The sequence below is a fragment of the Glaciecola siphonariae genome, assembly GCF_042652645.1.
In the GTDB taxonomy this organism is placed as follows: Bacteria; Pseudomonadota; Gammaproteobacteria; order Enterobacterales; family Alteromonadaceae; genus Glaciecola; species Glaciecola siphonariae.
Genome location: NZ_JBHSGU010000002.1, coordinates 1,946,335 through 2,004,005 on the forward strand (window position 1 = coordinate 1,946,335; position 57,671 = coordinate 2,004,005).

At 45.9% G+C, this 57,671-nt stretch carries 40 protein-coding genes (1 of these 40 running past the window's edge); 19 read left to right on the forward strand and 21 right to left on the reverse strand.

Annotated elements, in window-relative coordinates; all coding sequences use genetic code 11:
- The 3 genes from ACFO4O_RS09905 to ACFO4O_RS09915 form a co-directional block, all read left to right on the forward strand.
- A partial coding sequence (locus ACFO4O_RS09905; protein ID WP_382407908.1) for an RHS repeat domain-containing protein occupies positions 1-1,966 on the forward strand: 1,966 nt, incomplete at its 5' end.
- Complete coding sequence (locus ACFO4O_RS09910; protein ID WP_382407910.1) at positions 1,957-2,511, forward strand: hypothetical protein; 555 nt, start codon at positions 1,957-1,959, stop codon at positions 2,509-2,511. The genes ACFO4O_RS09905 and ACFO4O_RS09910, both read left to right, overlap by 10 nt.
- Positions 2,512-2,859: 348 nt before the next feature.
- Complete coding sequence (locus tag ACFO4O_RS09915; protein WP_382407912.1) at positions 2,860-3,366, forward strand: hypothetical protein; 507 nt, start codon at positions 2,860-2,862, stop codon at positions 3,364-3,366.
- 220 nt (positions 3,367-3,586) lie between these two features.
- On the opposite strand, the gene ACFO4O_RS09920 is transcribed toward ACFO4O_RS09915, so the two are convergent.
- Complete coding sequence (locus tag ACFO4O_RS09920) at positions 3,587-3,757, reverse strand: hypothetical protein (RefSeq protein WP_382407914.1); 171 nt, start codon at positions 3,755-3,757, stop codon at positions 3,587-3,589.
- 169 nt (positions 3,758-3,926) lie between these two features.
- Here ACFO4O_RS09920 and ACFO4O_RS09925 point away from each other — a divergent pair, with 169 nt between their 5' ends.
- Complete coding sequence (locus tag ACFO4O_RS09925; protein WP_382407916.1) at positions 3,927-4,238, forward strand: hypothetical protein; 312 nt, start codon at positions 3,927-3,929, stop codon at positions 4,236-4,238.
- A gap of 116 nt (positions 4,239-4,354) precedes the next feature.
- Here the strand turns inward: ACFO4O_RS09925 and ACFO4O_RS09930 are convergent, their stop codons facing one another.
- The 6 genes from ACFO4O_RS09930 to nudF form a co-directional block, all read right to left on the reverse strand.
- Positions 4,355-5,296: a TraB/GumN family protein gene (locus ACFO4O_RS09930; protein WP_382407918.1), complete on the reverse strand. Its 942-nt coding sequence runs from the start codon at positions 5,294-5,296 to the stop codon at positions 4,355-4,357.
- A 37-nt stretch (positions 5,297-5,333) separates the two neighbouring features.
- Positions 5,334-6,614, reverse strand: coding sequence for a hypothetical protein (locus ACFO4O_RS09935; protein ID WP_382407920.1), 1,281 nt, complete (start codon positions 6,612-6,614; stop codon positions 5,334-5,336).
- Between the two features lie 4 nt (positions 6,615-6,618).
- Positions 6,619-8,511 carry a DNA topoisomerase IV subunit B gene (gene parE, locus ACFO4O_RS09940; RefSeq protein ID WP_382407921.1) on the reverse strand — a complete coding sequence of 631 codons (1,893 nt, stop codon included), beginning with the start codon at positions 8,509-8,511 and terminating at the stop codon, positions 6,619-6,621.
- 113 nt (positions 8,512-8,624) lie between these two features.
- Positions 8,625-9,197 (reverse strand): YqiA/YcfP family alpha/beta fold hydrolase, encoded by a 573-nt coding sequence (locus ACFO4O_RS09945; RefSeq protein WP_382408311.1) that lies wholly within the window; start codon positions 9,195-9,197, stop codon positions 8,625-8,627.
- A gap of 30 nt (positions 9,198-9,227) precedes the next feature.
- Positions 9,228-9,581, reverse strand: a complete 354-nt coding sequence (locus ACFO4O_RS09950) for a DUF1249 domain-containing protein (protein ID WP_382408313.1) — start codon at positions 9,579-9,581, stop codon at positions 9,228-9,230.
- A gap of 111 nt (positions 9,582-9,692) precedes the next feature.
- On the reverse strand, positions 9,693-10,313 hold the full coding sequence (gene nudF / locus ACFO4O_RS09955) for an ADP-ribose diphosphatase (protein WP_382407923.1): 621 nt from the start codon (positions 10,311-10,313) through the stop codon (positions 9,693-9,695).
- Between the two features lie 190 nt (positions 10,314-10,503).
- On the opposite strand from nudF, the gene tolC reads away from it, so the two are divergent.
- A complete protein-coding gene (tolC, locus tag ACFO4O_RS09960) occupies positions 10,504-11,853 on the forward strand; it encodes an outer membrane channel protein TolC (protein WP_382407925.1) in 1,350 nt (449 codons plus the stop codon).
- A 44-nt stretch (positions 11,854-11,897) separates the two neighbouring features.
- Here the strand turns inward: tolC and ACFO4O_RS09965 are convergent, their stop codons facing one another.
- Positions 11,898-12,764, reverse strand: coding sequence for an ion transporter (locus ACFO4O_RS09965; protein ID WP_382407927.1), 867 nt, complete (start codon positions 12,762-12,764; stop codon positions 11,898-11,900).
- Between the two features lie 149 nt (positions 12,765-12,913).
- Positions 12,914-15,706: an XrtA/PEP-CTERM system TPR-repeat protein PrsT gene (prsT, locus tag ACFO4O_RS09970; protein WP_382407929.1), complete on the reverse strand. Its 2,793-nt coding sequence runs from the start codon at positions 15,704-15,706 to the stop codon at positions 12,914-12,916.
- Between the two features lie 225 nt (positions 15,707-15,931).
- Between prsT and ACFO4O_RS09975 the strand changes: the two genes are divergently transcribed.
- The 10 genes from ACFO4O_RS09975 (at position 15,932) to ACFO4O_RS10020 (ending at position 34,429) form a co-directional block, all read left to right on the forward strand.
- Positions 15,932-17,674, forward strand: a complete 1,743-nt coding sequence (locus ACFO4O_RS09975) for a DEAD/DEAH box helicase (RefSeq protein ID WP_382407931.1) — start codon at positions 15,932-15,934, stop codon at positions 17,672-17,674.
- A 370-nt stretch (positions 17,675-18,044) separates the two neighbouring features.
- On the forward strand, positions 18,045-18,263 hold the full coding sequence (locus tag ACFO4O_RS09980) for a hypothetical protein (RefSeq protein ID WP_382407933.1): 219 nt from the start codon (positions 18,045-18,047) through the stop codon (positions 18,261-18,263).
- Positions 18,260-19,660, forward strand: coding sequence for a siroheme synthase CysG (gene cysG, locus ACFO4O_RS09985; RefSeq protein WP_382407934.1), 1,401 nt, complete (start codon positions 18,260-18,262; stop codon positions 19,658-19,660). The genes ACFO4O_RS09980 and cysG overlap by 4 nt, the downstream gene beginning before the upstream one ends.
- A 120-nt stretch (positions 19,661-19,780) precedes the next feature.
- The gene (locus ACFO4O_RS09990; RefSeq protein WP_382407936.1) at positions 19,781-20,893 is read left to right on the forward strand and encodes a hypothetical protein; all 1,113 of its coding nucleotides are present in this window, start codon (positions 19,781-19,783) and stop codon (positions 20,891-20,893) included.
- 95 nt (positions 20,894-20,988) lie between these two features.
- Positions 20,989-24,330, forward strand: a complete 3,342-nt coding sequence (locus ACFO4O_RS09995; protein ID WP_382407938.1) for an amidohydrolase family protein — start codon at positions 20,989-20,991, stop codon at positions 24,328-24,330.
- 175 nt (positions 24,331-24,505) lie between these two features.
- Entirely contained in the window at positions 24,506-27,724 is a 3,219-nt protein-coding gene (locus ACFO4O_RS10000) for a S41 family peptidase (RefSeq protein ID WP_382407940.1), read from the forward strand.
- A gap of 179 nt (positions 27,725-27,903) precedes the next feature.
- Positions 27,904-30,435, forward strand: a complete 2,532-nt coding sequence (locus ACFO4O_RS10005; RefSeq protein WP_382407942.1) for a putative bifunctional diguanylate cyclase/phosphodiesterase — start codon at positions 27,904-27,906, stop codon at positions 30,433-30,435.
- 258 nt (positions 30,436-30,693) lie between these two features.
- Positions 30,694-31,953, forward strand: coding sequence for an HlyD family secretion protein (locus tag ACFO4O_RS10010; RefSeq protein WP_382407943.1), 1,260 nt, complete (start codon positions 30,694-30,696; stop codon positions 31,951-31,953).
- Positions 31,953-34,172, forward strand: coding sequence for a peptidase domain-containing ABC transporter (locus tag ACFO4O_RS10015; RefSeq protein WP_382407945.1), 2,220 nt, complete (start codon positions 31,953-31,955; stop codon positions 34,170-34,172). The genes ACFO4O_RS10010 and ACFO4O_RS10015 overlap by 1 nt, the downstream gene beginning before the upstream one ends.
- Before the next feature lie 35 nt (positions 34,173-34,207).
- On the forward strand, positions 34,208-34,429 hold the full coding sequence (locus ACFO4O_RS10020) for a helix-turn-helix domain-containing protein (protein ID WP_382407947.1): 222 nt from the start codon (positions 34,208-34,210) through the stop codon (positions 34,427-34,429).
- A gap of 47 nt (positions 34,430-34,476) precedes the next feature.
- Here the strand turns inward: ACFO4O_RS10020 and ACFO4O_RS10025 are convergent, their stop codons facing one another.
- The 7 genes from ACFO4O_RS10025 to priA form a co-directional block, all read right to left on the reverse strand.
- The gene (locus ACFO4O_RS10025) at positions 34,477-38,577 is read right to left on the reverse strand and encodes a translocation/assembly module TamB domain-containing protein (protein WP_382407949.1); all 4,101 of its coding nucleotides are present in this window, start codon (positions 38,575-38,577) and stop codon (positions 34,477-34,479) included.
- 46 nt (positions 38,578-38,623) lie between these two features.
- Positions 38,624-40,504 carry an autotransporter assembly complex protein TamA gene (locus ACFO4O_RS10030; RefSeq protein ID WP_382407950.1) on the reverse strand — a complete coding sequence of 627 codons (1,881 nt, stop codon included), beginning with the start codon at positions 40,502-40,504 and terminating at the stop codon, positions 38,624-38,626.
- Positions 40,505-40,851: 347 nt separating this feature from the next.
- Positions 40,852-41,382: a hypothetical protein gene (locus ACFO4O_RS10035; RefSeq protein ID WP_382407952.1), complete on the reverse strand. Its 531-nt coding sequence runs from the start codon at positions 41,380-41,382 to the stop codon at positions 40,852-40,854.
- 127 nt (positions 41,383-41,509) lie between these two features.
- Positions 41,510-42,841, reverse strand: a complete 1,332-nt coding sequence (gene hslU, locus ACFO4O_RS10040) for an HslU--HslV peptidase ATPase subunit (protein WP_382407954.1) — start codon at positions 42,839-42,841, stop codon at positions 41,510-41,512.
- Between the two features lie 74 nt (positions 42,842-42,915).
- Positions 42,916-43,440: an ATP-dependent protease subunit HslV gene (gene hslV, locus ACFO4O_RS10045; protein ID WP_382407956.1), complete on the reverse strand. Its 525-nt coding sequence runs from the start codon at positions 43,438-43,440 to the stop codon at positions 42,916-42,918.
- A 166-nt stretch (positions 43,441-43,606) separates the two neighbouring features.
- Positions 43,607-44,248, reverse strand: coding sequence for an SPOR domain-containing protein (locus ACFO4O_RS10050; protein WP_382407958.1), 642 nt, complete (start codon positions 44,246-44,248; stop codon positions 43,607-43,609).
- A 104-nt stretch (positions 44,249-44,352) separates the two neighbouring features.
- A complete protein-coding gene (gene priA / locus ACFO4O_RS10055; protein WP_382407960.1) occupies positions 44,353-46,548 on the reverse strand; it encodes a primosomal protein N' in 2,196 nt (731 codons plus the stop codon).
- 294 nt (positions 46,549-46,842) lie between these two features.
- Here priA and rpmE point away from each other — a divergent pair, with 294 nt between their 5' ends.
- The gene (rpmE, locus tag ACFO4O_RS10060) at positions 46,843-47,055 is read left to right on the forward strand and encodes a 50S ribosomal protein L31 (RefSeq protein WP_382407962.1); all 213 of its coding nucleotides are present in this window, start codon (positions 46,843-46,845) and stop codon (positions 47,053-47,055) included.
- Positions 47,056-47,662: 607 nt separating this feature from the next.
- On the forward strand, positions 47,663-50,056 hold the full coding sequence (locus tag ACFO4O_RS10065) for a TonB-dependent receptor (protein WP_382407964.1): 2,394 nt from the start codon (positions 47,663-47,665) through the stop codon (positions 50,054-50,056).
- Between the two features lie 95 nt (positions 50,057-50,151).
- Here ACFO4O_RS10065 and ACFO4O_RS10070 read toward each other — a convergent pair whose 3' ends face one another.
- A complete protein-coding gene (locus tag ACFO4O_RS10070) occupies positions 50,152-51,141 on the reverse strand; it encodes a cupin-like domain-containing protein (RefSeq protein ID WP_382407966.1) in 990 nt (329 codons plus the stop codon).
- A 360-nt stretch (positions 51,142-51,501) separates the two neighbouring features.
- Here ACFO4O_RS10070 and ACFO4O_RS10075 point away from each other — a divergent pair, with 360 nt between their 5' ends.
- Positions 51,502-52,746, forward strand: coding sequence for a malic enzyme-like NAD(P)-binding protein (locus ACFO4O_RS10075; RefSeq protein ID WP_382407967.1), 1,245 nt, complete (start codon positions 51,502-51,504; stop codon positions 52,744-52,746).
- Positions 52,747-52,762: 16 nt separating this feature from the next.
- Here ACFO4O_RS10075 and ACFO4O_RS10080 read toward each other — a convergent pair whose 3' ends face one another.
- The 3 genes from ACFO4O_RS10080 to ahpC form a co-directional block, all read right to left on the reverse strand.
- The gene (locus tag ACFO4O_RS10080; RefSeq protein ID WP_382407969.1) at positions 52,763-54,457 is read right to left on the reverse strand and encodes an esterase/lipase family protein; all 1,695 of its coding nucleotides are present in this window, start codon (positions 54,455-54,457) and stop codon (positions 52,763-52,765) included.
- A gap of 94 nt (positions 54,458-54,551) precedes the next feature.
- Positions 54,552-56,162, reverse strand: coding sequence for an alkyl hydroperoxide reductase subunit F (gene ahpF / locus ACFO4O_RS10085; RefSeq protein ID WP_382407971.1), 1,611 nt, complete (start codon positions 56,160-56,162; stop codon positions 54,552-54,554).
- Between the two features lie 207 nt (positions 56,163-56,369).
- Positions 56,370-56,939 (reverse strand): alkyl hydroperoxide reductase subunit C, encoded by a 570-nt coding sequence (gene ahpC, locus ACFO4O_RS10090; RefSeq protein WP_382408315.1) that lies wholly within the window; start codon positions 56,937-56,939, stop codon positions 56,370-56,372.
- 243 nt (positions 56,940-57,182) lie between these two features.
- On the opposite strand from ahpC, the gene ACFO4O_RS10095 reads away from it, so the two are divergent.
- Positions 57,183-57,398 (forward strand): TIGR02450 family Trp-rich protein, encoded by a 216-nt coding sequence (locus tag ACFO4O_RS10095; protein ID WP_382407973.1) that lies wholly within the window; start codon positions 57,183-57,185, stop codon positions 57,396-57,398.
- A 69-nt stretch (positions 57,399-57,467) separates the two neighbouring features.
- On the opposite strand, the gene ACFO4O_RS10100 is transcribed toward ACFO4O_RS10095, so the two are convergent.
- Positions 57,468-57,671, reverse strand: the 3' portion of a protein-coding gene (locus ACFO4O_RS10100; protein ID WP_382407975.1) for a Txe/YoeB family addiction module toxin. Its footprint extends 57 nt past the window's final position; 204 of the gene's 261 nt are visible here — the last part of the coding sequence; its start codon lies off the right edge, out of view; it ends in the stop codon at positions 57,468-57,470.

A 57,671-nucleotide genomic window follows, 5' to 3' on the forward strand; every position in this document is an offset into this window, starting at 1 on the left:
TGAGTATTTGTATAACGAATACGGCGCCCTGACAACGGTTAACGCTATGCATGGCAATACTACCTATTTTAGCAGTCATATTGAGCTAGACGATATCGGCAATGTGTATGAAAAGAGCAGCTCCTATTACGACGGCAATGGCGGCACGCAAGCATTTGTTGAAACCTTTGAGTACACCGATGACTTGAATCGTTTAAATAAGCGCACCTTAGCGATGACGCAAGGCGCATTAGCTAACAGTTTTACGCAAAACTTTGACTACGAATATGATGCAGCAGGTAACATTAAGCACAAGTCAGACAAAGGGCATTACAAATACACCCACGATGACCCGTCAAAAACAGATTTACCCAATCAACTTGTCAGTATTCACAGCGATGCCAGCTTAAGTGAAGCCAGTAAACTTTTAAGCTTTGCCTACGATGACAACGGCAACACTTTAGCCGATGGTGAGCGTACTTTTACCTATACCCCGTTCAACAAACCCAGCCGCATTACGAAAGGCGGTAACGTGGTTAATATTACCTACGGCATAGACAGGCAAATACTGCGTAAAACCCATAAGCGTATGGAAAACGGCCAACTGGTTATTACTACCCACACTTACATTGATGGCTACGAGCGCATAGAAAAAAGCACAGGCAATCAAATAACTGAGCATAAGTTTACCGAGGCCAATGGCAACGTAGTCTTTACCTTTAGGCAAAGCACGACCTCTCAGAGCATTTCAAACAGGCGCGATGAACACTACATCATCAAAGATGTGCAGGGCTCGGTGGCAATGGTGACGGATTGGGATGCCAGTGTGGTCAGTCAATATTTATATACCCCATTTGGAGAGCAAATTCAGTTGCTTCAAAGCTCGGTGTTAGATGGCATTGCCTATCAACCCACCACCGAGCGTGGCTACACCGGACATCACGAAATGGGCAGCGTAGGCATTACACATATGAACGGGCGGATCTACGACCCCACTTTAGGTAGGTTCTTCCAGGCTGATCCCTTTATTCAGGGACCGACGAATAGCCAGTCTTACAATAGATATAGCTACGTCCTTAACAATCCGCTTAGCTACACCGACCCAAGTGGCTATCTTTGGAACAACATTACCAAGCCGTTCAAAAAGCTTGGACGGTCAATCATTCGCGGAGCGAGTAAAATCTTTGGAGCTGAATTAGTTAACTTTATTGGTTCAGCAGTTGCAACATATTTTGGTGGAGCATGGGGCGCAGCCGCTTGGAGTTATGAGTTTACGCGAGCTATGGGTGGAACTTCTTCTGGTGCGTTAAGAGGTGCGTTTACTGCTTACGTTAGTAGTTATGTTAATGCAAACGAAAACTTTAGTTGGTATGAAAAGGTTGCAATAAATACTGCCGTTGAAGCTGGAGCAAGAGCGATGAGTAGTGACACACATCAACAATCAACGGGAGATATCTTTGCAAGATCAAATAGTAAAGACTTGGCAAGCGACGACCTGAAAGACTATGCTTTTCAATACAGGCAATACATAGCAGAGTTAAATCCTCGGACACTCATGGGCAGGATCCAGATTGCAACGCACGCAAAAGTATTAGGTTTTCGTAAAACACACAGTCATGCTGGCGCTTTGGTTAGAAGCCGCAAGCATGCCGAATTCGAGCGAAAACAGATGGTAAATGCATTAAGTGTTGATGTTGTCCTTAGCGTTCATCTAACAAGCATAGCGATAGTGACTGGCGCCAGCTCAGTGCCACAAGATGCAAAAAGCGCTGCTATACCGTTAGGGGGTGGCATGGATAACAAACATGGGAAACTTGTCGGTGCATTTGGACATGTTAACTCTCTGATTGATTTTTACAATCGGTCGCAAGTTTACAGTAAATTTTTTGATAAAAACCCTAGGTTTGAGGACCGGTTAAGAATGCTTGAACTCTCAGCTACTGACTATTACATCAACAATTGTCAAAAGGAAATTCAATGTTTTTGAGACTGTTTTTTTTAGCTTCGTTGGTATTGCCAAACTTTGGATGTGACTCTGAAACCGCAATATTCCAATCAGATGTGGATTATCAAGTGTCGCCTCAAGATTGTGAAGCCAAACTCAAAGATTATGCATTGGTCGAAGACACTTCATATTTTGAGCAAGGGGTGTTCATACCTGATGGCGCAGAAATTGAGCTTTCATCTATTGAAAATACGACGTTTTTGGAGTTTAGGAGTCTCGATAGTGATGGGATATATAATCAGACCAGCGACAACGGTCAACTTTTTCGCAAACATTTCGATCCCGAGTTTTATCAAACAATCGCTACACGGATACAAAATATAAAAAATAAGCGTATACCTTTAGCGAGCAACAACGAAGTGGGTGGCTTTCTCTTATATTTTCCCTCTGAAGGCGCGTTTTCAGCCACGTTTTACATCTGCGATGAATTAAGAATGATTTTGAGTGAAGACGATCTTGGCCGATTGAAAATAGTTCGCGAGCCTACAAGTGGACATTTAGTTCGAGGCACCATCTATACCAAATGACGTAGGTAATTCACATATAGATCGGGGTAGAGAGAATAATCAACATTAGCATTGATTTCTGTTGTTCTGTGGCTTTTTGCATATCTATAAACAAATGGTTACTAATAGAATATGTTGTTTGATAGGCAAATTCAGTTGCTTCACAGCTCGATATTAGATGGCATTGCCCATCAAAACACCACCGAGCGCGGCTACACCGGACTCATGAAATTTGCAGCGTAGGCATTACCGACATGCGCGGAAGAATTGAAGCGAAAGGAATAAGGCATTTAGCGTTGAACGTGGCTCCTTATTGGGTTGGAGGAAATACTCGAGTGCAAAGTTGGTCTTGTCGTTGAGGTTATGAGAATGAAGCTTATTTTATCTTTTTTTAGTTTGCTAGGTTTGTCAGCTTGTAATTATGTTGAGTTGACCAAATTTGAACATCAAAATTCACAGCTATTTTACGAGTCTTTTGATTATGATTTACCTGACATAACCCCTTTTAAATTTCAAGGTGCTCTATTTGTTAGTGATGTGAAAGCCATCAATAATGATGAGTTTGCTATTTGGTTAGGAATATACTCACCACAGAAGGATAAGCATGTAACTATTGAAAAGGTTATATTGAATGTAAAGGGTATGAAAACGGAAGTGAATTTAGATAAAGAAATATTTTTGTTTGACAAAGTCGCAGGCACGGATCTGTTTAAAGATAGCTTACGGTTATTGACTATACATAAATCTCATATCTCCAGTAAAATTGGAGTAGATGAAATAGATTTTACTGTTTATTTAAAAGTAAACAATGCAACAAGCAGCAAACATTTCATATTGAAGAAAAGTTCAGAAAAGCAACAAGTATTTCCTACTTAAGTCAATGAATTCAGAGCCTGTAATAGATTCTGCATAATTGCCATTAGTAAACATGTTTTTCGAGGCGCTCCTCGATCTCAATAATCAATCGACTCTTGGCTTAGCGCCAGATTGCAATAGGTGCTTGGCTGTCGTGTGGCAAATCGAATGCGGTGATATGTGTCGATTCTTCAGCGAGTGAAAACGCCGATTGATTTAGGACTTCAGCCTAACACTCAAGCTACGCATAAGTATTAACGTTATATCCTGAGCTACCGCTAGGCGCGGGTGCTGCTGCTTCGAGTAACTGAAGCACTGCCTGCCCTTCTTGCTTCTGCTGGCTGTTTGCCATTTGCGCAGATTTAATTTGAAGGGTAAAAGCAAGATCGCTTGTACCTTGTAAATCCATCATCTGTTCCTCCACGCGCTTGTAGCGAGCTATGAATGCAGGCACAATTGCCCATCTTAGACATATCGGCATGCTAGCGTTATGCATTAGTCTCGCGTAATTATTGTCATGTTGAGCAGAGCGCTTTGCTTATGTTTGCAGGATCTAACAAAACATACATCAAAAGGAAGATATGAAAAAAGTCATTCACGCATTAAACGATAATTTACAAGTTGTATATCGAAAAGCCATTGATGCCGACACCGCCTTAGATGCTTTAAGCGCATCTGGTAAAGGAAAATTTCAGACTATTTTTGGCGACGACACCCCGTTTACCAGTCGCAGCAAACGCTTTTCAAGCTATGTTGAAGAAGTTGCTGGGGATGTTGCCCACCTGCAGGGCGAATCGGTAACAGAACAAACCATTAATCAAGCGTTACCAACTATTGTAAAAAAGCTAGAGCTTTTATTAACAACACTAGAGCAATTCAAAAAGACCCTGTGAAGCTCGCCCTCGGCGACCTTTACACGTAAGCAATTGAAAGTTATAGATAGAAAGTCATAACGAGAACTAGCAAATAACAGAGAGCACCTTACAGGCGGTGCCCTCCTTACGCAGCCTTACAAACGTTCAATCGCATAACCTTTCGACTCAAGCATGTGCAAAATACCGTCATCGCCGGCCAAATGCATTGCCCCTACCAGCACATATTCGGTATTGTCGTCGTCAAACATGGCCTCAAGCTGCACCAGCCACTTTTGATTTCGGCTTAGCATTAGGTCCTGATATATCTGCGGAAAGTCTCGCTTCATATCTGCAAGCCCTGCCGCCTCAAGCGCGGCTAAATCTCCAGCCTTCCATGCCTCATGGAGCTCAGTAATTATGCCAGCACTCAAATCTATCTCGTCAAGCGTATAGGCAATTAACGCATCGGGGTCGCCATTGTCGAAACTATCTAAAAGTGCAATTTGACTGTCAACCGTCTCTAGCCACGCAATGTCTTTGCCCTGCTCGCTACCTTTAGCATGATAAAAAGCATCAACCCCCTCGCTCACAAAGCCCTGTGCCTGAAACTCCAACATGGTTAGCGTAAGCATGGCACCGGTTGCAGACAGCGCATCAAACTGCACAATGGGTAGCTGCCTTTCGAGCAAAAACTGCGTAAATTCCTTTGCCGTTTTTTCAGAAAGCTGTGACGTTAAGGTTTGTCCGTCGCTTTGCATCAAAACAGGCCCCATTTTCGCCATAATGGCAGGGTCTTTAAATGCGGCCAAATCTGTTTCAAATACCAGCTCATCAGCTTGCGCATAGGCCGTATCATAAGGCTGGGCGAGAGGAAAATCAGCGGCGGTAAGCACGTGGATAGTACCGCCCACATAAATGTGGTCCTCACCTTTGCTAACCTTATACACCATCGCTGCATGGGTATTCACGGCGAATACTAAAGCGCATAGTGCGCAACCTAATGTATTCAGTACTTTAGAACCTATTCGTTTGAATACCTTTACTTTCAACTCACCCAAACTCATTGCCTTCAACTTACTCAAACTCATTGCTTTCATCGTTTCCTCACACATTAGTTTTTTGTTATTGCCTTGGCTAAGGGCTTAAATTAGATACGTCGAGTTCGCCGATACGCTGATTAATTACGTCTACCGCCTGTTGATAAGCGACACTATCGACCGCCTGATATTTACTGGCAAAGGCTTGAGCATTCAAGCCCTCATCGAGGCCATCAACGCTTGGAAAAAACGCCTGCTCAGATGCATTTGCGCTCAGTACGCTTTGCACATGCGACGCGTACTGCGGGTTAACCGCAAGCGCGGCAAGATGAGCGCCAGATAAATCCGCAGCCAAATCTGCAAAACTATAGCCAGACCCGCCCGCTCCTCTATCCATAAGTTCTTTAAATTCGCCTACCGCAATACTGATATCTTGTTCTGATAACAACTTAATTGCAGCAGAATATAAAAAATGCAAACTCAAATCTTGTCGAGCGGCTAACACCGGGGCACGCTTCGACGTAGGAATATCGGCCACCTCAATATCGAGCTGCCCGACCATTCGTGAAAAGCGGTAATTTCCAGCATAAATCGCGAGCGCTAGTAAAGCGGCTTCGTTTTGCAACACCGCATCACTTGATATGCTAAGGCGCTGCGCTTCTTGCATCAGAGGATGTAAATATGCGCTTAAAGAATGATTGGCCGCATTTAAAGGGGCTTGCTCCAGTGCGTCTAAAAAACGTAGGTAATGAACAAGCTGGCGTTTCAACAACACAGTTCGAGGGTCGTCCTCACCTGTGCGAATGCTTTTAAGGGCTAAGAAAAACGTGGCCGAAGGCGCCAAATCTAACAAAGCACGCTGAGGGGTAATGTCTACTTCTTTAACCAGCGCAATAGCTTCGGTAGCAACCTCACTGTCTGTATAGGTATTGGCAAGCCACTGCGTCAGCTTCAAGGCAAGACCACCGGGTATGCTTATGCTGCCAATTTTTACATAGGCGAGGTTTACACCTTTTCCGTTTAGCACCTGTACCTCAAGATTTAAATAAAGGTTGGTCACAAAGGTAGTAAACTGATAGCTCAGTTGCAGCAAAGCTTTGTTTTGCTCAAACGCCACATCTGCTTTCGCCTGAGCGTGGGCGCGTTGTAAAAATCCAGCTAAGCTGTGAGCTTGTTCTAGTTTAACACTCAGCTGATGAGGCGCGTTTCGTTCACGCACCACAACTGTAATTTGTTCGAGCAGCGCATTTACGCTGTCGGCCTTATCGACCTGTTTGCTCGAAGCAACATCTACGCTAGGCGACAAATCGAAGAGTAAAATAAACAGCAGCAAGATGAGCGCTGCTGCTAAGCCTAGCGCGGTAAACGTCTTTCGCATTTACCTACTCCACAACAACCAAATTACCTTTGCTTTCAAGCCAAGCTTTGCGGTCGGGAGAGCGCTTTTTCGCCAACAGCATGTCCATAAGCTCAAGCATATTTTCGCCGTCTTTACTGGTCAGCTGTACCAAGCGGCGCGTGTTAGGGTCCATAGTGGTTTCGCGCAGTTGCAGTGGATTCATCTCGCCTAAGCCTTTAAAGCGCTGCACGTTAACTTTACCGCGTTTTTTCTCGGCCTCAATGCGGTCCAAAATCCCCCTGCGCTCTGATTCATCGAGGGCGTAAAAAACCTCTTTGCCCACATCTATCCTAAACAGGGGCGGCATGGCAACATACACGTGGCCTTGATCCACAAGCGTTCTAAAGTGCTTTACAAATAAGGCGCACAAAAGCGTGGCAATGTGGAGTCCGTCAGAATCTGCATCGGCCAGTATGCATATTTTCCCGTAGCGTAAGCCGCTTAAATCCTCAGAATCAGGGTCGATGCCCAGCGCCACTGAAATATCATGTATTTCTTGTGAGGCCAGTACTTGCGAGGAATCAACCTCCCAACTGTTTAAAATTTTACCGCGCAGCGGCATGATTGCTTGAAATTCTCTGTCTCTTGCCTGTTTCGCAGAACCACCTGCTGAATCACCCTCTACTAAGAAAAGCTCTGAGCGGCTGTTATCTTGGGTTGAACAATCGGTGAGCTTGCCGGGCAAAGGCGGCCCTTGGGTGACTTTTTTGCGCGCCACTTTTTTGCTCGCTTTGAGGCGGCGCTGTGCATTATTGATACACATTTCTGCCAACAGTTCTGCTACGTCAGTATGCTGATTCAGCCATAAACTAAAGGCATCCTTCACCACGCCTGAAACAAAGGCAGAGGCTTGGCGAGACGACAAACGCTCTTTGGTTTGGCCTGCAAACTGCGGGTCATGCATTTTGGTTGACAGAATATAGCTACAGCGGTCCCAGATATCTTCGGCCGTTATTTTTACGCCCCGGGGCAATAAGTTTCTAAATTCACAAAACTCGCGCATTGCATCGAGTAAGCCTTGGCGTAGGCCGTTTACATGGGTGCCACCTTGGGCGGTAGGAATGAGGTTAACATAGCTTTCAGTGACCATCTCGCCACCTTCTGGCAGCCACATTAAGGCCCAGTCTGCCGCCTCGCCGTTACCGGCGTATTGTCCAACAAAAGGAGTGTCGTCAGGCAGGGTAATATAATCTTTGACCGACTGATAGAGGTAGTCCCGCAGGCCGTCTTCAAAGTACCATTCATAGGTTTCTTTGCCCACTTTGTCGTCAAAACGAATGCGCAAGCCCGGACAAAGAACGGCTTTTGCTCGCAGCACATGCAGCAGCTTGCTTACCGAGAATTTTGCTGAATCAAAATAGCTTGGGTCTGGCCAAAAATGCACTCTTGTGCCGGTATTGCGTTTACCGCAGGTATCAATTACCGCGAGTTCTTCTACTTTATCGCCGTTTGCAAAGGCGATTTGATGCACCTCGCCGTTTCGCCTGATTGTGACTTCTACGCGAGTAGAAAGAGCGTTTACCACCGAAATACCTACGCCGTGAAGACCGCCCGAGTATTCATAGTTTTTGTTAGAAAACTTACCACCAGCATGAAGCTTCGTCATGATAAGTTCAACGCCAGAGATTTTTTCTTCGGCGTGAATATCTACGGGCATACCGCGACCATCATCAATGACTTCCAGAGACTGGTCTTCATGCAAAATCACTTTAATGGAGCTGGCATGACCGGCCAGCGCCTCATCCACACTGTTGTCAATCACCTCTTGGCTGAGGTGATTAGGGCGAGTTGTGTCGGTATACATGCCCGGCCGGCGTTTTACTGGTTCAAGTCCGTTTAAGACCTCAATCGCATCTGAATTGTATTGATTGCTCATAGGTTAGCGCTTCATTGTTATTCTTAGTGAGGGACAGCCTTTCTGCTATGTACTGATAGTAGCAAGGCGCTTGTGTGCAAGCAATATGACAAATTCGAGGTGAATGCCGTTTGTTAGCGTAAAAAATCAAAAATGCTCGGTAAATGATCTTCGAAATTGACAAAACTATGGTCACCGCCTTGCTCAACAGTGAGCTGACTCCCCCAGTACTTTTGTTCTGCGAGGCGATAGTCGAGCGTTTCATCACCAGTTTGCAATAAAACTTTATAAGCGCCAACGTTTTCAAGGGCGCTTGGCTCAAGAGCTTTGAGCAACTCAATGCTTTGATGGTGAATAAAAAACCGCTCTTTACTGTGTGGGTTGATATGTTCACCCTGATAGTGACTCAGCAGGCGATAGGGCAATACAGCTGGGTTAACTAAGACCGCTTTGCCGCCGTATTTTTCAACAAAATAAGTAGACAAAAATCCGCCCATCGAACTGCCAATAAAACGCAGGGGTTGAGGTGGTAAGCTAGCAATCAGCGCCTCAACACTCGCAATCGCTTTTGTGATGTTGCCAGAAAGCTGCGGTATGTGCAGATTTAAAGACGGCAAGTGCTTACTTGCATAATGCTTAGTTTGCTGCGCTTTAGCAGATTGAGGAGAGCTTAAAAATCCGTGTAAATAAATCACATGCACGTGAATTGAGTCCTATAGCTACAGTGGTAATAATGTTTATGTATCGGCGGTATGTAAAGACAAACAAAAGTGAAGCCACTCAGCTAAAAAAACATTTACCATGAATTTCTCATTGCGTTGATGCATGTTTAAATTCGGGTATTCGTATACCGGTTTTAGCTGCGACGTGCGCTGAGATTCAAGCACCTCAGCCACTTTTGCATCGTGATATAAGCGCACCACCATACTCGGGCGTAAAAACTTAGGCGTCGTCACGTCAATCTGCGACACATTGAGCGTGCTGGTGTAGCGAGTAGAATCGAGAATGGTAATACGATAAGTTAGCTTATCGGTAACGCTAAACTCATAGCTTAAATCTTCACTGTCACAATCGGGGAGCAATTTAAGCATGCACACATAGTTATTCTCACAGGTAGCAAGAATACTCGGTAAATGCGGCACGTAACGTTTTTTCAAATGTAGCTCCAACAGCGTTTAAGCATTTCTAGTAAGCACAATCAATTAGTCTTCCCAGCTATCCCAGCGAGCAAAAAGTTCCTGCTTGTTCAAGGCAAACCATTGTAGCGCAATAATGGCAGCGGCGTTGTCAATTTTGCCCGCGCATAACCACGCTATCGCCTGTTTTTCGCTTACCCTTAATACTTTTATATCTTCCGACTCACTGTCTAAACCGTGTATACCCTCGGCACTATTGGCGTCAACCTCGGCCATGTAAATATGCAGTCTTTCAGTGGTTCCTCCGGGGCTAGAGAGGTAGGTCAAGGCTTTTGTTATCTTATGCAGATGCACACCTGCTTCTTCTAGCGCTTCCCGCTTACATACCTCAACCTCTTGCTCACCTTGTTCAATGATGCCTGCAATTATCTCAATCATCCAAGGGTCATCAGTCGTCGGCACGGCAGGATATCTAAACTGTTCTATGAGTACAAATTCCTCGCAGTTTCTGTCGTAAGCTAAAACTGCCACTGCGTGACCGCGTTCAAATACTTCGCGCTGCACAAGGGCGCTTTCGCTGCCATCGTATTTTTTGTGGGTAAATGAGTACTTCACCATTTTAAAAAAGCCACTGTACAAGGTTTGGCTATTCAGCAGTTTCACATCGTTCTTAGTGAATTGACTCATATTGTTTTGATCCTATATCCAAATATTTCGTTTTTGACAGAGTTAACAGAAACTTAATCTGCATTTTCATTACATTCTGTTACACTTAGAGGCTAAATATTACAAGCATTTGATGTCACAAGTGGCTTGAATACACTACACTAATCTCCATCAATTTTATTATTAGTTAGATACATTAGGGCGCTTGCCAATGAAAAAAACTTTACTCACGCTTATTGTCGGTTTCGCTGTTTCTGGCGGAGCATACGCCGATGACTTAATGACGGTATACCAACTGGCCGCTGAAAACGACCCTATAATTAATCGTGCACAGGCTCAAAAAGAGTCTGCCTACGCCGCGATTGACCTAAACCGTGCAAGCTTATTGCCCCAACTCTCTGGCAGTGTCAGCTACTCTGACAGCAGCAGTGAGCGTTTTCAGCCTGGATTTGGTGTATTTAACATCGATAACACCTCATTAAGCTATGGCATAGAGCTAAACATGTCTTTGTACGACCACGCGAACTGGTTGGGTCTTGACCGCGCCGAATTAGTGGCTCAGCAAAGCGATGCCTCACTCGGGGCTACTCTGCAGAGCCTCATGCAGCGCACTGTAAGCGCTTATTTAGCGGTGCTAAGAGAACAAGACAACGTAGAATTTGTAAAAGCAGAGTTGCGTGCAATTGAGCGACAGTTAGAGCAAACTAAGCAACGTTTTGAGGTGGGCTTAACCGCCATTACTGATGTCCATGAGGCGCAAGCAAACTTCGATAATACGGTTGCACGCCAAATTCGAGCCGAAAACTCAGTTGAGCTTCGCTTAGAAGAATTGCGAGAAATCACTGGCAAGTATCATGACAACTTATTTGTATTAGACACCGAGCGATTTACTGCAACTGCGCCGGTTCCTGAAACGGCAAGCGCTTGGTTGGATATTGCTAAAGAATCAAATCTCACACTACTTGCTCAGCGTTTTGCTAAAGATATCGCAAAACAAGACATCGATATAGCCAAGTCGGGGCACTATCCAACGCTTGGATTACGTGGCTCCTATGGCGTTGACGACAGTGAAAATACCATTGACGACGGCGCGCCAACCGACCTACCCTCACTAGATTCTCAGAGCATCACGCTTTCACTGAATGTGCCGATTTACCAAGGCGGTTCGGTGAGTGCCCGTAGCGATATCGCTCGCTCTGATTTTGTCGTAGCCAGTGAAACTCTTGAGTTAACGTATCGCCAAACCGTTCGAACTGTGCGCAGCTCTTTTAATGATACAAAAGCGGCGATTTCAACCATCCGTGCTCTTGAGCAATCAGTTGTCTCGGCACAAAGTGCTTTGCAAGCCACCGAAGCGGGTTTTGATGTAGGCACGCGTACCATCGTAGACGTGCTAAACAGCACTCGTAACTTGTTTGACGCTCGCCGTAATCTCGCCGACGCACGCTACAGCTTTATTGCCTCAATCATAAGCTTAAAAGCAGCGGCTGGCACGCTTACAGTAGACGACCTACAGGCAATAAACCAAGCACTAAAGGCAGCGCCGCAAGAGCAGTCTTAATTGCGCTAAGACGCCCTCAACGGGCTTTATCGTTCGCTTGAGTACTATTTTGGTTGCTTAGCGTCTTTTGATGTATCAAGGTTTTTCTGCTGATTGGCGCCTTCAGTGTGGTGGGTGGCGCTATCGGCCCCTTGCATTCGCTCTAACTGCGCGCTCAACTGTGCAATTTGCGCTTGTATGTCTGCCAAGCTAGGTTGGCCTTGATTGCGCTCTTTGCTATGCTCTTCCTCCATCACACCCACTACGATGCCAATGACCATGTTTAAAAACGCAAAGGCCGTGAAGAAAATAAACGTCATATAAAATAGCCAACTCATTGGATAAACGTCCATGGTTTCGTACTGAATATCAGTCCAATCTTCAAAGGTCATTACCCTGAATAATGTCAGCATCGAAATCGCAATATTACCCCACAACACCGGATTAATATCATTAAACAAAAAGGACCCGATTGCCGCATAAATATAGAAGATGATAAACATGAGTAGCACGACATAACCTAAGCGCGGCAGCGCGACCATAAGAGAGTTAATCAACACCCTAAGCTCCGGCACAATAGAAATCATCCTGAGCACGCGGAAAATGCGAATAAGACGGGCTAGCAGCGCCATTTCCGACTCGTTGATAGGAATAAGGCTGATCACAACGACAGCAGTGTCGAATACGTTCCAAGCCGATTTGAAAAAATCCCGCTTCTTTTCTTCTGCAATAAAACGAATCAATATTTCAATAAGAAAAAAGACAGTAATAAACACGTCTAAGTAGTGCGTGATAGACAGGGCGGTATCGGATAAATCGTAAGTTTTTGCGCCAATTTCGAGCGCAGAAATAATGATCACCGCAATAACGAAAAACTCAAAAGCCTTGTTATGCCGCAAACGAACTAGCGCGGCATGCATATTGTCAAACATCGAAAGATTTTCCACTTAAAACGCTAAATCAAAACGACCTGCTGTAGAGCAGGCCGTCGTATTTTCGTAAATTTTACTCTTATTTATATTTCTCTTATTTTATCTGTCTGTTTTTAACTGTCTGTTTTCAAGCAGCTACAACAAATATGCTAAAGATCAAACTGCTGACGCAGAGCATCGATGCGCTCTAGAGATTCCGGCAATACAAAGCTTCTCGCTTCAAGCCGGCGCTTGGCCACAACCGTCGAGCCATTTTTCAATAGTGCTTCAATGTAGTTAAGGATAACCTCTTCGTTCGTTACTTCGTCACTCATGACTTTATTGTAGGCCTCCACCGCGTCTTCAATGTTATTTTGCCTAATTAAGATTTGCGCGTAGGTATCTACCGTTGCAGCATTGTCTGGCTGAAGGTCATACGCGCGCTTTGCAAGGCCAGCCGCCGTATCGAGGTCTCCGTCTTCCATTAGCAAATACGCTAGGTTATTTAGCACAACAAAGCTGTTAGGGGTTTTCTCAAGCATTTCGCTGTAAGTCTTAATCGCCTGTTGGCTATCTTTAGAAATTTGACGCTGTGCCAGCAGAAGTTTTACCCGCATATCATTCGGATTGGCTTGAGAGAATTGCTCCACCAATTGATACGCTGCATCAGCCTGACCTGTCATATCTAATGCCTGCACCAACACAATTAAATTGTCGGTCTTAGGGTTGTCCTCAAACGAAGCGCGCGCATCATCTAAAGCATCAGTGGGTCTCCCTTCAAGCAGCGCGATACGCGCTTTAACACCGCGTAAAAAAGGCAGAGCTTGATATTTATCATCAATGGCATTTACCTTGGTTCTGGCTTGCTCGGCCTCGCCCGCCATGGCGTAAAAATAAGCTTCAAGTAATCTGACCTGCAAATTATCCTTGCGCGCCAAAAACTCAACAATAAGGTCGAGTCCACGCTCGTACTGTCGTTTTGCATCTAAAATCAAAAGCCGTCCAATGACCGCATTTTCTTGTTTAGGAAACAAGTCCATCCAAGTTTCATAGTGTTTTTCGGCCGCATCAGTTTGATTGTCACGCAACAATGCAAACCCTCGCATCGACCAATACTGGCTTGGTGCACCGCGCGTCGCTTCAATTGAGTCTAGTGCCTCAACGGCCAGTTTAGGCTGCTGACTGGCCAGCCCTGCTCTCGCTAGCAAAAGCGCTAATTGTTGATTGCTTTTATCTTTATTAAAAGCCGATTGAATACGCGAAATTGCGTCACTCGCCTGCCCCTTATCCGACTTAATGGCAAACAAACTGGCTAAGGCAACCACATTTTCTGGCTCTTGTGTCAGTAAGGTTTCAGTGAAGGTCAGGGCAGTATCAATATTCTTTTGACGAAGATTGAGTCGTATCTGGGCAACCAATAGGGCCGCATTATTGCTGTCAATCTGACTCGCTTTTTCGAGTATCTGTAAAGCCTTTTCGTAGTTTGCTTGACGTTGATACACCTCCGATTCTAATAAAAACCCTTCAATTGCATTCGGCGCAGACTGCTGCCATTCGAGGGCAAGTGCAAGCGCTTTATCTAATTGGTTGGTGCCCAAGTAGGCAGTTGCGAGAGTCGACTTTGCGGTAACCGACTCTGGCGCTTTGTCGACCGCTTGCTCTAAATTTATAAGCCCCTCAACGTCGTTCACCGATAATTTTAAAATACCAAGGCGGGTGAGATCGTCAGCGGTTTCGCTAATCTTGTCGGCTTGGGCTATGACCTCTTTCGCGGCGTCTATATTACCCTCTTGGATAAGTTCGTAGCCTGCACGCGAGAACAACGACGCATCTTGCGCGCTCAGTTCACCAATACGCGGTAGGATGTTACTCGCATCTGTGCCCATATCTGATTGCAGTTGACTGGCCGCTAAAATGCGCAGCCCAGGGTGTCCATCTGGCAGGGCCGGGGCAACAACGGTTAAATGCATCACCGCTTTTTCAAATTCGCCCAATTGATAGGCGGCAAAACCCGCTACCAAACGCACGCGTGGGTCGGCTTGACCAAACTGAATTGCCTTCACGCTGTAATCTAGTGCGCCCTGAAAATCGCCGTTGGCCGCACGAATAATCCCTTTGAGCTGATTTAACAGGCCATTGGTATCGCTTATTTGCATAAGCTCATCTACATAAACCTCTGCGCGCTCTGTCTCGCCCTGCTGCACCAACATATTAGCCAACGCAAACTTCGATTCGATATCGTCGGTGGCGACTTTCGAATACTCTTCGTAAATTTCAGCGGCTTTTTCTTCTTGACCGTTGAGCATGTATAAACGCGCGGTAAAGCTAAGCACGTCTCGGTTAAGCGGAGCGCGCTCTTGCAGAGCAATAGCTTGCGTCAGGGCGCTTTCGTAATCTTTGTCGAGTATGTCGCGGTGCGCCTCAATCAATCCTTTGTAAACCGAGCTAGATTCAAGCGGAGCCATTTGGTCGATTAATATTCTCGCTTCTGCGTTCTTCTCGAGTTGAATCAGCGATTGTAGCTTACGAAATCCAATTTCCAATCGCTCTACGGTTGTCATGCTTTGTTCATCGTAACTTAAGTCAGCAAGCGCAACATTCGCCCCCGTTCGTTGATACGCCTCCGACAGTAAAGGAATAACCTTGGGCGGTGGATGCCCTAATTCTAGTGCCCGAGAAAGCTCTTTTTCCGCCGATTCGAAATTCTTCTGCTCGATATAGATTTTGCCCAACTCAAAACGCGCTTGGGCTGAGCGTGGATCTTGCTGCACCGCACTTTTTAGCTCAATAATGGCGGCGTTATTGTCACCCTGGTCTACGTAAACCTGAGCCTGCTGAATATGTTCATCTACGGTTTTACCCGAACACGCCATTAAACCAAACAGTAAAACGCCGGCACCAAGTGCCTGTGCAATACGTTTTACGGGTGTCGAACGACGACTTTGGGGATTATTACGCAACATGACAAACTTCCTCTATTCAATCTAATATTGTGCTCGGTAAGCGGGGCGCTTTCGCTAGCATTTCGATTTTCACCGACAATCACGCTATATTTACACATTAAAGCGTCTCTTGTGCAATAAGTTTAATGGTATCTAGACGTGATTTCTAATATAATAATTGATTATCATCTGGCGCACGTATCCTCTCTGCTTAAGCCTCATTCTTGTAATTTATCAGGACAATCTATGACCGACACTGTCGACATCACCTTTAAAGACCTCAATCTGCCGGAAACGCTCTTACAGGCCCTTGAAAAAGTAGGCTACGAAAAACCGTCGCCTATACAGGCCAAAAGTATTCCATTACTGCTAGAAGGCCACGATTTACTCGGCCAAGCACAAACGGGCACAGGTAAAACTGCTGCTTTTGCACTGCCAATGCTGGCCAACATCGACCCCGATGAACTGTTTCCGCAGTTACTTGTGCTTGCTCCTACCAGAGAACTTGCTATTCAGGTAGCAGAAGCGTTTCAAGTGTACGCAAGCTTCTCCAAAAAAATCAAAGTCTTACCAGTATATGGTGGACAATCATACGACAATCAGATTCGCCAGCTAAAACGCGGTGTACAGGTTGTTGTGGGCACGCCTGGTCGAATAATTGACCATATCAAACGTAAAACGCTCAAGCTCGACAGGCTCAAGTTTTTAGTGCTCGACGAAGCAGATGAAATGTTGCGCATGGGCTTTATCGACGATGTTGAGCTTATTTTGTCGCATGCACCGGAAAAACGTCAAACGGCGCTATTTTCGGCCACCATGCCTGATCAAATCAAAAAAATCACTCAGCGTTATCTGAAAAATCCGCAGCATGTAAAAATTACCTCTACGGTTACCACGGCCAACGCTATTCGCCAGCGCTACTGCCAAGTGGCGGGGCACCACAAGCTCGAAGCACTTACCCGTATAATGGAAGTAGAAGAGTTTGACGGCATGATTATTTTTGTGCGCACCAAAACCGCCACCGTAGAGCTTGCTGAAAAACTCAATGCACGCGGCTACGACGTTGAAGCACTTAACGGTGATATTCCGCAAAACCAGCGTGAGCGCACGGTTGATAAACTCAAGCAGGGCAAAATAGACGTACTCGTTGCAACTGATGTTGTAGCCCGCGGCCTAGATGTTGAGCGCGTTAGCCACGTGATTAACTACGATATTCCCTACGATACTGAGTCTTATGTACACCGTATCGGGCGTACCGGTCGCGCAGGACGAACCGGCGACGCGATATTGTTTATCTCTCATCGTGAAAAACGTTTACTCTTTGCGATTGAGAAAACCACTAAGAAGTCGATTGAAAAAATGGACATTCCGTCTATTTCTCAGCTCAATGAGTCTCGTTTGGACAAATTCAAGACCAATGTAATTGAAGCATTAGACGATGAGTCTATCGAATCTTACATGCCGGTAATTGAGTCGATTATGGAAACGTCGGAAGCGTCGCCAGAGCGCGTAATGGCAGCCTTAGCAAAAGTGGCTCAAGGCGACGAGCCACTACTCTTACGCGACGGCGACCGACCTGACCTAAACGCCGCTCCTAGCTTTAAGGAACGCGGTAGAGAGCGTGACACTGGTCGAGGCCCTCGTGCTAAAAACGAACGTGGCGGCGAACGCCCAGCTCGAGGTGAGCGCAAAGCGCCAAGCCGTCCGCGCGGCAAACCCGAAGCAGGTATGCAGCGCTTTAAGATTGAAGTGGGTTATGTACACGGAGCAAAACCTGGCAATATCGTGGGCGCCATTGCAAACGAGGCCAACATTAGCAGCAAGCACATTGGTGCTATTGATATACATGACAACTACTCATTGGTTGACCTGCCAGACGGTATGCCGCCTGAAACTCGTGAAACCTTGACCAAAACTCGTGTTGCGGGGCAACGTTTGAATTTACGACCGTGGAGCGACGAGCCACCCAAGCGTAAAAAAAGCAAATAGGTCTTTTTGGCATAGCCATATCAGCTTGAGCTTAAAACGCCCAGCGCTATCTAAGATAGGCTGGGCGTTTTTGTAGAAGCGCTATAATTAAACGTTATATAAATTCTATTTTTATTACTTCTTATCTTATTTTAAAGATTTACACTTAGCGTATGATGTTTAAGACCGCTGAAGATATTTGAGCATAACAAGGCTGAAGTATTAGCCTTTTGTACTGCAGGCCGCTGCAAAGTAGCTGTCTGTGTGATAGTTGTTTGTACAATGAATGTCTGTGCATATTTGTCTGTGTAATGGTCGTGTATATTGTGGACTTCTGTAGCAGTCTTGCGCGTTCTATATATCAAAATTAGTATCCATAAAAGGAAACCACATGTCAGTTAAATCTAAAGTAAAAGCGCTGTCGTTTTTAATTGCCGGCGAAGTCATGACCGTGTGGTTTTTTTTAAGCGTGTTCAGAGAAAATTTTAGCCAAGCGATCATTGCCTTTACCCTCGGCGCCGCCTGCCTCGCTATTTGGGTTGTTCAGCGTCAGCGAACATTAGCACAAAAAAAGGCTGAGCTTTCTCAGGCAAAGGGCGCTGAGCAGTGAAATATTTCCCGGTTTTTATCGACGCCCAATATACCCAATGTCTTATTGTTGGGGCCGGAGAAGTGGCTGCTCGTAAACTCGAGTTAATTTTAAAAACGCCTGCAAAAATCAGTATCGTATCACCATGGGTGAGTGACACCGTGGCCAAACTCGCGAAAGAGCACAATATACCCATTGAGCATCGTGAATTTGAAGATGGCGATTTAGCGGGCAAAACCTTGGTGTTTGTGGCGACTGATAGAAGCGAAGTAAATCAACATGTACATGACCTAGCGCATAGCCAAGGCAAACTAGTTAACGTAGTCGACAATACACCTCTTTGTAAGTTTATTACGCCATCTATAGTAGACCGCAGTCCCATTATTATTGCGATGAGCAGCGGTGGTGTAGCACCTGTGCTACTGCGCTACATTCGACAAAAATTAGAGTCGGTGTTGCCTCATAAAATTAGCTTGCTGGGCGATTTCTCTGAAAAATTTAGGAATAAAGTTAAGGCGGGGCTGGCTTCAGTTACCGACCGACGTTATTTTTGGGAAGATGTGCTAGACGGTGATATCGGTGAAAATGTACTACAAGGCAATGCGCAGCAGGCAGAAAAGCAGCTAGACATTGCCCTAGAAAAGTACAAAAGCGGTGACAAACCAGCAGGTCAGGTATATTTAGTTGGAGCAGGCCCGGGCGACCCAGATTTGCTTACCTTTCGGGCTTTACGTTTAATGCAAAAAGCCGATGTTGTGGTATACGACCGCTTAGTGTCGCCCGACATTTTAGAGTTGGTGCGCCGCGACGCTGAAAAAATTTACGTGGGCAAAGCAAAAAGCAACCATACCATCCCACAAGAAGAAATAAATGAAATGCTTGCTCGCTTGGCGCTCGAAGGAAACCGCGTTGTGCGTCTCAAGGGCGGCGACCCTTTCATTTTTGGGCGAGGCGGCGAAGAAATACAGACGCTGATTGAGCACGGTGTTGAGTTTCAGGTTGTGCCGGGGATCACCGCCGCGACTGGCGCAGCTAGCTACGCAGGCATTCCTCTCACGCATCGCGACCACGCTCAGTCGGTGACCTTCGCAACAGGACATCTGCGCGACAACAGCATAGATTTAAATTGGCAGGCGCTGGCGCAAGCGCAGCAAACCCTTGTATTTTATATGGGACTGACGGGCCTGCCCATTATCTGCCGAGAGCTTGTAGCTCATGGCCTTGATGCACAAACGCCCATTGCTCTGGTTGAAAATGCGACTCGTGTTAATCAAAACGTAGTGACCGGAACATTAAACGATATTATGGATAATCCGCTTACTGAAAACGTTAAACCCCCAACGCTTATTATTGTGGGGAGCGTAGTGACTTTACATAAGCAGTTAAACTGGTTCAGTGCGCAGCAGGTCGCTAACTAAATAAGCCTAAGGCCTGTTGGTCGTTTCAAATGCTCAACAAAAGACCTTTCTGGCCGATATGCAATATATCGTTTTAGCGCCATCGTCACATTGGGTAAAGCCTTAAGGCCCGAATATCGTATGCACAGAATCTCACCAAACAATGCATCACCAAATACTCACCAGCAGCAAAGCCAGTTACCCACATCATACTCGCCTATTCAAGCAGATACAGAACAAGCACATATAGACCAAGCGCATATAGAACAAATACGTCAATCGGTTTTTATTTCACTTTGCCGCTTGGTGGGCCTTATGCTGCTTATGTTAGTGGCGTTTTTAAGCCTCTATGCAAAAGCTGACCAAACTCACTTTTCAACACACTTTTCACCACAAGTAGAACCCGATTCACTTGCTTTCTCATATCAATGGTCGACGCACGATGGAGACTTTACACTCGAATTTGCCCTGCCCACAGCGGCGCTTGCCCAGATGCCGGCCACGCAATCAACGTTTAGTAATGCCATGATGCAGCGAGAAATCGAAGTTGCCTTGTTAAAATACGCAAAAGCGCTGAATCCGAAAACCGGTAGGGTGAGCATTAAACGCCGCGGTTCAGGTTTAGAATATGGCGTAAAAACACGCTTGCCTGAACAAGGCAAAAAAGTGATGGCTGACCTCAGTCGCTTAAGCGAAACAGCCAGAGCCCAATACCTAAGCCAACATTTTTATACGCCCTACACATCGCCCACAGGGCAAAAGGCCATACAACAAGATCACGCAAAATATGCAGAGCAAAGTGCGCCGCATTTACTGCCGGTGGTTGAGGCCATTAAAGCTATGCAGCAGTCGCCAAATAATCCGCGTGAGTTCATTAATATTGCCCTCAGTTGGATACAAAGCATTCCTTATAATACCCTCGAAAATCGCGCCACATCAAACGGCGCAGGCTTTGTATCGCCCAAAGACCTGCTGATGCAAAATCAAGGCGACTGCGACAGCAAGGCAACTCTCCTTGCAGCGCTAATGCGCGCATACAGCGGCGGCGTTAACCAAAAGATGGTGTTATTACCCAAACATGCGCTGCTAGCCATTGCTATTCACCCTTTGCCAGACGACAAAACGGTATCACAAGATGGTAAAGATTATGTCTTACTCGAGGCCGCCGGCCCCGCCTATTTTGAGGCAGGAGAAGCCGCAGACAGCACGCTTATGGGTATTCGTAACCGTCAGTACATTCTCGATACAATGTAAGCAAATGTAACACTTCCCTCCAAGCACCTTGCGCCTAAAAGCTTTAGCCTTTATTGTAGTCGGCGACGTTTAATCACAATAAATTAACAATAATTATGATAAAAATACGACAGTTATCTCTCTCCATTATGATGGCTTCTTGCCTGAGTGCTGCGCCTGTAGCTTTCGCTCAAAATACCGCTCCCGATGGTGAAAACGCCGAAACAAACTCTCAATATGAACAGTGGGACGTACTCAATCCGCCTATGGCGCTGAAAAGCCTTGCCATTGATACAAATGAAACAACATGGTCGAGTCTTGACATAAGCCCCGACGGCAAACATTTTGTGTTTGATATGCTTGGCGATATTTTTATTGTTGAAGCAGGCGGCGGTAAAGCAAAAGCGCTGACCCAAGACTTTGCATGGAATATACACCCGTCTGTAAGCCCCGACGGCACTAAGATTGCGTTTGTATCTGACCGCGATGGCCTGTCAAACGTGTGGACGATGGATATAAACGGCGAGAACCTTAAGCAAATCACTAGCGAAAAAGACTATCTTATTCATGCGCCAAAATGGTCACCCGACGGGCAGTACATCGTGGTTACCAAAGGCATAATGTCGTCTCGCAGTATTCCAGCCGGCGAAATATGGATGTATCACATCTCCGGCGGCACTGGCATCGCCATCAAAGAGCGCGAAAATGGCAAAGTAGAACAACAAAACATTGCCGACCCTGTCTTTTCGCCTGACGGGCGCTACATATATTACACACACGACATCTCACCGGGCTCGGGCTTTGATTATAATAGAGACCCGCTCAAATCGATATTTGCTATCACGCGCTACGACCGCCAAAGCGGTGAAGAAGAGCGGTTTGTGTCAGGTACTGGCGGCGCTGTTGTACCGACCCCCTCACCCGACGGGAAACATCTCGCTTTTGTCCGCAGAGTCAAAAACAAAACCGCTCTGTTTGTAAAAGACTTAGAAACCGGTATTGAAAAGCCTCTATTTTTAGAGTTAGAACGAGACATGCAAGAAGGCTTTGGCACCGAAGGCTATTTTGCCTATTTTGATTGGACGCCAGATAGCGATGCCATTGTATTTTGGACAGGCGGTAAATTTCATAAACTTACCCTTGCTGACCAATCTCTTGATACGCTTGATGTAAGTGTGAGTACGAATATTCAATACGCTGACGCCTTGCGTTTTGAAGTGGATGTTGCGCCAGATGAGTTTGATGTAAAAGCCATTCGCTGGGCACAAAAATCGCCTGACGGAAAGTCTTTGCTCTTTCAAGCGCTCGGAAAACTTTATGTCAAAGATTTAAAATCGGGCAAAGTTAAGCGCCTGACCAAGCAAAGCGACCATGACGAATACTACCCGCGTTATTCACTAGATGGTAAGCAAATTGTATATACCACTTGGAACGACCAAGACCTCGGCGCAGTGCGCGTGGTCTCAGCAAGAGGCGGCAAAGGCAAGGTAGTCAGCCTAGAGCCAGGGCACTATGTTGAACCGAGCTTTTCCACAGATGGCGAGTTAATTGCCTACCGCAAAGTCACCGGCGGCTATTTACTTGCCCCGCAGTATTCAACAGAGCCAGGGTTATACGTATTAAACCTCGATAATAAAACCGCCACAAGGGTCTCCAAACGGGGAATAGAGCCGCATTTTAGTGCGGGCAATGACCGTGTTTACTTCACCGAATCGGTGTCGGCTGCTTACCCAGAAACTCAGTTTGTTAGCGTTGATTTAAACGGTGAAGACAAACAAGAGCACGTATATGGAGCAGATAAGGTTAGTGAGTATCGCCTCTCGCCCGACAAACAATATTTAGCTTTTGTGCATCAGTACAACACCTACGTGATGCCGTTTACCCAAGTAGGAAAGCGGCTCACCATTGGCCCTGATATGAAGTCGCTGCCGGTTAAGCAGTTATCAGCACGCGCTGGCAACTATATGACATGGCGCGATAACAACACAACGGTTGGATGGTCGCACGGACCTCGCTATTTTGAGCGTAGCCTGAATGAAGCCTTCAGCTTTTTAAACGAAGACGCTCAAGAGTCACTGCCGGAGCCTGTGACTGATGGCGTGGACTTGTCGTTTAAGCAGCGCTTTGATGCGCCCAGTCAGGTTACGGTACTCAGCGGCGGTAAGCTTGTGACTATGCGCGACGCCGACAACATCCAAGAAGTGATTGAGGATGGCGTTGTGGTGATTAGCGGCAATCGCATTACTGGCGTGGGTAAAAAAGGCGACGTGAGCATTCCTGACGACGCCTTGGTAATTGATACCACCGGCAAAACAATTATTCCTGGCTTGATCGATGCGCACGCACATGGACCACAGGGCAGCAATGAAATAATTCCACAGCAAAACTGGGATCAATATTCAAACCTTGCCTTTGGCGTAACGACTATTCATGACCCATCTAATGACACTACCGAAATCATGGCGGCAGCCGAGCTACAGCGAGCCGGTAAAATAGTAGCACCGCGCATTTATTCAACTGGCACCATATTATATGGCGCAGAAGCGCTCGGTTATAAAGCTATCATTAACGATTACGACGACGCTTTTTACCATGTACAGCGTTTAAAAGACTTAGGCGCGATTTCGGTAAAAAGTTACAACCAACCCCGTAGAGATCAACGACAGCAAGTACTAGTTGCAGCCGACAAGCAGCAAATGATGGTTGTCCCTGAGGGCGGTGGCAAATTTCAACAAAACATTTCTATGTTGGTCGACGGTCATACTGGCTTAGAACACAGTCTGCCTATTGAACGCGGTTATGACGATTTAACGCAGCTTTGGAAGGCGACTGAATTTGGGTATACGCCCACTTTTGTAGTGGCTTACGGCGGTTTGATGGGTGAGGAATATTTTTACGATCGCACGGAAGTCTGGAAAAATGAGCGTTTAATGCGCTACGTACCGCACTTTTTAGTTGATGCTCGCTCCATTCGTCGCCCCACCGCGCCCGATAATCAATACAACCATGTGGAAGTTGCCAAGTATGCCAAGCATCTGCGCGACAGAGGCGTTAGAGTGATGATTGGCGCACACGGTCAGCGTGAGGGTTTAGGCTCACATTGGGAGCTGTGGATTATGCACCAAGGCGGCTTTACTCCGTGGGAAGCCATTCGCGGCGGCACAATTGACGGCGCCATTCATCTAGGAATGGATAAAGACATCGGCAGCATAGAAGTGGGTAAACTTGCTGATATGGCGATTATCGACGGTGATGTGTTAAACGATATTAAGCGCAGCGAATATGTGACTCACACTGTGATTAACGGCCGCGTGTTTGATACCACCACAATGAACGAGGTAGGCAGTAAAAAAACGCGTCAGCCTTTCTTCTTTGAAAACAATAATGCTTTGTTTATGCCCGAAGAAACACGCGCTCAAATGGAAGAAAAAGCGCAGCGATATCACTGGGTGCATTAATGTTTAAAACGTGTGCAAGCCCTAAGCATCTAGTGAGGCGGCTCAATTAACAGCGTACAAATTAAACGCTATTCATTTTGATGTGAATAGCGTTTTTTTGCGTATAAGTGCCCTATACGGACCAAGACGTCCTATCAATATGTAAACCAATAAAATTAAAACGACAGGTTATCTTATGAAATCACTTGCCATAGGCCTTCTGCTTGCAGCCTCGAGCGCAGCGCTGGCCTCCCCTCTTATATTACAACCGGAACTTAGCCCTAAAGGCGACGCCATCGCTTTTTCTTATCAGGGCGATATATGGACCGTAAATGCCGACGGCGGTCGCGCAAACCGACTGACCATTCATGAAGGTTATGAAAGCCGACCGGTCTGGTCAAAAGACGCTAGCACGCTAGCGTTTAGCAGCGACCGGTTTGGCAATGATGATGTATTTGTCATGCCTAAAGACGGTGGTACCCCAAAGCGCCTGAGCTATCATTCTGCAAACGACCGAGTTATCAGTTTTACCCACAACAATGAGGTGTTATTTAACAGTCGGCGTACCTATGCTCAAGTGGAACGAGAGTGGGAAGTATTAAGCGTTAGCACTAGCGGCAATCAAACCGAGTCGCGCTTCATGGATGCCTTAGGTTTTGATGCTGTGGTGTCGCCCGACGGCAGTAAAATTGCCTTTGTGCGCGGTACTTGCCGCATATCTCGAGAAGCCTACCGCGGACCTGCTAATCGTGATATTTGGATATATGACATAGAAAAAGACAGCTACAAACAGCTAACTACCTTTAATGGTAATGACTTTATGCCCAAGTGGGAGAGCAACGACAGCCTTTATTTTATCTCTGCTCGCTCTGGCAAATACAACGTCCACAAGGCTGATTTGAATGGAGACATTGATCAGGTCACCATACAAAGCGATTTTGGCGTAAATCACTTTAGTATTAACTCAGACGCATCAAAATTGGTGTATCAAGCCGGCGATAGCGTGTTTTCATTTGACCCGACAACGCAAAATAAAAAACCGCTTAATATTGACGTTAACAGCGATTTTAGGTTTGACCCCGTGGTTGCTAAAACCATGACGAACAAGGTCGATGAATATGCCGTTTCGCCCAACGGCAAGCTGAGCGCGTACGTTATTCGAGGCGACATTTATGTTACTCGCAACGACAAGGAAGATAAACGCAGTGTGGCTCTATCTACAGGCCCAGCACGTGACCGCGATATTGCTTGGTTAAACGATGACTCACTGGTGTTTGTATCTGACCGCGAGGGGCAAAACGATCTTTATTTATTGCGCTCTGGCGATAGCAAACAAGCTAACTTATTTGCTTCGCTCAAACATGACGTTGTGCGTATAAGCGACACCCCCGAAGAAGAATTTGATCCGGTCATATCGCCTGATGGCAAAAAAATTGCCTATCGCCAAGACAGGGGCATGTTAGTTAGCGCAGACATTACTGAACAAGGTAGTTTGAGTAATCAGGTGACCTTATTAGATGGTTGGGATATTCCTTCAAAAGTGTCTTGGTCGCCCGACAGCGTCTGGCTTGCTTACTCTCTGCAAGATTTAAATTTTAATGAAGAGGTCTACATTCACGCTGCGGATAATTCTCGCAAGCCGGTAAATGTTAGCATGCACCCCAAATACGATAGCAATCCAGTTTGGAGCCCTGATGGGTCGAAATTGGGCTTTGTGTCAATGCGTAACAACGGCGACTTTGACGTATGGTTTGCCTGGCTGAAAAAGGAAGACTGGCAGCGCTCAAAAGAAGAGTGGCGACGCATTGAGCTTGACGATGACAAGCCAAAAAACAAAAAATCTGATGACGAAAACAAAAGTGATAAAAACGAAGACTCACCAGACACAAAAGAGGAGCAGATAGCCGCCATTGAAATTGACTTTGACGGCATTTATCAGCGCCTAGAACAAGTCACCTCTTTTACTGGGAATGAAACACAAATGCTCTTTAGTAAAGACGGTGAGCATGTTTACTACACCACCGGCGGCGCTGGACGACAAAACTTCAAGGTTGAGCGCAATCTTTATAAGATTAAGTGGGACGGTGAAGACAAAAAGACCCTGATTGGTAAAGATAAACAACCCGGTCAGTTAGCGCTAGATGAAAGCGGCAAGCACCTGTTTACCTTACTAGATAGTGGTCAGATTAATCGCATCGACACTAAAAATGACAAGGTCGAAGCCCTTAATGTTAGTTCTCGGATGAATATCAACTATGCCCAAGAGCGCGCGCAAATATTCGATGAGGGCTGGCGGGCGCTAAATGCTGGTTTTTACGATCCTCAATTTCATGGTCGTGACTGGCAGGCATTGCGTGATAAATATCGTCCGATTGCACTGAAAGCCTCAACAAAAGAAGATTTCCAGTACATTTTTAATTTGATGCTAGGACAGCTTAATGCCAGTCATATGGGCATGGCACGAGGCGAAAACCAAAAGCAAACACAATCGCAAAAAACCGGCTTATTGGGCATTGAAGGACAACAGCACAGTAACGGCTTTGAGGTGCTGTCGGTGCTGGCGCAAAGCCCAGCTGATAGAGTGGAAAGCACGCTTAAAGAAGGCGATGTGATTGTGGCGGTAAATCAGCAAAGCACCGTGAATACAAATTTCTACAGCCTGCTTAGCGATTCGATTAACACGCCGGTATTGCTCAATGTTAAGCGCGATAATAAGGATATAGAGTTGGTCATTTGGCCCACCGCATCGTTAAGCAGTGAACTCTACGACGACTGGGTCAATGAGCGCAGACGCATGACCGACAAACTATCAAAGGGCAGGCTTGGGTATTTGCATATACGCGGCATGAACTGGAGCAGTTTTGAACGCTTTGAGCGAGAGCTCATGGCGGCAGGTTATGGTAAAGACGGCATTGTCATTGACGTTAGATATAACGGCGGTGGCTGGACAACCGACTACCTAATGACGGTGCTAAGCGTTAAGCAGCACGCCTATACTATTCCGCGCGGCGCTACCGATGACATTGTTAAACACCACAGTAAGTTTAAACACACCTATCCCTTTGCCGAACGCTTACCGCTATCGGCTTGGACCAAGCCGTCGATTGCCATGAGCAACGAAAATAGCTATTCAAATGCTGAGATTTTCTCACATGCATATAAAGCACTAGGCATTGGTAAACTTGTAGGTCGGCCCACTTTCGGCGCGGTGATCAGTACCGGAGGCTACGGCTTGGTAGATGGCTCATTTGTGCGAATGCCCTTCAGAGGATGGTGGGTAAAAGAAACCGGTGAGAATATGGAGCGCGTGCCGGCAACACCCGATATCGAAGTATTCAATCCACCGGCTTATAAAGCCAAGGGTGTCGACCCTCAATTAGAAAGAGCGGTAAAGGAATTACTTAAAGACATTTAACTCTTTTCAACAACAATCAAACCGCCCATGCCTGGGCGGTTTGCTAATCATTGCTAAGCAATCCTTCATGTTGTGCCTTAAATAGCATCATTGACCCTAGATTAAACATATTGCGCTAGCAGCCGTTAACGTCTTTATGTTGTGTTCTCTTTCAACCGTTCTGACTTAAGCAGAAGGCTATGCTGACAAGCGAAATTATATCGTTTTATTTTTCTGCCTCCATTGGCATCAACGCGCTGTGCGCGGCTGTGTTGCTGTCGTCAGGCCTTAAAGAACAAAGAGGGCTATTCAAAGCACTGTTTTTTACCTGCCTTATTTCAATTGCTAGCCAATACGCTACTTGGCAGTATCACAGTGCCATCGACTTGGCATCAGCGCTGTATTGGCTGCGTATGCAAACCTCGCTTGTTATCTTGGGATTACCCACCTTTTGCATGGCCTTTGTTATTTGGAGCAGGCAAAAAATACCAAATTGGGCAACTTGGCTTCTTTGGCTGGTGGGCATTGGTTTTTGCATTTTTAATATGCTGGCTGAACATACTTTAAGGTTTTCGGGTGACGTCGAACTGATTCGTTACACTTTATTTAACGGCGAGCAAGCGTCGCGCCTTATTGGCTCACGTTCATTGGGCATTCAATTCTACTTAATCTACGGCATCGCGGTTTTGTTAGTGCTGGTGGGTTTGTCTGCCAAACTGCTGCGCGTCAAACGCTATACGCTAGGCGCTTTGCTCATTAGCATTTTGCTTTTACAGCTTATTACCGCGCTCATGAGTGCAAAGATTGACAACGGCGAACTCAATATGATTTACCTAGGCGGACTGCCCTTTACGGTGTTAAATTTTGTTGCATGCATTAGCATATCGGCATCTTTAAATCGCAAGAGTAAATCGCTCAGACAAGAAATTGACGCGCGTGGCAATTTAGAGATGGTGCTCTCGGGCATAGCAAAAGGTGCTCTGAGTAAGCATGGAACCGAGTTTTTTGCGCAAATGATGAAAGAATTGCAAAAGCTAAGCGGATGCAAAGTGGCGTATATTTCACTGTTTAACGAGCATGATGCATACATTACGACCACCGTTGTCATGCATGAAAACCGCATGCTTGATAACTACACCTATCGATTGTCGGATGTCCCGCAAGAACTCGTTTCTACCGACAAATGCTTACTTCTTCACGACGATTTTGCCGCAAAATACCCGCAAATAGAATATTTTAAAATGGCAAAGGCGAAAAGCTATTTAAATGCGCCCATGACCGACAAAAACGGCAAACCAATGGGCAATATTGTGATGTTGTTCGACCAAAAGGTCAGCGACGAACTTACCCTGCTACAAACAATGGATATATTCAGGTCTCGCGCGGCCGCTGAAATTCAGCGCAATATGTTGGAAAGCCAGCTTCATAAAATGGCCTACTTTGACTACCAAACGCAACTGCCCAACATCACCAAGCTACATGAAAAAATAGCAGCAGCATTTGACGCTAGCACCCAAAGCGATAATCAGTCTATTTTAATCGTTTTTGACCTCAATCATTTTAATGAAATTAACCAAGATTATGGCTTTGAAGCGGCTGAGGCCTGTATACGAGAATTGGGAAATCGCCTGTCGAGCTATGCTAATAAAGATATCTTTATTGCGCGTTCAGGCGGTGATGAATTTTCGGTCTTAATTGAAGAAGTCGCCATGCTAGCCGACGGCATCGCTCGGCTACATTGGGATGCCATAAGAGCAAAAGTAGAGCAGGAGTTTTGTGTTGAAGGTAGAGTCATTAAGCTTTCAGCCTCTGCTGGAGCCGTTATTTTTCCGGAACAAATCAACAAAGCACATGAAGTAAAACGTTGCGCCGAAATCGCGTTGGCAAAAGCAAAGCACAGCAGAGGCGATACGCTTGAGGTGTTTGATGTGACGCTCCTTGAGGAAAACAATCGCAAGCGCGCCATTGAGTCTCTACTACACCAGGCAATTGAACAAGACAAAGAACTCTTTCCTGTCTATCAACCTAAAGTCGATGCCCAAGGCCGGCTGATTGGCGCAGAAGTTTTATGTCGCTGGATAAGCGCAGAAGTGGGCTTTGTGCCGCCCGACGAATTTATCGCTATGGCAGAAAACAGTGGCTCAATAAACAAGTTGGGGTTTTGGATGGTGCGAAAAGTATGTGAGCATCTGCACGACTGGCAAAAACGAGGACTCACTATACCCAGTCGGGTCGCAATCAATGTAAGCGCTGTACAACTGGTACAAAAAGACTTTGTAGAGGACTTTATCGCAATCTTAGACCACTACGAAATTTCGCCTGCTCAGGTTGAAATTGAGCTTACCGAATCAGGCCTTTTAACCAATATTGATGGCTGTATTGAAAAGCTAAATGCGCTTCGTGAAACAGGGTTGACTATCGCCCTTGACGATTTCGGCACCGGCTACTCATCGCTTTCATACTTAAAAGACCTACCTCTTGACGTATTAAAAATCGACCGCTCATTTGTTAACGTCATTGAAGAGAAAAAGGCCAGTGAGCTGGCTCGCTCAATCATAACCATCGCTCATCATATGTCTTTAGACGTGGTTGCCGAGGGCGTTGAAGAGCCTAGCCAAGTAAACACACTTGCACACATGGGTTGCGCTATCTTCCAGGGCTATCATTTTGCAAAACCTATGAAGGCAGATGAGTTTTATCAGTGGGCCATAGATAATGCAAAGCCTTGTTGATTTGATTTTAGGTACTACAGCTTAGGTTGAGCTCTTTTAAAAAAGACATCACAATGAAGAGATGTCTTTTTTATACCCACCGCACTTTTTTAGCTCCCCTTTCCCTTGAGTCTTTGTTGCATCAACGCCGCTATATTAATCGTAATGTACTATTCCCCTGTCCCAAAATGACGACGGCTTGACTCAATTGTGACTGCTGCCTGTTTGGCTTGGCTCTAATCTGGGCACTCATCAATTCGCTACAGAGACAAACAAAGCATGCAACAAGACAGCAGTTTATATCGACAAGAAGCGTGGCAGGCGCTCACCTTGCAGCAGCACGGCAGAGCACTTTTATTGCCAAGCTTCAATGCTTGGCTAATTAGTCTGGCATTAATTGCATGGGTAATATTTGCGCTATTTGTGCTCAATACCCATTCATTTAAAGAAAAAGCCACGGTAAGCGGATACCTTAGCCACGCAGTTCCGAGCCTATCGGTTGTCCCAAAAGAGGGGCTTGGCCTAATCACGCAGGTGCATGTAAAAAATGGCCAACATGTTGAAAAAGGTGAGCGCTTACTGACGATTCAACGTCCGAATAAAATAGTCACCGACACCTCTTTGGTGCAGTCACAGCTCAATACACTGAACCGACATCTCGCGGTATTAGAAGACGCAAAAGCCCAAAGCCTTGAGCAAATTCAACAAGAGCAGCAGTTTGTTGCGCAAGAACTCTTGCTTAACGAGCGACAGGCGGCGTCATTGCATACACAAGTGCAGTTTATTAGTCAGCGCATTGCGATGAGTGAGCAGCATCTTAAAAAGCTGCAAGTACTTGTTGATAGCAAAAGCCTTAGCCAAGATGCGTTTGATAATGCTGCACATTCACTGCTTGGTCTTCGTCAGCAGGCATCAGCTTTAGATCAGCAGCTCACCGATAACGCTATTCGTACCATTCAGCTTAGCGCCCAGCAGGCACGTCTGGTAGAACAAAAAACGCAGCAGGGTCTTGAAACTCAGCTAACTCAACTGCCCATTGTGCGCCAAGTTGACGAGCTCAATACCCAGCACGCTTATACCCTGTACGCAGCGCGCTCTGGCATCGTGAGCAACTTACATGCGCAAGTAGGAGATGACATTTCAGGTTTTCCTGTATTAATGAAGCTGTCTCAAACCAAAGACTCGTTAAAACTGCACCTCGCTGTGCCCACATCGGCGGCAGGCTTTTTAAAAACTCAGCAGCCCATTCGTGTACGCCTCGATGCTTTTGCTCATCAAAAGTACGGCACGCTGAGCGCTACTATCACCCAAATTGCCAGCAGTATCACTTTGCCGAATGAAAGTAAGGCGCATGCAATTAGTGTTCAGCAGCCTGTATTCATGGTCGAGGCGGGGCTCGCACAGAGCCATATTATCGCAAAAGGCGAAGCCATTAGCCTCAAGGAAGGCATGACGGTGCAGGCCGACGTTATTTTGTCTGAGCGCACACTCATGCAATGGCTTTTGTCTCCTCTGTATAGTTTAAAAGGAAGTATCTAATGCACACGCAAAGCGCCCAGCACACCCATTTATTCGAAAAACTCTCACTACGCACCTTTAAACGTTTACGGCTTGTGATGCAAAACGAGGCAAACGAATGCGGCATGGCTTGTCTCACCATGATTGCGAACTATCACGGCAATGGCATTAGCCTGTCTAAGCTACGTTTGGACTTAAATAACGATGGCCAAGGAGTGAACCTCAAAACAATCATAGAGCAGGCCGCGCGCATTGGTATGTCTTCGCGCGCATTAAAAGTCCCCCTTGAAGAGCTAAATCAGCTACAAACGCCGGCGATTTTACATTGGAATTTTTCGCATTTTGTTGTGCTAAAAAAAATGACCTCAAAAGGCGCTTATATTGCCGACCCAGCGCTGGGCATGCGCTTTATCAACATGCAGGAACTCAGCCAAAGTTTTACCGGCGTAGCGCTTGAGCTCATGCCTAATCAGGATTTCACTCAGGTAAAAGCCGACGTTGGGCTGCGTTTACGCGATTTTGCTAAAAACGCTGTGGGCATAAAGCGCCAGCTTTTACTTTTATTAGGCTTGTCTTTAATGCTGCAGCTTTTCGCCATTGTTAGCCCCTTTTACATGCAAACCGTGGTAGATGAGGTGCTTATAAAAGCCGACGAAGCCCTGCTAACCGCCCTAGCGATTGGGTTTGCACTGGTGCTGTGTATCGACACCGCCACGCAATTTTTGCGCGAGCGCTTAATGCTTGTATTTTCCATGCGCTTTAGTTTGTTTCTATCGTCGAGCGTATTTTCGCACTTACTTTCGCTGCCTATTCCCTATTTCATTCGCCGGCACATGGGCGATATTGTAAGCCGTTTTGATTCAGTGCAGCATATCCGAGAATTGATCACCTCAGGCATTATCACCGCCATAATCGACGGCCTCATGGCCCTGATCACCCTAGCTGTTATGCTCGCATATTCTGTAAAGCTTACCCTCGTAGTGATAGCTCTTGTGCTTGCCTACAGTCTGCTTCGTTGGATATTTTTTTACCCGGTTCGGCGTTTAAATAACGAAACGCTGCACGCAGAAGCAGAGCAGCAAAGCTATTTTATGCAAAGTGTGCGCGCCATTCGTACGCTCAAGCTCAGCAATTCAACCGTGTCATCGCATGCTAAATGGCTCGATAAACTCAGCATTGCAATGAACAAACGCATTGCCCAAGCAAAGTGGAATATACGGTTTACCACCATCAATAAAGTCTTATTTGGTATCGAAAATCTCGTTGTGGTGTATCTAGCAGCTCTTTTGGTGCTAGAACAAAGTATGAGTGTGGGAATGCTCTTTGCCTTTGTGAGTTATAAAACCCGCTTTGTAGACGCCATGAGCAGTCTAATTGGAAAATGGATTGAATTTAAGATGTTGAGTGTGCATTTGAATCGGGTGGCTGACATATTGCTCAGCGCGCCCGAGCAAAGCAATGTGCTTGCAGGGCGACAGAACATGCAAATTACCCATACGGCAAAGCAAGTGTCGGCGCACTTTGAGCAGGCTCACAGCGCGCCTGAGTTACCGCAAAATGTCGGTTCACGCGCTCACGTCAGCGTTAACAATCTCGCGTTTAGTTATGGTGACGATATGCCCGCTATATTCGAGAATGTAAGTTTTGAATTAGCACATGGGCAGAGCCTAGCCATTGTTGGGCAAAGTGGCTGCGGTAAATCTACCTTACTCAACTGCTTGCTAGGTTTACTTAAACCACTTAACGGCGAAATCATCATTGATGGGCAGATACTTACCCCAGACAATCGCAGCGCGCATCACATTGGCGCAGTATTGCAAGACGACCAGTTGTTAACCGGCAGCGTGCTAGAAAACATCAGTCAGTTTGATGAACAACTGGATTTGGAGCGCGCAGTACGCTGTGCGCACATCGCATGCATTCACGAGGATATCATGGGCATGACGATGCAGTATCAAAGCACCATCGGCGACATGGGAGACAGCCTAAGTGGTGGTCAAAAGCAGCGCTTGCTTATTGCCAGAGCGCTCTATCAACAGCCCAAAATACTTTTGCTCGACGAGGCGAGCAGCCATTTAGACGGCGAAACTGAGAAACGCCTTAACGAGCACTTAAAACACCTCGATATTACCAAAATTATGATTGCGCATCGTCAAGAAACCATTGCCAGTGCGCAGCATATTATCAAGCTGACAAAGAGCGGGATTGAACACATCAATCAGCCGCAGTTAATCAGCTAACCCACCCTCAATATATGACACATAAGGAGATATTTATGTCATTTTTTTACCACAGTGAAGTTCTATCTAAACGTGAAAAGCAAATCGCAGAGAAAATCTTGGAAGGCTTGCCAAACAAGGTCATTGGCGCCGAGCTTTTTATTAGCGAGCGTACGGTCAAGTTCCATTGCCATAATATCTATCGTAAGTTAGATATTCGCAGCCGTCATGCCTTAGTGGCAAAATATTACAGAGACATGGCGGGTAGTTTTGCCTGACTTATCTATTGCCAACGCTAGCCACCTTGTCACAATTAGCAAGGTGGCTAATCTATCTCGCCTCTGGACACTTGGTAAAAAATATCCACCGCACTATTTAGCCCGCTTTTTGCCTGAATAAACAGCTGAGGCATGATTTGATATTTTAAAATCACTTCACTTGCCTGATCGAATACACCAATACCATAAGTAACTTGTATATCTTCGGCTATCCTGCCGGTAATTTGCACCTGTGAGCTGTCTCCCGCGCCCGCGGTTTGAATGTTCAAGGAGTCAAACCCCAATGCATTTCCTATTTGACCAAGGCCACTGTCGCTGCGTCTAACACCAAAACCTACCAGTGCGTTTATAAGCGCCGCGTCGGAACTACTCGAACTGCCGCTGCTATTAAGGCTCAAATCTCGGCCCTGCAGTAAATAAGATAGCTGTTTTGCTTGGCTCATCGGTGGGTCTGAGAAAAGCTCAACTCGCGGTACGATTGGATTGCCCGTGACGTGGAGGCCCGCAATCACATCCCCTTCGGTATTTAACGGGTTTCGGATGGCGCGAATATTAAACTGCGGCAAACTCGGTTCGCCGTTAAAAAAGATTTTTCCCGACTGTACAACCAGCATTTGACCATAAGCCTCGTAACTTCCATCGAGCACGTTTACCTGGCCATTTAAACTCGTACGCATGGGCTGTAACGAGCCATCACTTCTGCGTTTTTGCTCAACTTTTAAATCTAAGTCGCCCGACAAGCTGGCCTTTAAATCTAGCGCATCTATGCCTACAAAGCCCCACTTTGCCTCGTCTATCAGAATATTCAGGTCAATGTCTAAGGCTAGCGGAACAAGTGGCTGCGGCTGTTTTTTGCCAATAATGATGGTGTCGGAAGAAGGCGTTCGTGCGTTTTCAGGCAGCTCTTCTACTTTTATCTCAGCGCTTGGGATATTGATGTTGCCCTTCACCATCAAATCGTTTGGCGACATCAAAAACTCAAGAGAAGGCGAAATTTGCGCTTTGCTGTCTTGCAATGCGAACTGCATATTTTCACCGTTAATTTGCCCTGCAACACTAAAAGGCTGCGCAAAGTTTACCTGCGCCTGATAGCTACCAGGACCTTTACCCAGCGAAAACCCGCCGCTCATATCTGCAGTTTGCCCATCAAAGCGCATCTCATGGTGAAAATCGGTCAGCGGATAAGTATAAGCATCAACAATGAGTTCACCCGATGTCACGCTAAGCTCACCGCTTAATTGAGGGTCGTTGAGCTCACCGTTAAATGCGATATCTGCGTTAACCATCCCCTCAATGCTCTTTGTGCTCGGGATAAAACGCTGCAATAAACTTAAATCAAAGCTGTCTATTCGCAATCTTCCTTCATGGAACCGACTCTCTGGCTCAAGCCCTATGGTTGACTGAAGCCCCAATGTACCCGTTGATTGAGTACCGGCAAACATAGCGCTGGTCAGCGCATTATTTTTGAGTGTTAAGTTAGCCACAATCGCGGTAAGTTCTAGCATATGTTGGCTGGTTTCGATTTCGCCGCCCACAATAGTATTGTTGGCGCTAATATCCATTCCCGAGTTTGCAGCAAAGCTTGCAGAAACTGCACTTGTTAAGGGTAAACGTGTATCAGGCAGAATCACATCAGGCGCATAGTGACGAGCCGCATAAGCAACATCATAATTTATCTCGGCCTGAGCCGTTGCACCGTCATTCGTATACGCCAAATCACTTAAACAAATCTTATTGTTTTCGCGAGTGCTGCGCCAACAATGCTCGCTCGCACTGTAATTATTCAGCCCCACATCGGCTACAAGCAACACGGTGTCGTTTAATGTGAAGCGTTCAAATGGCAGAACTATCTCGCCCTCTTGCCATTTTCCGCGCCAGCGCGTCGTGTCTTCGTTCATCACAAGCGTACCGCTAAAGACCTGTGATGTTGAAATATCTTTGCTCGCAAGTGAAATTGCCGCATTGTGCTTGTCTTGATTACCCTGCACCCTAATATTAATGTTATCGATAACTTGCTTACCCACAGCAAGCTCAGATACGTTGATGTCGATATCACTTAAGAAATTCTCACTGGCATCTATCTTTGCCTTTAGATTTGCCTGCTCAAGACCAAAATCAGGTGATGAAAGCGCTGATGCCACTGCCTGCATATCAATAATGGGGGCACCTATACTGCCGTTGACAGTTCCCTCAAGCTGAGCACTTCCGCTCATCTGCGTTAGAAAACTTGATACATTTGCTACATCAGCATTAAATGACAGCGCGGTTTGAGTAGCCATCACCTGCTCTGCATCCATGTTTACGTAGTCGGTAGAAACAAACTGCAGTGAGCCCTTGGCATTTAAAATATTGTGCGCAGCCGTTTTATTGGCTTTATCCATCTGCTTGAGCGTTAAAGTATTAATATTGAGCTCACCTTGCTTAGACAAGGTAATATCGCAGCCTATGGCAAGCGCAAAACCTAATGCCGCGCCTTCAATATTTTTGCACTGCACAGCCCCTTGCATCCATTGCTCGGTAAAGGTGTGCGATAACACAAACTCACCATTGATTTGGCTTGTCATATCGGGTTTGAACACACCTAAATTCAGGTCATTGAGCGTAAGATTTAAAGACGACACCAAGGCAAGCGGCAGCGTACTCGATGTTTTATCCATGCTGTTGAGCGCGCCTAAACGAGAACTCCCCGAGAGGCGAACATCGCCAAGGACGCCACTGGTTTCAAATTTCTCAATGTTAATTGACGCCGAGGCCGGTGAAAGACCTGCGCTTAAACTCACGTCTGACAGTCCAGATTGCTCCGCCATCTCGCTTTGAAGCTGAGTATTTAAGGTAACGTTATAGTTTGACCAATCCCCAGAAACAGACGCAGTAGCGCTGGGTACATCAAATTCAAAAGGCGCCAGTAAAAACGCTTTTGCCGGGGCAATGTTATTAATGCTTAAGGCCAAATTAATGGGCAAATTCGTCTGTTGATACTGCCAAGCCACATCAGCACTGAGCATAGGAAGTGCGCTAGAGGCGCCGCTCTGTGTAAGTGTAATATTAGTATTGTCTAGTTGGCCTTTAAGGTGCAGCTTTAGCGTACGCTCTTTTGCATCATTTGTATTTTGCAAAAGCACTAACTCAATATCATGTGCGAAATTTTGCGCTAAATTCACGCTCGCATCAGCGTTTAGGCGCCTAGCCAAAAGCCCATTTTCATTAAACAGCTCTTGTGCATTTATTTGCAGCTTAGTTTTTAGCAGTTGTTCCTCAATAGAGAGGTTCAACCCACTTAGCGTTAAGCATTGACTGGCATTTGGGCTTACAGAACTGCTTGCAGCGCTGGCATCTACCTCCCAGCACATACGTTTTATCGCACCCTGCTTTAATGATGCATTTACCGGAATAAATACCTCAGGAATGCTTATGTCGGGGGCACGCTTGAGCATTTGCTGAATATTGTTTAGTGAAATTGCAGGTTGCGCTTGTGCGGCGCTTGATGCAGGGTCAAGCGGTGCAGACTGATAAAACAGTACATCATCAACATTGAGTTTACCTACTGAAAAATGCTGAAACAGACTTATATCATTTACGGTGAGCTTGTGTACGCTGAGCAATGGATGCGCGCTGTCAGCCTGCTTGTTCTGTACCTGTCGGCTCACAGAAAGCGGGCGCACAGACAGCTCAAATTTTGTAACACTGAGCTCTTTTATGTCTATTGGAATAGGAAGAGTGATGTAATCGTCAGACGACTCAGATGGACTCCCCTCATTGCCTTGCGGAAGAATAACAGCGATGCTTCGGGCTCTTAAATGCGAGAGGCAAGCGGCCATATCCCAAAGGCAAGCTAGGGTGATATCCATCTCAACATCGCGCAATCGAGCACTAACCGAATCCTCTAAATCAACATCGATACGCTCAATATAAAGCTCAGAATATAAACTACCGGTGAGCTTACCGATGTGGATACCTTCGGTTTTATTGGCAAAATGCGTCAGTATATTTAGGCCAGCATTACTGCCAATGGATAATACCGCTATTAAGGCCACAGCACATAGGCCCAAAAAACCGTAGGCGAAGTACTTGCTGATGCTGATACTCATGGTTTTAGCGCTCATGCTTTCGCTTCCTGAACTGCCAAAAGCTGCGTTTTTGATGTCCATGCCTTAGCCAGACAATGCAGAACTCGCCTTACCTTGACTGCGTACATCATAAGCCCGGCCCAATCACTAAATGCAGCCTGAATTTACTTTCTAATTCGTCTTGCCCCCTAGCCAGGTATAATCTGACTGTGCCAATAGGCGAGAGCCAATGCATGCCCACGCCGTAGCCATACGCATAATTTTTGATTGGGTTATCGTTAGCGTTTCCTGCATCCACAAATACGGCAGCCCTAAATTTTTCAGCCACTGGATACGAATATTCAACGCTTGCGACAGCAAGGTATTTACCACCTAAAAGCTCTTTTTTTTCTTCGCCATCTACCGTGACAAACTCGAAGTCAGACACTTCGTTTAAGCCGAAGCCTCTTATGCTTTGGTCACCACCTGCAAAAAAGCGCTGTGTGGACGGTACGCGAGAGAAATCACTGGTAGAGATTGCGCCCGCGTCTGCTCGCAATAAGAATCGGTGCTGACCAAATTCGCGGATCCATTTAGTGCGTGCCAGAACCTTAAAAAAATCTATGTCAGAGAGCAGCGCTTTGGTGCCGCCCTCAACCGTGATCTGCTGCAGGTCTCCCCATTCAACAAAGATTTCTCCGCGCTTGCGGGTGCGAGAAAAGCTGAAACCCGGCAGCAGCAAATTAGTGGTTTCTTCCTCGGCAGCTCCTTGCACAAATGATTCTTGCTCAAATTTTACAAAGGCAATTTTATCCCAATCGTCCTCTTCTACTGCCCCCCACTGGCGCTGTACCGCAAGGCTAAAGTTGTCGCTGCGCGTTTGGTTTTCATCGACTTGGTTAAAGCCTGCCTGAAAATTGAAAAAATCATTTAGCGGATTCGCCATCGGAATACGGTAGTTGGCTTTTAGCGATTTACGCGGACGCGACAAATACAGCCGTGCACCCAAAGAATGCCCTCGCAGATTTACCCAAGGTCTCGACCAGTCAACCGTTACGCGAGGCCCAGTGTCGGTTGACACGCCAAGCCCAAATTCGAAGGTATCTTTAGGTTTTGGGTCTAATATGACCTCAATTGGCACTTTGTAATCGCTCGCGTTACCTGCATTCGCACGCGCAATCGCGCTGCTGAAGTAGTCAGTGCTTTGCATGTCAATTGAATAATCACCCACCTTGCTCTGCTCAAAGTACTCACCATATTTAAACGGCTTTACACTTTGCGCAATGTCTTGTCCGCGCGTGTCACCTAAAAACACAACCTTGCCAAATTGATATCGTTTTCCCAAATAAAAAATCCAATGCACTATTGCTTTGCTTTTAGGCTTTTGTTCAGAACTACTTATACTGGTATCGCTAGCCCCGTCATTTGAGTTTTTTGGTGGTTCTACAATTAACTTGTGCACCGGAAAGATAAAATCAAAATAGCCGTACAAGAGCACGAGCGTTTTTAATTTGTTTTTCAGATTTTCGTATTTTGGATGGTCAAGCGGCTTGCCTTTAAATTGCTTTACTTGCTCAATTACCTCAACAATTTGCGGGGGCAAGGCCTGTTGGTCTGTTTGCGCTAAGTCATTTAACAAAACGACTTGTTCTACTATCGCTTTGCTGCCCAGGTCTACATTTAAAGTGTAGGCAACGTGCTGCACGCTTTTGTTGTCTTCATTAGTCTGAGTAGTAAAACGTAAATCAGTCACGGTGAGTGAAGCATCGTAATAGGCAAAGGCCTGCAGGGCCTTTTCTGCTTGGGTAAGGAGGCTTTGCTTGTATTTGTCTTCGTTAATGCGGCCTATTGGCGTGCTAACCTCAGACAGCAGCAGACGAACGTTCTTTTCAAGCTCTGAGCTCGGTAAGCCGTTGATAACGATCTTATCTTCTGCAAGCGCAAGTGGTGAAACCAACAGCGCTAGGCAAGTCAAAAGTGCGCCTGCTAATCTTGCTAGCGAAATAACGTGCTCCTTAATTGCAGTCATGCATTGCCATCATTAATCGAATACTTCCGTCAAACCAAACATCCCTTATATCTATCATCAGCTCAGCAAAAACTAGACCATGGCACCTTTACAAAGCCAATACCGCATAAGAACGTTCTTTGAGAGCATAACTGTGCCGATAGACAGTTATGCAATGGGACGCTTATGAGTAATATCTACATTACTGCAGGAAGCAGTTACAGCACATGGATGTGCTACATCTCGCATTTTACAAACAAGTCTTCTCGATTGCTGAGGATACCGTATTGCCTAAAGGTTAGGGCAATAATAACGACAGTAGTTCAATCTGCGGTAGGCTCTAATTGTGACGATGCGTGTGTAGAAACTTATGGCGGCGATGATACGCTTGGTGCAAACCAAGGAAAAGCAGAAAAGCTCAACCAGCTAAAATAAATCAGATAGAAAAACATGTAGGTATAAATGCTGTGGTGTTTATAGTGATGCCAATAGCCAATAGGCAAACTAATTAACGCAAGCAAATTAATGGCGCAAATCGCTAAAACGTGTGCGATACCATAAGTAGCCATGCCTTGCTGAAAATAAGCTGCATGATAAATTACCGATATCAAGGCTGTTGCCGTAATTACAAGCACGCTTGCATTTGATATCTCCACGTCCTCTCTAGAGCCACGCATGACCCAAACCAGATAGACAAGCACCATCGGCACTGAACCGATAACGCTGATGGTTAAGTGAGAAAACTGCGTCATGCTTGCAAAAATAGCGGGAAAAAGAACAGGGATAGAAAAAGGCGCATATATTTTGGGTGCGAGGCTAGACACGCTGAGCATGCCTAGCGCACAAACGATAAGTGCTCCAGCTAGGGCCAAGAGCACTCGAACTTGATTAGTGCTCATTATTTACCAATATGAATTTACCAACATGAATTTACCGACATCAATTTACTAACATGGATTTACTGTTAAAAATAAAACGCTTAATCATACCGTCAATGTACACACCTACTTTCAAAACCGCTAGCGCCTACAAAATAAAGCGACTTAGGTCCTCGTTATCCACAAGTGCTTCTAAATGAGCATCTACATATGCGTCGTCGATAGTGTAAGACTCGCCGGTTTTATCTGAGGCATCAAATGAAATATCCTCCATCAAACGCTCCATAACGGTGTGCAGGCGACGGGCACCAATGTTTTCGGTGCGTTCGTTAACCTGCCAAGCCGCTTGCGCGATTTTTTGTATCCCAGACTCCGTAAAATTCACATCAACGCCTTCGGTTTTCATTAAGGCGCGATATTGCTCGGTCAAAGACGCGCTCGGCTCGGTGAGTATGCGCACAAAATCGCCAACCGTAAGCGCTTGTAGCTCAACACGAATTGGCAGACGCCCTTGCAGTTCAGGGATTAAGTCAGAGGGCTTTGACATTTGGAAAGCACCAGAGGTAATAAACAAGATATGGTCGGTTTTTACCATGCCGTGTTTAGTCGACACTGTGGACCCTTCAACCAAAGGTAAAAGGTCGCGCTGCACGCCTTCACGGCTAACGTCACCGCCACCACTTACGCCCTCTCGCTTGCATATTTTGTCGATTTCATCCACAAATACTATGCCGTTTTGTTCAAGATTTTCGATAGCCTGCTCTTTTAGGTCTTCTTGATTTATGAGCTTGCTCGACTCTTCATCAATTAGCAGTTTCAGGGCTTCTTTTATTTTCAATTTTTTCTTTTTCTTTTTATCGCCCGATAAATTTTGGAACATGCCTTGAAGCTGATTAGTCATTTCTTCCATGCCCGGCGGCGCCATGATTTCCACCCCAACTTGCGGTAGTGCGATATCGAGCTCTATCTCTTTATCGTCTAATTGACCTTCGCGTAGTTTTTTGCGGAAGTTCTGACGCGTGCCTCGGTCTTCAACTTGTTCTTTATCGCCAAAAGCATTGCTTGGCGGCGGGATCAAAATATCAAGAATACGCTCTTCAGCGGCTTCTTCAGCACGAAATTTCACTTTTTGTGCCGCAAGCTCTTTGGTCATTTTTACCGCAATATCGGCTAAGTCTCGAATAATCGACTCTACTTCCTTGCCCACATAACCGACTTCGGTAAATTTAGTGGCTTCAACTTTTATAAACGGCGCATTGGCTAATTTGGCTAAACGCCTGGCTATTTCCGTTTTGCCTACGCCTGTTGGCCCTATCATAAGTATGTTTTTTGGCGTTACTTCTTGTCTTAGCTCTTGACCGAGTTGCATGCGGCGCCAGCGATTACGCAGGGCAATCGATACCGCTCGTTTTGCATCCGCTTGACCAATAATGTGCTTATCAAGCGCATGAACAATTTCTCTAGGTGTCATTTGAGACATAACTTATCCTAATATTTAATTTTTGCTTGCGCTGTCTACAACAACGCATCATCTAGATTAGCGTGTAGGGCTAACTAATAATCAAGGGTTTCTATGGTTTGATGAGAATTGGTGAAAACACAAATATCTCCCGCAATACTCAAACTCTTCTTGGCGATATCTTGAGCGCCTAAATCAGTGTTTTCGAGCAGCGCTGTTGCTGCAGCGTTGGCAAACGCGCCGCCCGACCCCGTGGTTACCAAATCGTTGTCGGTCTGCACCACATCTCCATTGCCGATGATCATCAGTGTAGCTTCTTTATCAGCCACAACTAGCACTGCCTCTAAACGACGAAGAGAACGGTCGGTGCGCCAGTCTTTCGCAAGCTCCACTGCGGCTTTTGTTAAATGTCCCTGATGCATTTCGAGTTTTGTTTCAAAGCGTTCAAATAAGGCAAATGCATCTGCGGTACTGCCCGCAAACCCCGCTAGCACTTTGTTGTGATAGAGCCGTCGCACTTTACGTGCATTCCCTTTCATAACGGTGTTCCCTTGAGACACCTGGCCGTCGCCAGCAACAACAACTTGGTTATTTCGACGGACCGATACAATTGTGGTCATTAATGATTACTCCTAAATAGTCGCGCGTTCACGCTCTTATATTCAGGAGGTGGGGGATATGTTGTAAATTTCAAGAGCAGGAGCACTTATGACCAAGGCCAGATTCCTGATTATTACGGGAATAGTTTAGGCGGAGCTGACCTTGGCTGTATTAGGGCTGTTCGCCCTAGTAAATTTTACAATTGTTGATGTTAGCTCGGCGCACTTGATGTCGGTCACGCTCTGCTGCGCGCTTACGCTCATATGGCCCCATCACCACGCGATACCAACGACCGTTTTGACCATCGCTTTGCAACATTTGTGCTTCAAAGCCCTGTAACGCAAGCTTTGCTCTTAGTTCTTCTGCTCTTTCAGTTGTTCTAAATGAGCCGCACTGCATAATGTACTTTCTGTCGGATGCTACCTCGTCTGGAATATCTACCTCAACCGAATACTCGGGCAGTGCATCAATAAATGCCCATTCTTCCTCGCCTAAAGTCGGCAGGGGCTCACGGTCTAGGCTAGGCTGTGCAATATCAACATCGCTTGTTGGCTGCGTTTTCGTAGGATTACTATTGCTCTCAGAAAGTGAAGACGCAGACGCGGCATTTTGCTGCTGCTCGATTTGCGTTGCCCCCTGCTGAGGCTTTTGTACCGCATTATCTGAATTTGAGGTGTCGATGCCTGCTTGCTGCAGCGCAAACAAACCATAGGCAAGTCCCCCTACCACCGCCAGCGCTAATACAATACGTAACCAAGGAGTCGGTGCTTTTTTCGGTGCCTTTTTTTTGCGCTTTTGCCCGCGCGACACGTAATCGGTTTGTGCCATATGTCTCCTAATGAAACACTGATTTTGTTGTAACAAGGCGCACGATTATAGGCAAATTCCTTGCGTGATGCTCATTAAATTTTACGTTTATTGCGACTTAAGCCTTAGGTAAAATCCAGTGGCGATACATCCAAGCTCCATCGGATTTTTGAACTATTGGCATGACTTTCAATAATGGGTAGCGCATCATTTAGCGCCTTATGCAAATATGAGCGCGAAGCAGACTGAATCAGCAACATCATCCTAAAGCGGCCCTGTTTTTTTTCAATCGCGCATGGTAGCGGCCCTATCACTTTGAGCTTAGAAAGTTGGGACAGCAAAGAGGCTGCATCATTTAGAAAGGGTGTTATCAGGCCCATGTTAGCCGACTCAACTCTCAGCAAAATTTGGTATTCATAAGGAGGCAAACACGCCTCCTTGCGCTCTAACAGCAAACTGCGTGCATAATCGGCAAAGCCATTTTGCACCAAGTCTTGCAGCAGCGGGTGCTGAGGATGATGGGTTTGTAGCCATACCTCACCGGGTTTATTCGCGCGTCCAGCACGCCCGCTTAGCTGAGTAATCAGTTGGCCTAGCTTTTCAGGCGCTCTGAAGTCGGCGCTAAATAGTGAGCCATCTACATTCAGTATGATTGCCAATGTAACGTTGGGAAAATGATGTCCTTTTGACAAAATTTGCGTGCCGATAAGAATTTGGTGCGTTTGCGCATTAATTTGTTCGAGTAAATGGCTTAACTTGCCCTTTCCTCTGGTGGAGTCACTGTCGATGCGCACGCATGAGTAATCAGGAAATAACGATGCCATTCCCTGCTCAATTTGCTCAGTGCCCAAACCAAAAGTGTCTAGGTCTTTGTGTCCGCACTGCTGACACTGCCTCGGAATACTGCGCTGATTACAACAACGGTGGCATTGTAAGTTATTACTTACTTTGTGCACCGTGTAAGGGTTATCGCAATCGACACACGTTTCTACATGACCACACTGGTGGCATAAGAGCGCAGGCGAGTACCCTCTTCGATGAACAAACACCAACACCTGATTACCTTGAGCTAGCTGTGTTTGCATCTTGTCAATGAGGCCTTGGGCTATACCCAACTTTAGTGCTTGGCCTTTAACATCGAGCAGCAGCTGAGTGGGCATGCTGGCATTTGCGGCTCGCTGGGTTAGCTGGCAGTGATGATATTTTTTGATAAACGCATTATGCAGCGTTTCAAGGGAAGGTGTTGCACTCCCCATAATTAACGGGATATTAAGCTGATTTGCTCGATATACCGCAATGTCTCTCGCATGATACTTAACGCCGTCTTGCTGCTTAAACGATTCGTCGTGCTCTTCATCTACTATAATCATGCCTAATTGAGCAAAAGGTGTAAAAATTGAGGAGCGAGTGCCAATCACAATGCCAAGCTCATTGGCCTGCGCCTGCTGCCAAATTCGAAGACGCTGCGTATCATTAAGGCCTGAATGCAGCACCCCTACTATGTTGCCAAAACGCTGTTCGAAGCGTTTTACGGTTTGCGGGGTAAGGCCAATTTCAGGCACTAAAATAAGTACCTGCTGCCCCTTAGCCAATCTAGGCTCTATTACCTGTAAATACACTTCGGTTTTACCGCTTCCGGTAACCCCTTCAAGCAAAAAGCTGGCAAAGCCCTTGGCTTGATTAATCGCTGATATCGCAATGCTTTGCTCAATGTTAGCACCGTAATGCTCAGCATCTAGCAATCGCTCGGGCCAAGATGTATCTGGCTTATATGCCTTGTTGGTTTGCCTAATGAGCCCTTTAGTTTGCAGGTCTTTTATGATGCTTGCTGAGTAAGCTGCCCGTATCTCAGATAAAGGCTTTGCCTCGCAGGCTATGGCTGCACACAGTGCCAACTGCTTTTTTGCTTGCTTTAAAGATTCATGCACATCGCTTAACTGCCCGAAGCACTTTTCAATATAGGGAATATCAGCCGGGAGCGATGCCCCTCCCTTTCTCAAGGCGCTTGGCAATAGCAGAGCATATACTTCTCCGATGGCATGTAAGTAATACTGAGCCATCCATGCGCCAAGGCGCAGAAGCTTATTGTCGAGTACAGGGGTGTTGTCTAAGCGCGCACTAATGGCTTTTAGCTTTGCCTCCGGCGTTTCACTGGTGTTGCTGCTCGCGATCACCACGCCAACCAACTGACGACGACCAAAGGGCACCTGCACGCGGCACCCTATCCAATCCTGTTGTTGTGAAAGCTCGGCGGGAATCAAGTAGTCAAAGCTCTTGCGAAGAGGAACTGGCACCGCCACTGTAAGAAATTTGTCGCTCAATGAATTATTAACCGTGTTTGTTGGAAGCCGCAGTCGCGCAGTGACTAGAATAGCATACCTATTTAGCATCGGAACACTGGCAAAACAGGCAAATCACGCGTAAGTAGCCACGCTTTTCAGGCAAGATATTTCTATTGAAATACGCAAGACTATCGTATAAACTCCGCGCTCCAAATTTACAACATTGCGTTATTTGAGCATAAAAAGCAAAACACGCACTGTTACTGAACTTAATATCGCTTGGTGTGCAACTACGGGTTGTATAGCGAGGCGGCCTTAACAAAAGGTATTCCAATGAAAGAAGGTATTCATCCTCAGTACAACGAAATCAAAGCGACATGTTCGTGCGGCAACGTAATGAACATCCGTTCTACTTTGAACAAAGACATTAACCTAGACGTTTGTTCTTCATGCCACCCTTTCTACACAGGTAAGCAACGTAACGTTGACACCGGTGGTCGTGTTGATAAGTTCAAGAAACGTTTTGGTGCACTTAGCAAGAAGTAAGCTAAAAAGCATGTTTATAAAGGCGCTGTGTATTCCACAAGCGCCTTTTTTTGTGGCTAAAGACCGCTAAAAGATACCGCTCAACAAAAAAGAAGCGCCTCGCATTGAAGCAATGCATCTAGTGTGGGGCGTACGCGTATAGTAAGGGATATATGCATCTTCAGAAAGAAGTATGCATACGTAGTAAGGGGCATATGCACATTTAAAAGCCGCTGTTCGCCGTCCTGGCCGCTCAGGCGTGCGCATCCATGTGCGCGCACGCTTTTAAATGTGCATATTCCCCTTACTAACTCATTAGCTTTTCTTTATGCCCCTCACTATAACTTATTAGCTTTTCTGTATGCCCCTTACTAAAACTCGTTGGCTTTTCTATATGTCCAAAAAGCATCCCAAGCTTAGCTTCTCCAAAGAAAACATTGTGCACAAAGGTGATCTTTCTCCCCATTTGTCATTTATATTCCATTTAATTGTTAACAATTTATACACATTTAGAGGTTTTATCCTACATGTGGCTATATTTAGAATTTTTTTACTAAAACACTGGAAAATAAGCGTTTTATTTGCCACTCTTTGCCCGACAATTAGACAATACAAACAGGGATATAATATGAATCACACACACCGTTCATTTTTTAAGAAAAGTCTTGTCAGTTTAGCGCTAACTTCGGTTTTATGTGCGCCAGCGCTTGCGCAAACCAACAACGACGATGCAGAAGTAGAAAAAATAGTAGTAACCGCTACAAAGCGCAGTTTGAGCATCGATGAAGTACCGTTTTCAATCAATGCACAAACACAAAAAGATATGGAACGCTCGGGTGCAAATAGTTTAGAAGACATTGCTCGAAACGTTGCCAGCGTATCTATTCAAAACTTAGGGCCGGGGCAGAGCCAAGTATCTATGCGTGGCGTGTCGGCAGGTCAGATTGTAAGAGACCAACCTGGCGTTAAAGAGCAAGTTGGCGTGTATTTAGATGAAAGCGTGATTTCGCTATCGTTGTTTACGCCCGACCTTGATCTTTTCGACCTAAGTCGTGTTGAAACGCTTCGCGGCCCGCAGGGTACGCTCTTTGGTTCAGGCTCTATTGGTGGAACGCTTCGTTATATTACTAATCAACCTGAGCTTGATACGTTTGAGGGAAAGGTTGAAGCTAACATTAACTCAAAAACCGACGGTGGCGTGGGCAATCATGTGAAAGCCATGGTTAACGTGCCCTTAGTTGATGACACGCTTGCCATGCGAGGCGTATTTTATCGCACTGAATATGCAGGCTTTATTGACGCATTAGGCGAAAATGGCGCATTCCAAGAAGACGTAAATGACGGTTTTAGGCTGGGCGGACGCGTTGCACTTAAATACACACCCACTGAAAACCTCACCATTACACCAAGAGTAATATTGCAAGATATCAGTGTAAATGGTGCAAATCGCCAAGAAGTGTTTAATGTATTTGCAAACCCTTACACAACCAACAGGCCCCCCATTACGCTTATTGAGCAACAGCAATATCTGTTGCTAGAAGAAGGTTTTGAAGACGAAACACTAATTGCCGATGTGACCGCTGAATACGAAACAAACATCGCTGACTTTACCTTTGTTTACAGCTATACAGACCGCGACATATTGATGAGCCGAGACGCAAGCGCACTTACCGGCAGCGTGAGTATAGATTTAGGTTATCCTATCTCTGCGGTTAAATTGCCCTCTAATTTATTAGACCGCACCGAAGTAGAACAAGACACCTTTGAACTACGGGCCGCCTCCAATAGCGACAGCGATTTGCAATGGATTGTGGGTGCATTTATGTCTGACACTGAGCGCACCTACACACAGCGTTTACCTACTCCCGGCTATGATGCAGCTACTGACGCTACGCTTGGCGCAGGTACATCGGCGGCAGTATCTAACGGGTTTGGTCCAGATTCACCTTACAACGCCAACTTACCTTACGACTTAGAACAAACCGCAGTGTTTGGTGAGCTAGACTATAGCTTTACCGATAGACTCAGCGTTTTGTTTGGTACGCGCTGGTACGATTATGATGAAACACGTCGCTTTACAACCGGCGGACTGTTCTCAAATGGCGATGACCAAACCGACTCTACAGCGTCAGACGGCTTTACCTCTCGCGTGATTGCAAAATACGATCTTAACGAAACCGTTAACCTCAACGCGCAAGTCGCTCAAGGCTTTCGCCTAGGGGGTGTAAACGACCCGCTTAACGAAGGTTTGTGTAATGCCCAAGACTTACAGGTGTTTGGCGGCTTCCAAGATTATGAAGATGAAACCCTTACCAACTATGAAGTGGGTATGAAATCATCGGGTCGAGGATGGAGTGCGAATGTGTCGGCGTTTTATACTGATATAGAAGATTTACAAGTCACCTTAGATGCTGGCTCGTGCTCTTCACGTATCTCGTTTAACGTACCTGAGGCAAGCACGCGCGGTATTGAATTTGAGTTAACTCGCCAAGCTACCAAAAACTTGTTCATTTCGGTTGCAGGTAGTTTCTTAAACGCAGAGTTTGGCAGCACCGTGTTTGATAGTAACGGCAATGTCCTTGGCGGGGTAGCCGATGGTAATCGACTTGCTTCGGTTCCAGAAGCATCGTTCGCTATATCATCTACGTATGAGTTTGACTCTCCGTTATTTGGCTCGAGCAGCACATACTTACAGGGCTCGTATCAGTTTGTAGGCGATCGCATTACTCAACCAAGCGACCAAGTCGCGGGTGCGGGTAATTTCCAATCGGGCCTACCGTTTGGCGGCGCAACAGGCAGCGAAGTGACGCAGTTAGACTTAGTGCTCGACGAATACAGCACCTTGAACTTAAGTGCCGGACTTGTTTACGACGAGTACGAATTACTGCTGTATGTGAACAACTTGTTTGACGAAAATGCACTGCTATCGTTTGACCGAGAGCGCGGCGGCAGAGCACGCCTTGGATACCGTGTAGGCGAGCCTAGAACAGTTGGCTTAACGTTCAGAATGTTCTTTGAATAACGGATAGTTTGAATCAGCGATAGCTAACTAAAAATAAAGCGGCCTTGTTTACTCACCATAAACCGGCCGCTTTTTTTATTGCTACTTCACCTTGGCTATAAATCTAAACCCTGCTTTAATATTTTGCGCATTTTTGCAGCCTGCTCGCTATCGAGCGTCTTAGTGAATCCCCTTGCACTTTTTGCAATATGCTCATGCTGTTTAGGTGAAAACACCATATTCTCAAAAATATCTCGCCATGCATTTCGTTGCGCAAGAGGTAAGTCTTTAATAGACAACATAGCATGAATAAGTGCGTCGGTCGGATTACCTGCCGGCTCAGGTGCTTGTCGCCACCAATAGTTTTGCAGTAAGTTAAATGACGATAAGGCCTCTACATGGTGCCACCACATGCTAGGGATATAAATTGCATCGCCAGGATAAAGCGTCACCTCAAACCCTTGTTCGAGCGCATGTGCGAAATTAGGAAAGCGCGCTAAATCAGGCTCTTTAAAATCCACAAGGCTAATCGCCTGCCCAGCTGGATTAAATTCAATGGGTCCCACGTATAGGTTATCCCACTGATCGGGCGGGAACAGAGTAAATTTACGCGCACCGGCAAGTACGCAGGCAACGTTGTCGGTTGCATCAAAATGCGCCGCTACGCGGGACCGATTACCCGTCCATAAGCTCACCAAAGGGGAGTCTTTTAGCAAAGCAATATCATTATGTTCTCGGTACAGCGGCATCAGCATATCGACCGATGTGGACCCCATATAAACGGTGGCAATATCCTCGTCTGAGGCATTTGCCATGAGCCACCTCAGTACGTCGTTAAAGGGCAAGCGCTGACGCTCAAAATTAAATCCGCTCATGTCGCTATTGTAAAAAAACCGCCCGCCTTCTTTTTTGTCGGCCACCCAAGCCGGTACGACTTTCCCGGCACTTTTACTCAGCATATAGCTGACTTTTTCAGGGTCAGTTTTGAGCGCTACGATAGGCCAATCACTCACCAACTGCCTAAACACCTTTGGCGTTTGGGCGCTTAACATCTGCATAGTAAGTTCGTTGGTATTGCTTAGGTTGACTTCGTCAAGCGACTGCATAATAGACAATGACCTTTTGCTTAAATTAATAAAAATCGGAAGTGTACTAAGTGGTGCGTATTAACACTACGCTCTAGCGCTAATGTAACACGAGCAAATTACAAACCAAACGACTCGGTTTATCAATACGCATCGGCACACTTACTATTCATGAATACTCAAAAATCGATTTTGACCATAAGTCACATGAATGTTTGTATTTTTTTGCATATAAAACATTTAGTTACCGTTTTGGTTACAAAACAATATTTGCTCAATTCGGATTTTATCTATTTATATTTATGCTATTGTTTAGCAAACTCAGTGTGCAAAGCACATGCTCTTGGTCAGCGCGACCTTTGTTCAAGGATAAAAGCCAACATGTCGGATTTTCGTCAAAAAGCATTGGATTATCACCAGTTCCCGTCTCCCGGCAAGATAAGCGTAGAGCTTACAACGCCCGCTGCTAACGTCGATGACCTAGCGCTGGCCTACAGCCCGGGCGTGGCAGAACCGGTAAAAGAAATCGCTGCAGACCCAAACGCTGCCTACAAATATACGGCAAAGGGCAACATGGTTGCAGTAATCTCAAACGGTACCGCTATTTTGGGCTTGGGCAATTTAGGGCCTTTGGCATCTAAACCCGTTATGGAAGGTAAGGCCCTGCTATTTAAGCGCTTTGCTGGGCTTGACTCAATCGATATTGAAGTGAAACATCGCACCACAGAAGAATTTATTAATACGGTGGCAAACATAGCGGATACCTTTGGCGGCATTAACCTTGAAGATATTAAGGCGCCTGAGTGCTTTGAGATTGAAAAAGAGTTAATAAAACGCTGCAAAATCCCAATTTTTCATGACGACCAACACGGCACGGCTATTGTTACTGCGGCAGGTATGCTCAACGCCTTAGAGATTCAAGGCAAGCGCATTGAAGACGTAAGAATCGTTTGCATGGGCGCGGGCGCGGCTGCTGTGGCCTGCATGGAACTTTTGATAAAATGCGGCGCACAGCGCGAACGCATTTACATGCTTGACCGCCAAGGGGTCATTCATACTCGACGCGACAATCTAACGGAGCATAAGGCCTTGTTTGCCAACAATACAGACAAGCGTACTTTAGAGGATGTAATGGACGGTGCCGACGTGTTTTTAGGCGTATCTGGCCCCGACTTATTACCCCCAGAAACCTTATCACTGATGGCGCAAAACCCTATTGTATTTGCCTGCTCCAACCCCGACCCAGAAATAAAACCAGAGTTGGCCCACGAAGTCAGAGATGACTTAATAATGGCAACCGGACGCTCAGACTACCCGAATCAGGTGAACAACGTGTTGTGCTTTCCGTTTATATTTCGTGGGGCGCTCGACGTACGTGCAACCGCCATAAACGACGAGATGAAAGTAGCAGCGGTGAATGCCCTGCGCAGCGTGTCAAAAGAGCCAGTACCCGAAGAAGTGTTAGTTGCCAGCAACATTGCCTCGTTAACCTTTGGTCGTGAATATATTATCCCCAAACCAATGGATCCACGTTTGTGTAAGCGCATCGCAACGGCAGTCGCACAAGCCGCCATTGACTCAAACGTTGCACAAATTGAACAGCTCCCAGATGATTATCTTGCCTAGGGAGCGCCTGTTTTTTTTAGCGAACCATTTCTTCACGAACGATGCTTTGAGGTTCATGTAAGGACTGCAAAATAAATTGGATTGCCTCGGGGTGTTGATAGGAGTCGTGACGTGAGGGCACGATAAGACGGCGCTTGCTCTGCGGGTGCAGTGCGCTAACATAATCGACCACGCCATCTGTAATACGCATGCACTGAAACTCAGACTCGCATGCAAGTTCTCCATTCGAGCCTATTATAGAAAAGGCATCGCCTTTAATGGGTAAATCGGAGAGTGTGTCGGTGAGGGGATGCCCCGGCCTTAGCGCCTCTATACTGTTGGCAGGACTTGCACCTAAGAATGGCCGCATGCGCTCGGTCAGGTTATCAAAACCTACCTCTTGCACAAAACCCGAAAATAGAGCCACAACATTTTGTGGAAGCGTCACTAGAGATGAACCAAGAAAGCCAACAAATGATTGTGCTGTAGCAGAGCCTCTGTGCGGAGTGTCGATAAAAAATATTTGGTTGTAATCAAAAAAGGGCTTAAACACAAATACCTCTTTGATTTGGTCACTGTATGCACTTGTCAGCTTATCTGGCCTGAGCTTAAACGCGGCATCCCAAATTTCATATGACGAGTCTGACACCATTGTGTTGCCAATTATACCGCCCATGCTGTGGCCTATCACAACCAGTGATTGCTCGTCGGTGGTAATGTTAAAATAGTCTATGTAGTGATTAAGCTCTCTGCGCAGTCGCATTGCATTATAAAAAGGCGGAGTACCGCTTGCATAAAACGCATGCAAGACCTGATAGCGATGATTTAGCTCCGGTGAACTGAGAACTTCATTAGTCAGATGACGCCATATCAATGGATCGGAGTTTAATCCGTGGATCATTAAAAGCGGCGTTTTACTTCGGTCTACAGGCGTTATCGCAAAAATACCCATGCGAGCCTCAACGGCCTCAGGATTAACGAAACCGGTAAACCTTAAATCATCTAAGGTCGCATTTTCAATGAGTACCAAATAAGCCGCATTAGGACTGAAACGCGCACGATATTTTTGTTTTGCGTACCGCACATATTCTTTGTCGGTATCGATTAAGCGCAAGTCAATCTCGATTGCCTCATCACCAAACTCAACGCGTTCTAACACCAAGCTAACCCCATGAAACAAGCCTTCTGCTGGGTAATGTTTATCTGCTAATACGCCAATATTTGGCCGGTTTGCGACTAAGGGCACACCTAGCTCGCCGCTGATAGTGATCGGAAGTCGGGGGTCTTGCGAGCGCATTTTTTCGACCTGATAAAAATGCTGATAACCATAATGATTGTTAAGCAGGCGGATTTGTAAATCACCAAACGTGGCCTCCTGAGGGGGGAGAGATTGATGGATACTTAATACTACCCCTACCAATTTATTCAGTGCAGCTGTAGCAAGCTCGCGGCGGGTGGCAGTTTGATTATCTCTGGCAAGTACGCTTTGATAGCACATTAATTTTGCGGCAAATTGAGAATACGCGGCTTCAGGCATCTCAACACATAGCTTATACAAATCGCTATCACTAAGCCCGCTGAACAAACTAGAAGCGTTAATAATGACCGTTTTTGTATCGGGGCTTACATTGACGGTTTCATCTTTACCTAAGTCGATAAAATCCACCGAAGTACAGGCACTTAAAGCAAGTATGCACAGCACAGCGAAGCTTACTCTTAGGTTTTGTAGCATATAGGTGGGCCTGGGCAATTAACACTCATCTCATAAGCGCTAGTAAACCTGAATCATTTCGTGATTACAACCAGCCTAAAAAGAAACAAGCGGCTTATGCCGCTTGCTCTGATTTGTTGCTTTGCGCCTCAGCCGATGCTTGCTCTAATGGATTCATAAGTAGGTAATCAAAGGCGGAAAGTGCGGCTTTAGAACCCTCTCCCATGGCCACCACTATCTGCTTGTACGGCACTGTTGTTACGTCACCACACGCAAATATACCTTCTTCGCTGGTTAGCCCTTTTTCACTTATTACAATCTCGCCATACTTGGTCATATCCACAAGACCCTCAACAATTTTTGAGTTGGGAACGAGGCCAATTTGCACGAATATGCCTTGCAACGACTGCTGTTTTACTTCTTCCGTGGCACGGTCAATGTATTCAATGGCAGTTACTTTGCCATTCTCAGCCAATATCTGCTTAGTCGCTGCGTTTTTTACAACCGAAATGTTACTGCGTTTAGCTAGTTGGTCTACCAAGACCTTATCGGCCTTTAGTTCAGGTAAAAATTCATAAACCGTCACTGATTTTACAATACCGGCTAAATCGAGTGCGGCTTCAACACCACTGTTGCCACCACCGATAACCGCAACGTCTTTGCCCTTATAAAACGGGCCATCGCAGTGCGGACAATAGGCTACGCCATTTCCGATATTCTCATCTTCGCCGGGCACATTGAGTTTTCTCCAGTTTGCACCGGTGGCAACGATCAAAGTTCGTGTTTCAATGGTCTCGCCAGAGCTTAAGTGCAAGGTTTTGATCTGACCCTTTTCGATTTTTTCAACGCGAATATGCTCTTTCAGCGTCACTTCGTATTCGTTGAGGTGCTTCATCAACGACCCAGTTAATTCAGGACCCGTTGTTGATGGCACGGAAATTAGGTTCTCAATACCCATTGTGTCTTTAACCTGACCGCCAAAGCGGTCGGCAATCACGGTTACTTTTAAGCCTTTACGCGCTGCATAGATTGCCGCCGCCACACCCGCAGGACCGCCTCCGATAACCGTTACATCTTGCATCGGTAAGCTAGGCTCTTCGGCGTTTGCTTGTAGCACTTCGGGCGCCACTTTGCCGAGTTTTTCAAGGATGTTTGCAATTTCGACCTTACCGCTTGCAAACACTTCTCCGTTCAAAAATACGGTTGGCACGCCCTGAATATTATTTTGCTCAACTAACTCAGGATACACACCGCCATCAATCATTTCGGCGCCTATATTCTCATTGAGCAGTGCAAACTGATTCATCGCTTGGACGACATCTGGGCACGCATGGCAGCTCAAGCTCACATACACCTGAAAATCTAGCTTTTGATTGACTTTTTTCACCATGCTTTGGATGCTGTCGTCAAGCTTAAGCTTGCTGCCACCGGCTTGCAAAATCGCTAAAATCAGTGAGTTGAACTCATGTCCACCTGGCACGCCCGAAAACTGAATGCCGGTGAATTTTCCGTCAGCCTCGATTGCAAAGGTGACTGGCGAGCGCAACATGCCTTGGGTGTCTCGCTCCACTAAATCGATACGCTCGCTAAGCTCGGCGATTTGCGAGAGCATGTTTTTAAGCTCATCACGTTTTGCGTGCTCTCCGGTTTGTAAGACAAAGGTGAGCTGCTTGCTTAAATCTTTAAAATAGCCTCTTAAGGCATTTAATATATCTTGGCTTAACATACGTTACTCCTTGGTTGCTCGCGACTTGGTAGCGTTGGGGCAATTTTGAGATAAAACACACCCTAAGAATGCTACAAAGCGCTCTCATAAATTCGTTGTTGTGGGAATAAAGAGTTAAAGCCGGCGTGGCCGTAACTCTTTATTCCCAATGTGGCTTGCAGAAATTCCCTGCAAGCCGTGCATCAGGTCTAAACAAAAATACTGCGTTTAGATTTTACCGACCAAATCAAGGCTTGGTGTTAGCGTTGCTTGACCTTCTTCCCATGCCGCTGGGCAAACTTCACCGTCGTTGTTAGCAACATACTGCGCAGCTTTTACTTTACGCAACATATCTTTAGCGCTACGACCAATACCTAAGTCATGTACTTCAGCTACTTTCACAATACCTTCTGGGTTTGCTAAGAATGTGCCGCGAAGTGCTTGACCCGCTTCTTCAATCATCACGTCAAATCCACGCGCTAGCTTAAACGTTGGGTCAGCAAGCATTGGATAGGTAACTTTGCCAATTGCTTCAGACGCATCGTGCCACGCTTTGTGAACAAAATGAGAGTCGGTAGATACTGAGTAAACTTCTGCGCCAAGCGCGAGTAGCTCGTCATGAATCTTTGCCATATCTTCTAGTTCAGTCGGGCATACAAACGTAAAATCTGCTGGGTAAAACAAGAAGATTGACCACTTTCCTTTTACGTCTTCGCTTGTGATTGTTTTGAATTCACCGTTATGAAACGCTTCTACCGAAAAGTCTGGGATCATCTGGTTTATAATTGACATGTTCAGGTTTCCTCTATTAGTTGGGGTTTGTTAAAAATAACGTGAATGATTACGTTGATGAGTAAGATATAGATGTTTCGGTTAAAATTAAATTGAAATTTAGCGATTCAGCTAATCATATAAATCGATTAGCATAGTTAATCCTGTTCTTTTTTAAGAATTAAGCTATTAACATGCTCTAGGTGAGCCGCAATACCATCATGCTCGTATTGATTTGCATGCAAGGCTACCAGCAAAAGCGAGCACCCGTTGAATCAGATACATCCAAAAAAACTATTACACAGCAAGTGGACAGCCACCCACCCGCAAAACAAAGAGAAACACTTTGCGGTAATTGAGACTGAATTTAATGAAGAGCAAACATTAGTTAGGTGCGTGATGCAGGCGATTCATTCAAAGCGTGAATTTGAAATAGAATGGCGAGACCTCAAAAACACCCAACGTTGGAAAACTGGCTGGGTGTAAAAACATAAGTAGGATAAAAATGAGACGATTGTTGGTAGAAGAATTACTCAGTCGGTCAGCATTAAATTGTTACTTGCCGTAGTGATATCGTAGTTGCGCAATCATTATAGAGTCATCGGATACTTTATACACGAACCGGTGCTCATCGTTGATTCTTCTAGACCAATAGTCTGCTAACCCGTGCTTTAATGGTTCAGGTTTTCCAATTCCTTCATATGGGCATCTGGATATATCTTTAATTAGCGTATTTACTCTTTTAAGCATTTTTTTATC

Coding starts and splice junctions, on each gene's coding strand:
- ACFO4O_RS09965 (WP_382407927.1), bottom strand. CDS start 12,764: ATGTTTGACAATATGCATGCCGCGCTAGTTCGTTTGCGGCATAACAAG.
- hslV (WP_382407956.1), bottom strand. CDS start 43,440: ATGACCACAATTGTATCGGTCCGTCGAAATAACCAAGTTGTTGTTGCT.
- ACFO4O_RS10070 (WP_382407966.1), bottom strand. CDS start 51,141: ATGCAGTCGCTTGACGAAGTCAACCTAAGCAATACCAACGAACTTACT.
- ACFO4O_RS09925 (WP_382407916.1), top strand. CDS start 3,927: ATGAAAAAAGTCATTCACGCATTAAACGATAATTTACAAGTTGTATAT.
- parE (WP_382407921.1), bottom strand. CDS start 8,511: ATGAGCAATCAATACAATTCAGATGCGATTGAGGTCTTAAACGGACTT.
- ACFO4O_RS10075 (WP_382407967.1), top strand. CDS start 51,502: ATGTCGGATTTTCGTCAAAAAGCATTGGATTATCACCAGTTCCCGTCT.
- ACFO4O_RS09910 (WP_382407910.1), top strand. CDS start 1,957: ATGTTTTTGAGACTGTTTTTTTTAGCTTCGTTGGTATTGCCAAACTTT.
- ACFO4O_RS10000 (WP_382407940.1), top strand. CDS start 24,506: ATGAAATCACTTGCCATAGGCCTTCTGCTTGCAGCCTCGAGCGCAGCG.
- ACFO4O_RS09995 (WP_382407938.1), top strand. CDS start 20,989: ATGATAAAAATACGACAGTTATCTCTCTCCATTATGATGGCTTCTTGC.
- ACFO4O_RS09920 (WP_382407914.1), bottom strand. CDS start 3,757: ATGATGGATTTACAAGGTACAAGCGATCTTGCTTTTACCCTTCAAATT.
- ACFO4O_RS09935 (WP_382407920.1), bottom strand. CDS start 6,614: ATGCGAAAGACGTTTACCGCGCTAGGCTTAGCAGCAGCGCTCATCTTG.
- ACFO4O_RS09975 (WP_382407931.1), top strand. CDS start 15,932: ATGACCGACACTGTCGACATCACCTTTAAAGACCTCAATCTGCCGGAA.
- ACFO4O_RS10080 (WP_382407969.1), bottom strand. CDS start 54,457: ATGCTACAAAACCTAAGAGTAAGCTTCGCTGTGCTGTGCATACTTGCT.
- ahpF (WP_382407971.1), bottom strand. CDS start 56,162: ATGTTAAGCCAAGATATATTAAATGCCTTAAGAGGCTATTTTAAAGAT.
- tolC (WP_382407925.1), top strand. CDS start 10,504: ATGAAAAAAACTTTACTCACGCTTATTGTCGGTTTCGCTGTTTCTGGC.
- ACFO4O_RS09915 (WP_382407912.1), top strand. CDS start 2,860: ATGAAGCTTATTTTATCTTTTTTTAGTTTGCTAGGTTTGTCAGCTTGT.
- prsT (WP_382407929.1), bottom strand. CDS start 15,706: ATGTTGCGTAATAATCCCCAAAGTCGTCGTTCGACACCCGTAAAACGT.
- ACFO4O_RS10015 (WP_382407945.1), top strand. CDS start 31,953: ATGCACACGCAAAGCGCCCAGCACACCCATTTATTCGAAAAACTCTCA.
- ACFO4O_RS09980 (WP_382407933.1), top strand. CDS start 18,045: ATGTCAGTTAAATCTAAAGTAAAAGCGCTGTCGTTTTTAATTGCCGGC.
- rpmE (WP_382407962.1), top strand. CDS start 46,843: ATGAAAGAAGGTATTCATCCTCAGTACAACGAAATCAAAGCGACATGT.
- nudF (WP_382407923.1), bottom strand. CDS start 10,313: ATGAGTCAATTCACTAAGAACGATGTGAAACTGCTGAATAGCCAAACC.
- ACFO4O_RS10025 (WP_382407949.1), bottom strand. CDS start 38,577: ATGGACATCAAAAACGCAGCTTTTGGCAGTTCAGGAAGCGAAAGCATG.
- ACFO4O_RS10010 (WP_382407943.1), top strand. CDS start 30,694: ATGCAACAAGACAGCAGTTTATATCGACAAGAAGCGTGGCAGGCGCTC.
- ACFO4O_RS10065 (WP_382407964.1), top strand. CDS start 47,663: ATGAATCACACACACCGTTCATTTTTTAAGAAAAGTCTTGTCAGTTTA.
- hslU (WP_382407954.1), bottom strand. CDS start 42,841: ATGTCTCAAATGACACCTAGAGAAATTGTTCATGCGCTTGATAAGCAC.
- ACFO4O_RS10030 (WP_382407950.1), bottom strand. CDS start 40,504: ATGACTGCAATTAAGGAGCACGTTATTTCGCTAGCAAGATTAGCAGGC.
- ACFO4O_RS09990 (WP_382407936.1), top strand. CDS start 19,781: ATGCACAGAATCTCACCAAACAATGCATCACCAAATACTCACCAGCAG.
- ACFO4O_RS10020 (WP_382407947.1), top strand. CDS start 34,208: ATGTCATTTTTTTACCACAGTGAAGTTCTATCTAAACGTGAAAAGCAA.
- ACFO4O_RS09950 (WP_382408313.1), bottom strand. CDS start 9,581: ATGCTTAAATTGCTCCCCGATTGTGACAGTGAAGATTTAAGCTATGAG.
- ACFO4O_RS09930 (WP_382407918.1), bottom strand. CDS start 5,296: ATGAAAGCAATGAGTTTGAGTAAGTTGAAGGCAATGAGTTTGGGTGAG.
- ACFO4O_RS10050 (WP_382407958.1), bottom strand. CDS start 44,248: ATGGCACAAACCGATTACGTGTCGCGCGGGCAAAAGCGCAAAAAAAAG.
- ACFO4O_RS10005 (WP_382407942.1), top strand. CDS start 27,904: ATGCTGACAAGCGAAATTATATCGTTTTATTTTTCTGCCTCCATTGGC.
- ACFO4O_RS10035 (WP_382407952.1), bottom strand. CDS start 41,382: ATGAGCACTAATCAAGTTCGAGTGCTCTTGGCCCTAGCTGGAGCACTT.